The 40,837-nt window shown below is 66.7% G+C and carries 36 protein-coding genes; 23 read left to right on the plus strand and 13 right to left on the minus strand.

Annotation, left to right across the window (positions count from 1 at the left end):
- Positions 1-73 precede the first annotated feature (73 nt).
- Positions 74-1,852, minus strand: coding sequence for a cation:proton antiporter domain-containing protein (locus SP5_RS09710; protein WP_042487672.1), 1,779 nt, complete (start codon positions 1,850-1,852; stop codon positions 74-76).
- Between the two features lie 113 nt (positions 1,853-1,965).
- On the opposite strand from SP5_RS09710, the gene SP5_RS09715 reads away from it, so the two are divergent.
- Entirely contained in the window at positions 1,966-2,415 is a 450-nt protein-coding gene (locus SP5_RS09715; RefSeq protein WP_042487675.1) for a c-type cytochrome, read from the plus strand.
- A 262-nt stretch (positions 2,416-2,677) separates the two neighbouring features.
- Here SP5_RS09715 and SP5_RS09720 read toward each other — a convergent pair whose 3' ends face one another.
- Positions 2,678-3,898, minus strand: coding sequence for an NADP-dependent isocitrate dehydrogenase (locus SP5_RS09720; RefSeq protein ID WP_042487678.1), 1,221 nt, complete (start codon positions 3,896-3,898; stop codon positions 2,678-2,680).
- A 143-nt stretch (positions 3,899-4,041) separates the two neighbouring features.
- Between SP5_RS09720 and SP5_RS09725 the strand changes: the two genes are divergently transcribed.
- Together SP5_RS09725 and pssA are read left to right on the plus strand one after the other, a co-directional pair.
- Positions 4,042-4,764, plus strand: coding sequence for a phosphatidylserine decarboxylase (locus tag SP5_RS09725; protein WP_042487681.1), 723 nt, complete (start codon positions 4,042-4,044; stop codon positions 4,762-4,764).
- A gap of 13 nt (positions 4,765-4,777) precedes the next feature.
- Entirely contained in the window at positions 4,778-5,599 is an 822-nt protein-coding gene (pssA, locus tag SP5_RS09730) for a CDP-diacylglycerol--serine O-phosphatidyltransferase (protein WP_042487684.1), read from the plus strand.
- Here pssA and SP5_RS19770 read toward each other — a convergent pair.
- Positions 5,538-6,017, minus strand: a complete 480-nt coding sequence (locus SP5_RS19770; protein WP_245613455.1) for a hypothetical protein — start codon at positions 6,015-6,017, stop codon at positions 5,538-5,540. The genes pssA and SP5_RS19770 overlap by 62 nt on opposite strands.
- A gap of 125 nt (positions 6,018-6,142) precedes the next feature.
- Here SP5_RS19770 and rpsB point away from each other — a divergent pair, with 125 nt between their 5' ends.
- The 14 genes from rpsB (at position 6,143) to SP5_RS09805 (ending at position 19,983) form a co-directional block, all read left to right on the plus strand.
- A complete protein-coding gene (gene rpsB, locus SP5_RS09740) occupies positions 6,143-6,952 on the plus strand; it encodes a 30S ribosomal protein S2 (protein WP_042487688.1) in 810 nt (269 codons plus the stop codon).
- Positions 6,953-7,111: 159 nt separating this feature from the next.
- Positions 7,112-8,047, plus strand: a complete 936-nt coding sequence (tsf, locus tag SP5_RS09745; protein ID WP_042487691.1) for a translation elongation factor Ts — start codon at positions 7,112-7,114, stop codon at positions 8,045-8,047.
- Positions 8,048-8,480: 433 nt separating this feature from the next.
- Positions 8,481-9,206 (plus strand): UMP kinase, encoded by a 726-nt coding sequence (gene pyrH / locus SP5_RS09750; RefSeq protein WP_042487693.1) that lies wholly within the window; start codon positions 8,481-8,483, stop codon positions 9,204-9,206.
- A gap of 3 nt (positions 9,207-9,209) precedes the next feature.
- Positions 9,210-9,767 (plus strand): ribosome recycling factor, encoded by a 558-nt coding sequence (frr, locus tag SP5_RS09755; protein ID WP_042487694.1) that lies wholly within the window; start codon positions 9,210-9,212, stop codon positions 9,765-9,767.
- Between the two features lie 41 nt (positions 9,768-9,808).
- A complete protein-coding gene (locus SP5_RS09760; protein WP_084220640.1) occupies positions 9,809-10,525 on the plus strand; it encodes an isoprenyl transferase in 717 nt (238 codons plus the stop codon).
- A gap of 65 nt (positions 10,526-10,590) precedes the next feature.
- Complete coding sequence (locus SP5_RS09765; RefSeq protein ID WP_174435528.1) at positions 10,591-11,358, plus strand: phosphatidate cytidylyltransferase; 768 nt, start codon at positions 10,591-10,593, stop codon at positions 11,356-11,358.
- Positions 11,358-12,515 carry a 1-deoxy-D-xylulose-5-phosphate reductoisomerase gene (gene dxr / locus SP5_RS09770; RefSeq protein WP_042487697.1) on the plus strand — a complete coding sequence of 386 codons (1,158 nt, stop codon included), beginning with the start codon at positions 11,358-11,360 and terminating at the stop codon, positions 12,513-12,515. Before SP5_RS09765 ends, dxr begins: the two co-directional genes overlap by 1 nt.
- Positions 12,512-13,648, plus strand: coding sequence for an RIP metalloprotease RseP (gene rseP / locus SP5_RS09775; protein WP_042487700.1), 1,137 nt, complete (start codon positions 12,512-12,514; stop codon positions 13,646-13,648). The genes dxr and rseP overlap by 4 nt, the downstream gene beginning before the upstream one ends.
- A gap of 70 nt (positions 13,649-13,718) precedes the next feature.
- Complete coding sequence (gene bamA, locus SP5_RS09780; protein ID WP_042487703.1) at positions 13,719-16,463, plus strand: outer membrane protein assembly factor BamA; 2,745 nt, start codon at positions 13,719-13,721, stop codon at positions 16,461-16,463.
- Complete coding sequence (locus SP5_RS09785) at positions 16,463-17,134, plus strand: OmpH family outer membrane protein (RefSeq protein WP_042487707.1); 672 nt, start codon at positions 16,463-16,465, stop codon at positions 17,132-17,134. Before bamA ends, SP5_RS09785 begins: the two co-directional genes overlap by 1 nt.
- Before the next feature lie 52 nt (positions 17,135-17,186).
- On the plus strand, positions 17,187-17,630 hold the full coding sequence (gene fabZ, locus SP5_RS09790; RefSeq protein ID WP_042487765.1) for a 3-hydroxyacyl-ACP dehydratase FabZ: 444 nt from the start codon (positions 17,187-17,189) through the stop codon (positions 17,628-17,630).
- A 195-nt stretch (positions 17,631-17,825) separates the two neighbouring features.
- Complete coding sequence (gene rpmE, locus SP5_RS09795; protein WP_042487709.1) at positions 17,826-18,056, plus strand: 50S ribosomal protein L31; 231 nt, start codon at positions 17,826-17,828, stop codon at positions 18,054-18,056.
- 136 nt (positions 18,057-18,192) lie between these two features.
- Positions 18,193-18,510, plus strand: coding sequence for a PilZ domain-containing protein (locus SP5_RS09800; RefSeq protein ID WP_042487712.1), 318 nt, complete (start codon positions 18,193-18,195; stop codon positions 18,508-18,510).
- 72 nt (positions 18,511-18,582) lie between these two features.
- On the plus strand, positions 18,583-19,983 hold the full coding sequence (locus SP5_RS09805; RefSeq protein WP_084220638.1) for an L-serine ammonia-lyase: 1,401 nt from the start codon (positions 18,583-18,585) through the stop codon (positions 19,981-19,983).
- Here the strand turns inward: SP5_RS09805 and SP5_RS09810 are convergent, their stop codons facing one another.
- The 7 genes from SP5_RS09810 to SP5_RS09840 form a co-directional block, all read right to left on the minus strand.
- A complete protein-coding gene (locus SP5_RS09810) occupies positions 19,984-20,784 on the minus strand; it encodes a ThuA domain-containing protein (RefSeq protein WP_042487714.1) in 801 nt (266 codons plus the stop codon).
- Positions 20,785-20,947: 163 nt separating this feature from the next.
- Positions 20,948-22,507 carry a DHA2 family efflux MFS transporter permease subunit gene (locus tag SP5_RS09815; protein ID WP_042487717.1) on the minus strand — a complete coding sequence of 520 codons (1,560 nt, stop codon included), beginning with the start codon at positions 22,505-22,507 and terminating at the stop codon, positions 20,948-20,950.
- Positions 22,507-23,688, minus strand: a complete 1,182-nt coding sequence (locus SP5_RS09820) for an HlyD family secretion protein (protein WP_042487719.1) — start codon at positions 23,686-23,688, stop codon at positions 22,507-22,509. Before SP5_RS09820 ends, SP5_RS09815 begins: the two co-directional genes overlap by 1 nt.
- Positions 23,685-25,088: an efflux transporter outer membrane subunit gene (locus SP5_RS09825; protein WP_042487722.1), complete on the minus strand. Its 1,404-nt coding sequence runs from the start codon at positions 25,086-25,088 to the stop codon at positions 23,685-23,687. Before SP5_RS09825 ends, SP5_RS09820 begins: the two co-directional genes overlap by 4 nt.
- Positions 25,085-25,537: a MarR family winged helix-turn-helix transcriptional regulator gene (locus SP5_RS09830; protein WP_042487724.1), complete on the minus strand. Its 453-nt coding sequence runs from the start codon at positions 25,535-25,537 to the stop codon at positions 25,085-25,087. The genes SP5_RS09825 and SP5_RS09830 overlap by 4 nt, the downstream gene beginning before the upstream one ends.
- Positions 25,538-25,643: 106 nt before the next feature.
- Positions 25,644-28,154, minus strand: a complete 2,511-nt coding sequence (locus SP5_RS09835; RefSeq protein WP_042487726.1) for a glycoside hydrolase family 9 protein — start codon at positions 28,152-28,154, stop codon at positions 25,644-25,646.
- Positions 28,155-28,619: 465 nt separating this feature from the next.
- Positions 28,620-29,981, minus strand: a complete 1,362-nt coding sequence (locus tag SP5_RS09840) for a cation:proton antiporter (protein ID WP_042487729.1) — start codon at positions 29,979-29,981, stop codon at positions 28,620-28,622.
- Between the two features lie 179 nt (positions 29,982-30,160).
- On the opposite strand from SP5_RS09840, the gene SP5_RS09845 reads away from it, so the two are divergent.
- From SP5_RS09845 to SP5_RS09855, 3 genes are read left to right on the plus strand one after another with little or no spacing between them, the layout of a single operon-like run.
- Positions 30,161-30,394 carry a type II toxin-antitoxin system Phd/YefM family antitoxin gene (locus tag SP5_RS09845; protein WP_042487732.1) on the plus strand — a complete coding sequence of 78 codons (234 nt, stop codon included), beginning with the start codon at positions 30,161-30,163 and terminating at the stop codon, positions 30,392-30,394.
- Positions 30,394-30,849 carry a PIN domain-containing protein gene (locus SP5_RS09850; RefSeq protein WP_042487735.1) on the plus strand — a complete coding sequence of 152 codons (456 nt, stop codon included), beginning with the start codon at positions 30,394-30,396 and terminating at the stop codon, positions 30,847-30,849. Before SP5_RS09845 ends, SP5_RS09850 begins: the two co-directional genes overlap by 1 nt.
- Entirely contained in the window at positions 30,819-32,369 is a 1,551-nt protein-coding gene (locus tag SP5_RS09855; protein WP_042487739.1) for a tryptophan halogenase family protein, read from the plus strand. Before SP5_RS09850 ends, SP5_RS09855 begins: the two co-directional genes overlap by 31 nt.
- A 219-nt stretch (positions 32,370-32,588) precedes the next feature.
- Here the strand turns inward: SP5_RS09855 and paoC are convergent, their stop codons facing one another.
- From paoC to paoA, 3 genes are read right to left on the minus strand one after another with little or no spacing between them, the layout of a single operon-like run.
- Positions 32,589-34,799 (minus strand): aldehyde oxidoreductase molybdenum-binding subunit PaoC, encoded by a 2,211-nt coding sequence (gene paoC / locus SP5_RS09860; protein ID WP_042487742.1) that lies wholly within the window; start codon positions 34,797-34,799, stop codon positions 32,589-32,591.
- Positions 34,796-35,746 carry an FAD binding domain-containing protein gene (locus SP5_RS09865; RefSeq protein WP_042487745.1) on the minus strand — a complete coding sequence of 317 codons (951 nt, stop codon included), beginning with the start codon at positions 35,744-35,746 and terminating at the stop codon, positions 34,796-34,798. The genes paoC and SP5_RS09865 overlap by 4 nt, the downstream gene beginning before the upstream one ends.
- Positions 35,743-36,381, minus strand: coding sequence for an aldehyde dehydrogenase iron-sulfur subunit PaoA (gene paoA / locus SP5_RS09870; RefSeq protein ID WP_042487748.1), 639 nt, complete (start codon positions 36,379-36,381; stop codon positions 35,743-35,745). The genes SP5_RS09865 and paoA overlap by 4 nt, the downstream gene beginning before the upstream one ends.
- 343 nt (positions 36,382-36,724) lie before the next feature.
- Between paoA and SP5_RS09875 the strand changes: the two genes are divergently transcribed.
- The 3 genes from SP5_RS09875 to SP5_RS09885 all read left to right on the plus strand — a co-directional run bounded on the left by SP5_RS09875 (position 36,725) and on the right by SP5_RS09885 (position 40,763).
- On the plus strand, positions 36,725-37,153 hold the full coding sequence (locus tag SP5_RS09875; RefSeq protein WP_042487751.1) for a hypothetical protein: 429 nt from the start codon (positions 36,725-36,727) through the stop codon (positions 37,151-37,153).
- Positions 37,154-37,236: 83 nt separating this feature from the next.
- Positions 37,237-38,871 carry a DUF5597 domain-containing protein gene (locus SP5_RS09880; RefSeq protein WP_042487753.1) on the plus strand — a complete coding sequence of 545 codons (1,635 nt, stop codon included), beginning with the start codon at positions 37,237-37,239 and terminating at the stop codon, positions 38,869-38,871.
- An 80-nt stretch (positions 38,872-38,951) separates the two neighbouring features.
- The gene (locus tag SP5_RS09885) at positions 38,952-40,763 is read left to right on the plus strand and encodes a DUF885 domain-containing protein (protein ID WP_042487756.1); all 1,812 of its coding nucleotides are present in this window, start codon (positions 38,952-38,954) and stop codon (positions 40,761-40,763) included.
- Positions 40,764-40,837 lie beyond the last annotated feature (74 nt).

Consider the following 40,837-nt stretch of genomic DNA (forward strand, 5'->3'; position numbering starts at 1 on the left):
AGGGGCCATGCCCCTCCACCACGGCCTGACGGCCGCGGTCCCCCTCCCCATCATAGATGGGGAGGAATTTGCGTTACCCCTGTTCCCCCAGCCGTCGCAGCCGCCGGATACGCGGCTCGCGCTGAAGCTGTGCCTCGCGGCGTATGACCTGCCGCAGCTCGTCGCGTTTCTCGTGGATCGATGCGATCACCGGCCCCATCGCGACGCCTAGGTCGACCAGCACCGCCTCGGAGAGTTGCAGCGAGCTTTCCAGCGTCTCCGGCACCGCCTCGCTGACACCCGCGCGGTACAATTCGGTCGCATGCGCCATGTCGCGCGCGCGGGCGATGATCGGCAGGTCGGGCGCCGCCTCTCGGATACGTCGCGCCAGCCGCACGGTCAGCACGGGATCGTCCATCGTCAGGATCAGCGCCCGCGCGGCGGGCAGGTTCAGCCGGTCGACCAGTTCCGCGCGCGCCACGTCGCCGAACAGCACGGGATAGCCCGCTCGCCGCGCCTCACCGACCGAATCGATATCCGCCTCGACCGCGACATAGGACTGGCCGTGGACGGTCAGCATGTCGGCGATCATCTTGCCGACGCGGCCAAAGCCGATGATGACCGTGCGCCCGGTGTCGCCATCGGCCTCGGGCGCGGGGGGCAGGTCGCCGCTGCGCGCCTCGATCCGGCGGGAGATCACGCGGCCCGCCTTGGCGAGCAGCGGGGTGATGGTCAGGCCGATCGCGGTCACCGTCTGCCAGAAGCTGGCGGTCGAGGGCAGGATCAACTGCGCCTGCGCCGCCGTCCCCAGCACGATCAGCGTGGTCTCGGACGGGCTGCCCATCAGCAGCCCCGTCTCCGCCGCCACACCGCGCCGGGCATGGGCGACCCGCAGCAGCAGATAGGTGACGATCGCCTTCACCGCGACGACGCCGACCACCGCGAGCAGCAGCATGTCCCAGTTCTTGGCGATCAACCGCAGGTCCAGGCTCATGCCGACGGTAATCAGGAACACGCCGAGCGCGAGGCCCTTGAACGGCGCGGTCATCACCTCGACCTCCGAATGATATTCGGTCTCGGCGATCAGCAAGCCCGCCAGCAGCGCGCCGACGATCGGCGACAGGCCCGCCGCCGTGGTGGCCACGCTGGCGACGATGACGACCAGCAGCGAAGCGGCGAGGAACAACTCCGGGCTCTTGGTACGCGCGGCCTGCGCGAACAAGCGGGGCAGGACCAGCTTGCCGCCCAGATACATGGCGACGACGGTCAACCCGCCGCGCAAGGCGACACCCGCAATGCCGACCCAGCCCTCGTCGCTGGCGGTCGGGGCCATGGCGCCCAGCGCGAAGATGATGGGGACCAGCGCCAGATCTTCGAAGAGCAGCATCGCGAACGCGCCGCGACCCACGGGGCTGGTCGTGCCGACCAGCGGCAGCACCAGCGCGGTCGAGGAGAGGGTGAGGGCGAGGCCCAGACCGATCGCTCCCCCCCAGCCTTGGCCCAGCATATGGAGCGCGATCCCGATCAGCGTTGCCGAGCCGATCAACTCGGCCGCGCCGGTGCCGAACACCAGCCTCCGCATCGCCCAAAGCCTGCGAAAAGACAGCTCCAACCCGATGGAAAACAGCAATAATATGATGCCGAACTCGGCAAAGGGTTCGATCGACTCCGGGTTTGAGATGGTCAGATAATAGAGCCACGGCGCATGGGGCACCAGCGAGCCGAGCCCGGCCGGACCGACCAGCAGCCCGACCAGGATGAACCCGATGACCGGGCTGACCCGGAAGCGCGCAAAGGCCGGAATGACGATCCCCGCCGCCCCGAGGATCACGAGGGCGTCGGAAAAGCCCTGATTGTCTAACCGAAGTGCCATGACGACAGACTAACCCGGCTTTGCCGCGCTTGTCAGGTCGTTAATCCCACGAAACGACGATGGGGCGATTCGTCCAATGGGGTATGATGCGGCGGCGGCGTTAGGGCGGCGGGATGAAGCCGCTTTCGTTGACCGTCCTGTTCGCCATCCTGCCTTGCCTGGCCCTGACCGCCTGCGGGGATGGCGACCGGGCCGAGCGGTTGAAGGCGGCGGGGCCAAATCCCTCGCTCGACGCGCTGATGCGGGTCGCGGATGCCGATGCGGGCGCGCGAACCTTTGGCCAGTGCCTGGCCTGTCACACCATCGGCAAGGGCGAACTCGACCGGGCGGGGCCGAACCTGCACGGCATCATGGGCAAGCCGGTCGCGGGCGGGAGCGCGCGCTATGGCTATACCGCCGCACTGGAGCGGATCGGGGGACGCTGGGATCGGGCGACGATGAACCGCTGGCTGACCTCGCCACAACGCTTCGCGCCGGGCACGAAGATGACCTTTCCCGGCCTGCCCGATCCGCTCGCGCGAGCGGATGTGATTGCGTATCTGGAGCGGGAAGGGCGGGAATAGGGTCTTGCTTGAGCCGAGAGGGCGGGGCGTGCGCTTCGACTTCGCCCAGCGCGAACGGCTGGGGGGATAGGCGCGGCTTTAATCACCAACCGCCGTTCAGCCTGAGCGTAGTCGAAGGCCACGCGACAAGCTCTCTAATGTGCTTTTGGCAAAGGTATGCCCTTGGCCTTCGACTGCGCTCAGGCTGAACGGAGGTCGGGGAATAGAAAAAAGGCCCGGAGACAACGCCTCCAGGCCCCTTTTCACAACCTTGTGGCAGAAATTACTGCCAGTTGGCCATTTCGGTTTCGAGGTTGACGCGGATCGCCTCGAAGAACTGCTCGGTGGTCATCCAGGGCTGGTCCGGACCGATCAGGATCGCGAGGTCCTTGGTCATCTGGCCGTTCTCGACGGTCTGGATGCAGACCTTTTCCAGCGTCTCGGCAAAGCGAACGACGTCCGGCGTGTTGTCGAACTTGCCGCGATACTTCAGGCCGCCGGTCCAGGCGAAGATCGACGCGATCGGGTTGGTCGAGGTCGCCTTGCCCTGCTGGTGCTGGCGATAGTGACGGGTCACGGTGCCGTGCGCCGCTTCCGCCTCGATCGTCTTGCCGTCCGGGGTCATCAGGACCGAGGTCATCAGGCCGAGCGAGCCGAACCCCTGCGCCACCGTATCCGACTGCACGTCGCCGTCATAGTTCTTGCAGGCCCAGACGAATTCGCCATGCCACTTGAGCGCCGAGGCCACCATGTCGTCGATCAGGCGATGCTGATACTCGATGCCCGCCGCCTTGAACTGATCGGCGAATTCGGCGTCGAACACTTCCTGGAAGATGTCCTTGAAGCGGCCGTCATAGGCCTTCAGGATGGTGTTCTTGGTCGACAGATAGACCGGCCAGCCACGGTTCAGGCCATAGTTCATCGAGGCGCGCGCGAAGTCGCGGATCGAATCATCCAGATTGTACATGCCCATGGCGACGCCAGCGCTGGGGAAGTTGAACACCTCCTCCTCGATCTTCTCGCCATTCTCGCCTTCCCACTTCAGGGTCAGCTTGCCCTTGCCGGGGACCTTGAAGTCGGTCGCCTTGTACTGGTCGCCGAAGGCGTGACGGCCGACGACGATCGGGTGCGTCCAGCCCGGAACCAGACGGGGAACGTTCTTGATGACGATCGGCTCGCGGAAGACCACGCCGCCCAGGATGTTGCGGATCGTGCCGTTGGGCGACTTCCACATCTTCTTCAGGCCGAATTCCTCGACGCGCTGCTCGTCGGGGGTGATCGTCGCGCACTTGATCGCGACGCCGTACTTCTGGGTGGCGTGGGCGCTGTCGATCGTCACTTGGTCGCTGGTCGCGTCGCGGTTCTGGACCGACAGGTCGAAATAGGCCAGTTCGATGTCCAGATACGGCTTGATCAGGCGTTCGCGAATCCATTCCCAGATGATCCGGGTCATTTCGTCGCCGTCGATCTCCACGACGGGGGTGTTTACCTTGATCTTCGCCATATGCGCATCCTTCAGATTAGGCGGGTTTGGTGACGCGTCTAGGGGAGGGGGCGCGGCGGATCAACCACCCCCGATGGTTGGGGAAAGGGCCGGGGCGAACCGAAAAGATTGTGCGATGGCCGGTGGACAGGTAGACAGGCCCGATGCCTTCGCTTGAAAAGCCCCCCGTCGCGACCACCACCGTCAAGTGGCGCTTTCCCGCCGTCCATCCCGAAGGGCGCAAATATGTGCTGATCGGGGCGGGCCTGACCATCATCGCCACGCTGATCACCAAGGTGCTGTTCTGGCCGTTCGTCGGCCTGTGCATCTGGATCGCGGCATTCTTCCGCGATCCCGTCCGCACCACGCCGCAGGGCGACGACCTGATCGTCGCGCCCGCCGACGGCCTGGTGACGATGATCCAGCGTGTTCCGATTCCGCGCGAGCTGGTCGGCGAACTGGGCGAGGCGCCGCTGGTCCGGGTGTCGATCTTCATGTCGGTGTTCGACGTTCACATCAACCGCACGCCCGTTGCGGGCGTCATCCGCCAGGTCGTCTATATCTCGGGCAAGTTCCTGAACGCCGATCTGGACAAGGCGTCGGACGAGAATGAACGCCAGCATTTCGTGGTCGAAGGCCGCGACGGCCGGAAATACGGCTTCACCCAGATCGCCGGTCTGGTCGCGCGTCGTATCGTCGGATTCGTGAAGCCCGGGGACATGGTTGCCGCAGGGCAACGCGTTGGCCTGATCCGCTTCGGCAGCCGCGTCGACGTATATCTGCCCGACGACGTCACGCCGCAGGTCTGTCTGGGCCAGCGTTCGGTCGCGGGCGAGACGGTGATCGGCCGTGTCGGCGGCAAGCCGATGACCGGCATCGCGCAGTAAGCCGCGCGCTTCGATGGCCCTTTCCCCCCGTTTCGCCCGTCGCCGTACCGATGGCGAGCCGCCCCGCGGTCTGCCGCTGCGGGCGATCATTCCCAATGCGGTGACGGCGCTTGCGCTGGTGTCCGGGCTGACGGGGGTGAAGTTCGCCATTGCGGGATCATGGGAGGCGGCCGTCACCATGATCATGGTCGCAGCCGTGCTGGACGGGCTGGATGGCCGGATCGCACGGTTGCTGCGCGGGGAAAGTCGGTTCGGGGCGGAGCTTGATTCGCTGTCCGACGCCATTTCCTTTGGTGTCGCACCTGCCCTTATCCTCTATCTCTGGTCGCTCGAAAATCTGCCGCGCATCGGATGGATCTGCGCTGTGCTGCAGGCGGTGTTCTGCGCGTTGCGGCTGGCGCGGTTCAATTCGCAACTCGACGTGGCCGATCAGCCGCGCAAGACGGCGGGCTTCTTTACCGGCGTTCCGGCCCCCGCCGGGGCCGGACTGGCGATGTTGCCGCTCTATCTCTGGTTCTGGACCGGCGAGCCGATCTTCTCGTCGCCCTATCTGGTCGCGCCCTGGGTCGCGCTTGTCGCCATGCTGATGGTATCGAGCCTGCCGACACTGTCCTGGACCTCGTTCCGCCTGCGTCGCCATGTGCGGTTCGAGGCCCTGGCGATCCTAGTGCTGGTCGGGGTCGCGCTGATCTCGGCACCGTGGCATGCACTGACCGCGCTGTGCCTGGCCTATCTGTTGAGCATCCCCGCCACCATGATCGCCTATGCGCGGCTCAAGCGGCCACGCGGCGGCGGACCAGCGAAGGGGCAGGGGACCCCGCCGCCCAGCGCCTGACGGCGATCCGGCGCTCGGCCACCACCAAGGTGGCCAGCGGCGTGAAGGCTGGCTCGACATGGCCCGTGGCCAGATGCAGGATGCGGCGCCATTGGGGTGTCACCATTATCGCTATGGTGGTCAGGGCGGCGACCAATGCGCCCGTGAAAACCAGAACACTCACCACGATTATCATGATGCCAGCCTCCTGCCGTTCGTGACGAACCGGCATATTAACCGGGTCGTAACCATTGATTTTTTCGTCCAGTTCCGTCGCCGAAACGGCGACATCAGGTTGAGTCGTGCCAAATTCACGATGTTGCGAAATCGCAATGCGACGATCAACCTGTGTTCCCTGTTGTGATCGCTTTATGTTCCGCTGATGTTCCTGTGTCAACGGTGTTCGGAACAAAAGTGAACGTCCTTCGGCGCTTGCCATGGGGTTTCGCATCGGCTAAGGGCGCCCGCCTCAACACCGCATGGGAAGCATCATATTTCGGTGCGCATGGGCTTGGCCCGCCGCGTCATCCGCTTCCCAGAGGACTAACCGGAAGGAATTATCTTATGGCGGCACCCGTCGTCACCATGCAGCAGCTGGTCGAAACCGGCGCGCACTTCGGCCACCAGACCCACCGCTGGAACCCGAAGATGAAGCCCTACATCTTCGGCGACCGCAACGGCGTCCACATCCTTGACCTGTCGCAGACCGTGCCGCTCTTCGCGCGCGCTCTGGAGTTCATCAGCTCGACCGTCGCGGGCGGTGGCAAGGTCCTGTTCGTCGGCACCAAGCGCCAGGCGCAGGAGCCGGTCGCTGAGGCCGCTCGCCGTGCTGGCCAGCACTTCGTCAACCACCGCTGGCTGGGCGGCATGCTCACCAACTGGAAGACGATCTCGAACTCGATCAAGCGCCTCAAGACGCTCGAAGAGCAGCTGTCGGGCGACACGCACGGCCTGACCAAGAAGGAAGTGCTGAACCTGACCCGCGAGCGCGACAAGCTCGAGCTGTCGCTGGGCGGTATCCGCGACATGGGCGGCATTCCGGACGTGATGTTCGTGATCGACGCCAACAAGGAAGAGCTGGCGATCAAGGAAGCCAACACGCTGGGCATCCCCGTCGTTGCGATCCTCGACTCGAACGTCTCGCCCGACGGCATCGCCTTCCCGGTTCCGGCGAACGACGACGCCAGCCGCGCGATCCGTCTGTATTGCGAGGCCGTGGCCATTGCCGCGACCCGTGGCAACAACGAGCAGCAGCGCCGCAGCGGCGCCGACTTCGGCGCGATGGCCGAGCCGCCCGTCGAGGAGGCGCTGACCGTCGCCCCGACCGAAGCCGCCGAGCAGGCGGTCGAGGCCGAGCGCCAGATCGACGCGTAATCGCGTGACACAGCCCCGCGGTGCGGGCGGGGCGATCATCGACCGGGCGGGGCAACCCTTCGGTCGATGACATCGGCTTGACATGCAAGCCGTGCTAAGGGCCGCCTCCGATGGGGCGGCCCTACCCGCATCCCCCTTTTCAGACAGAGGATTGAGACAATGGCCGATATCACCGCAGCGATGGTCAAGGACCTGCGCGAAAAGAGCGGCGCGGGCATGATGGACTGCAAGAAGGCGCTCAACGAAGCCGCTGGCGACATGGACGCCGCGCTGGATTGGCTGCGCACGAAGGGCCTGGCGGCCGCGCAGAAGAAGTCGAGCCGTACCGCCGCCGAAGGTCTGGTCGGCGTCGCCACCAGCGGCACCGTCGGTGCTGCCGTCGAAGTGAACTCGGAAACCGATTTCGTCGCCAAGAACGACCAGTTCCAGGCGTTCGTGAAGGACGTGACCGAGATCGCGCTGAAGACTAGCGACGATATCGAAGCGCTGAAGAACGAAGCGATGCCGCAGGGCGGCACCGTCGCCGAAGTGCTGACCAACAACGTCGCCACCATCGGTGAGAACCAGTCGCTGCGTCGCGCCAAGCGCCTCGAAGTGTCGAAGGGCGCGGTCGTGTCCTATGTCCACAACCAGCAGGCGCCGGGCCTGGGCAAGATCGGCGTGCTGGTCGCGCTGGAGTCGGAAGCCGCCGATGACGTGCTTCAGTCGCTGGGCCGTCAGCTGGCGATGCACATCGCCGCTGCCTTCCCCAAGGCGCTGAACGAGGCCGACTTGGACGAGGCCGAGATCGAGCGCGAGCGCGCGATCGCGACCGAAAAGGCCGCCGAATCGGGCAAGCCCGCCGACATCATCGCGAAGATGGTCGAAGGCTCGATCGCCAAGTACCGCAAGGAGCACGCGCTGGTCAGCCAGCTGTTCGTGATCGACGGCAAGACCAAGATCAGCGACGTCGTCGCGAAGGCCGGCAAGGACGCCGGTGCCGAGATCAAGCTGGTGGACTATGTCCGCTTCCAGCTGGGCGAGGGCATCGAGAAGGAAGCGTCGGACTTCGCGGCCGAAGTGGCCGCCGCGTCGGGCGTTCCGCAGAAGGCGTAATGCTTCGCGCCGTCCCTTGATGGGACGGTGAGGGCAAAGGGGAGCGGCTGCCGCAGGGTGGCCGCTCTCTTTGCATGTGGGGCTTTGCAAATCCTCCCTGAGCTTTGCTCGGGGAGGGGGACCGCGGCCGCAGGGCGTGGTGGAGGGGCATCGCCGGTTCGTCCCGCCCCTCCACCATCGCTGGCGCGATGGTCCCCCTCCCCAAGCAAGCTTGGGGAGGAATGGGTTTTCGTTCGCGAAGGGCGCGGGGTGAACGGTGCCGCATGGGCTTCGACTTCGCTCAGCCTGAACGGGGGTAGGGGCGAAATGCCAAGTCTCTTCGGTGAGACGCGCTGTCCGACGAAAATCCCCGCAACCCGCCGCTCCGTGGTTGCCCGCTGGCCGGACGCCGCCTAAGGTCCGCGCCACTTTCATCACCAAGATCCGAGAAACGATGACCACCCCGCGCTTCAAACGTATTCTTCTGAAATTGTCGGGTGAAGTCCTGATGGGCGAGGGCGGCCTGGCCATCTCGCCGGAGATCACCGCGCGCGTGGCGCAGGAAATCGCCGATGTCCGTGCGCAGGGCTATGAGCTGTGCATCGTCGTGGGCGGCGGCAATATCTTCCGCGGCCTGTCGGCGGCGGCCAAGGGGATCGAGCGGGCGACCGCCGATTATATGGGTATGCTGGCGACCGTGATGAACGCGCTGGCGGTGCAGAATGCGCTGGAGCAAATCGGCGTCGACACGCGCGTCCAGTCGGCCATCCCGATGTCGAGCGTGTGCGAGCCTTTTATCCGTCGTCGTGCCGAGCGGCATCTGGAAAAGGGCCGCGTGGTGATCTTCGCCGCCGGTGTGGGCTCGCCTTTCTTCACCACCGACAGCGGCGCTGCGCTGCGTGCCGCCGAGATGAAGTGCGACGCGCTGTTCAAGGGCACCAGCGTCGACGGCGTCTATGATGCCGATCCGAAGAAGGTGCCGACCGCGACCCGCTACGAAACCGTCACTTTCTCCAAGGTGCTGTCCGACGACCTGAAGGTCATGGACGCCTCGGCCATCGCGCTGTGCCGCGACAACAATATCCCGATCGTCGTCTTCAACATCCGCGAACATGGCAATTTCGGTGCCGTGCTGTCGGGCGAGGGTGTGTCGACGATCGTCCAGAACGCAGGAGCATAAATCATGGCAGCCTATGACAAGTCCGACCTCGAGCGCCGTATGCAGGGCGCGGTCGAATCGCTGAAGCACGACCTGAACGGCCTGCGCACCGGCCGCGCCTCGACCGCGCTGCTCGATCCGGTGACGGTCGAGGTCTATGGCAGCCACATGCCGCTCAACCAGGTCGCCACCGTCTCCGCGCCCGAGCCGCGCATGTTGTCGGTGCAGGTGTGGGACAAGTCGAATGTGTCGTCGGTCGAAAAGGCGATCCGTTCGGCGGGCCTGGGCCTGAACCCGATCAATGACGGCCAGACGCTGCGCCTGCCGATCCCCGACCTGACCGAGGAGCGCCGCAAGGAACTCGCCAAGCTGGCGGGTAAATATGCCGAGGGCGCGCGGATCGCGGTGCGCAACGTGCGTCGCGACGGCATGGACAGCCTGAAGGTCGACGAGAAGAAGGGCGTGTTCGGCGAAGACGAGCGCAAGCGCCACGAGACCGAGGTGCAGAAGCTGACCGACGCCACCATCGCCGAGCTGGATGCGGCGGCGGCGGCCAAGGAAAAGGAAATCCTGGGCAAGTGAGTCCTCCGGCCGCCTCGGCCCAGACGGCTCTGGGGTCGCTGGTGGCCGTGCCCGATACGGGTGCGGTCCCGCGTCACGTCGCGATCATCATGGACGGCAATGGCCGCTGGGCCAAACGCCGTCTGCTGCCCCGCTTCGCCGGTCACAAGGCGGGGGTCGATGCCGTGCGCCGGATCGCGCGCGCGGCGCGGGCGCAGGGGATCGAGGCGCTGACGCTTTATGCCTTCTCCTCGGAGAATTGGCGGCGGCCCGAGACCGAGATCAGCGACCTGATGGGCCTCTTGCGCATCTTCCTGCGCAAGGACCTGGCCGAGCTGGTGTCGGACAATGTCCGGTTGCGGGTGATCGGCGACTATCGCCGCTTTCCCGCCGATCTGGTCGCGATGATCGACGATGCGGTCGCGCGGACGGCGGCGAATAGCGGCCCGATCCTCGCCATCGCGCTGAATTACGGGGCGCAGGCCGAACTGGTCGAGGCGACCCGTCGGCTCGCGCTCAAAGTGGCTGCGGGCGAGATGGCGGCGGACGCGATCACGCCGGAGGCGATCGAGGGCGAGCTGCAGACCAATGGCCTGCCGCCGCTCGACCTGGTGATCCGCACCTCGGGCGAGCAGCGCCTGTCCAACTTCCTGCTGTGGCAGGCTGCCTATGCCGAGTTGTTGTTCGTCGACACGCTCTGGCCCGATTTCGACGAGGCGGCGCTGGCCGATGCGGTGGCCGAGTTCGGTCGACGACACCGGCGTTTCGGCGGCCTGTGACCGACCCCGAATCCCCCAAGGCTGGGGTGCCCGAAGCGGCTCCGGTCGAGATCCCCGCGTCCGGCATGTCGAACCTGACCAAGCGGGTCCTGGCCAGTATCGTGATGATCGCGGTGGCCAGCGTTTCACTCGTGCTGGGCGGTCTGGCCTTCTGGCTGCTGGCGGTCGTCGTCGCTCTGTTCATGATGGCCGAATGGTCCGATCTGCTGAAGGTCGATGCCAGGCAGAAGCGGCTCGCCCAGTTCGCGCTGTCGGTGCCGCTCGCCATCATGGCGCCGGGGCTGGCCGCGGGGCCGGGCTTTTTTGCGCTGGGGCTGATTGCGGCGACCTTCTTTTTCCTGACCATCGTGTCGCGCCGCCCGGAATATGGGGCAGGGGCCTTTTATGTCGGGCTGCCGGTCTTTTCGCTGCTGGCGATCCGGCTGCACGATGACGGGCTGGTCCTGTCGCTCTGGTCGATGGCGATCGTCTGGGCCTGTGACAGCGGCGCATTCTTCGTCGGGCGGCAGTTCGGCGGGCCGAAGCTGGCCCCGAGCATCAGCCCGGCCAAAACCTGGTCGGGCCTGATCGGCGGTATCATGGCGGCGACGCTGCTGGCAGTGCTGATGCGCTGGGCGCATGGCCTGCCGCTGCATCTGGTCGTTGCGACGCCGCTGCTGGCGGTGCTGGCGCAGATGGGCGACCTGTTCGAGAGCGCGCTGAAGCGGCGCGCGGGCGTCAAGGACAGCGGTAACGTGCTGCCCGGTCATGGCGGCGTGATGGATCGGCTGGACGGCATCGTGCCGGTCGCGCCGATCGCCGCTCTCCTGATCTTTCTGCCGGATCTGTTCTGATGCGTAGCGTGACCATTTTGGGGGCGACCGGATCGGTCGGCACCTCGACGCTGGACCTGATCGAGCGTGAGCCGGATCGTTACCGCGTCCGCGCGCTGACCGCCAATTGCGACGTCGCCAAGCTGGCGGCGGCGGCGAAGCGGACCAAGGCCGAACTGGCGGTCGTCGCGGACGAAAGCTGCCTGCCCGATCTTCGCGCGGCGCTGGCGGGAACGGAAGCCCGCGCGGCGGGCGGCCGGGCGGCGGTGATCGAGGCGGCGGCGATGCACGCCGACTGGACGATGGGCGCCATCGTCGGCTGTGCCGGGCTGGAGCCCGCCATGGCCGCGATCGCCAATGGCGGCACGGTGGTGCTCGCCAACAAGGAGCCGCTGGTCTCGGCGGGCGAGGTGGTACTGGCGGCGGCGGCCAAGGCCGGGGCGACGCTGCTCCCGGCCGATAGCGAGCATAACGCCATCTACCAGTGCTTCGACTTCGCGCGGCCCGAGCGGGTGCGCCGGATCGTCCTGACCGCCAGTGGCGGGCCGTTCCGGCAATCGACGACGGAGGAGATGCGCCGCGTCACCCCCGAACAGGCGGTGGCGCATCCCAACTGGTCGATGGGCGCGAAGATTTCGGTCGATTCGGCGACGATGATGAACAAGGGGCTGGAACTGATCGAGGCCGCCCGCCTGTTCCCGGTCCCATCCGACCGGATCGAGATCGTGCTGCATCCGCAATCGGTGATCCACTCGGCGGTCGATTATGTCGACGGCTCGATGCTGGCGCAGCTGGGGCCGTCGGACATGCGCGTGCCGATCGCGCATTGCCTGGCCTGGCCCGACCGGATGCCGACGCCGATGGCGCCGCTGGATCTGGTCGCGCTGGGGCGGATGGACTTCGCCGCGCCCGATCCCGTGCGTTTCCCGGCACTGCGGCTGGCGCGGGCTGCGCTGGAGGCAGGCGGGGCGGCTCCGGCCATATTGAACGCCGCCAACGAGATCGCGGTCGCGGCTTTTCTGGCCCGGCGCATCGGCTTCCTCGAAATTGCCGCAATCGTCGAGGATGTTCTCCATCGCTACGACCCCGCCCCACCGGAGTCGCTCGACGCGGTGATCGCGATCGATGCGGAGACCAGGGCGATAACGGCCGAGCGCGTTGAGGATTGCGTCGTTTGATCGAAACCCCCGGCCTGTTATTGACCGTCCTGGCCTTTGTCCTTGCCCTCGGCCCGCTCGTGTTCGTTCACGAGATGGGGCATTATCTTGCCGGGCGGCTGTTCGGCGTGAAGGCCGAGACCTTCTCCATCGGCTTCGGGCGCGAGATCGCCGGTTTCACCGACAAGCGCGATACGCGGTGGAAGATCGGCTGGCTGCCGCTGGGCGGTTATGTGAAGTTCGCGGGCGACATGAACCCGGCAAGTCAGCCTGACGCCGCCTGGCTGTCGCTGCCGTCCGAGGAACGCGCCCGCACCTTCCAGGCCAAGCCGGTGTGGCAGCGTGCGGTCATCGTCGCGGCAGGGCCTGCGATCAATTTCGTCGCGGCGATCCTGATCCTGGCGGGCTTCGCTTATGCGTATGGCGAAGCGGTCGTGCCGCCGGTCGTCGGGCAGATCATGCCGGGCAGCGCGGCGGCCGCGACCTCGCTACGCCCCGGCGACCGGGTGACGGCGATCGACGACCGAGCCGTCACCGACTTTTCCGATATCGCCCGCTATGTGCAGATTCGTGCCGGGGACCGGGTGACGATCGCGGCGACGCGCGGCGGCACGCCCTTCACGACCAGCGCGACCATCGGCACCGAAGAGCAGCGCGACCGCTTCGGCAACAGCTATCGCATCGGCCGCCTGGGCGTGCGTGGCGCGGGCACGGTCGATGTCCGGCCGGTGGGCCTGTTGCGCGCACCCGTCGTGGCGGTTCAGCGCACGGGTGAGATCGTCCGCATGATGGTCGAGACGCTGGGCCAGGTGATCTCCGGCCGCCGCTCGGTCAAGGAACTGGGCGGGCCGGTATCGATCGCGAAAGTATCGGGCGAGCAGATGGCGCTGGGCCTGGACGCCTTCGTTTTCTTCGTGGCGCTGGTCTCCATCAATCTGGGGTTCATCAACCTGTTGCCAGTGCCGATGCTGGATGGCGGTCATCTTCTCTTCTATGCGATCGAAGCGGTGCGGCGACGCCCCCTGGAGCCGGTGGCCCAGGAATGGGCATTCCGTGGCGGTTTGATCGCGATCCTGGCCCTGATGCTCTTTGTAACGTTCAACGATCTGGGCAATTTGGGGCTGTGGAACAATATCCGCAGCTTGATCGGCTGACGCCGATGGGGCAGGGCGCGACGACGACAGGGGTCGGTTCGACTTTTCTGGGGTGGGTTTGGTGACAGCAATGACGGGTATGAAGACTGTGCGCGCGGGCGCCATGCTGCTGGCGGGCACGATGCTGTCGGGAGTTCCCGTCATGGCGCAGACCGCGCCTGCCGCGCCGAGCGCCGGGGCGGGTGCCGCTCCGACGCAGGCCGTGGCGCCAGCGCCGGTGCGCACGATCAAGACGCTGCGGGTCGAGGGCGCGCAGCGTATCGAGCCCGAGACGGTGTTGTCCTACACCAAGCTGCGGGTCGGCATTCCCTATACCCCGGAGACGCTCGACCAGGCGCTGAAGGATCTTCAGGCGTCCGAACTGTTCGCCGACTTCTCGATCTCCGGCGTGGAGACGGGCGATATCGTGCTGCGCGTGCGCGAGAACCCGATCATCAACCGGGTCATCCTGGAGGGCAACAAGCGCCTGAAGGAAGACAAGATCAAGAAGGAGATCAAGCTGTCTCCCCGCCAGATCTTCACCCGGACCGCGGTTCGCCAGGACGTGGCGCGCATCGTCGAGCTGTATCGCCGCCAAGGCCGGTTCGGCGCGGTGGTCGAACCCAAGATGGTCAATCTCGACCAGAACCGCGTCGATGTGGTGTTCGAGATCAGCGAAGGGCCGAAGTCCAAGGTCCGCCAGATCAACATCATCGGCAACGAGAAATTCTCCGACGACGAACTGCGCGGTGCGATGTACACCAAGCAGTCGCGCTGGTTCCGTTTCCTGTCCTCGGCGACCAGCTATGACCAGGATCGCCTGGCCGCCGACCAGCAAAAGCTGCGCCTGTTCTACCTGACCAACGGCTATGCCGATTTCCGGGTCACGAGCGCGGTCGCCGAGCTGACGCCGGACAAGAAGGACTTCATCATCACCTATGTGGTGGAGGAAGGTCCGCGCTACAAGTTCGGCGACGTCAAGGTCGACAGCCAGATCCGGGACTTCGACAATGAGAAGCTCGCCCAGTCGCTGCCGATGAAGAAGGGCGACTGGTACAACGCCAAGCTGATCGAGGACTCGATTGACAGCCTCAGCCAGACGGCGGGCCTGTTCGGCTATGCCTTCACCGATGTGAACCCCGACTTCCAGCGTGACAAGGACACGCTGACCATGTCGATCACGTTCAACATCGCCGAGGCCAAGCGGACCTATGTCGAACGGATCGACATCAACGGCAACACGCAGACGCAGGACAAGGTCGTCCGCCGCGAGATCCGCGTGGCCGAGGGCGATGCCTTCAACAGCTTCCAGGTCCGCCGCAGCCAGGACCGCATCAACTCGCTCGGCTATTTCCAGGAAAAGCTGGAGATCAAGCAGAACCCGGGTTCGACGCCCGACCGCATCGTGCTGGAAACCAATGTCGAGGAACAGTCGACGGGTTCGTTGCAGCTGTCGGCCGGTTACTCGTCGTTGGAGCGCTTCATCATCCAGGCGAACATCACCCAGCGCAATTTCCGCGGCAAGGGCCAGGAACTGCGCGCAGGCGTGAACTATTCGGCCTATTCCAAGTCGATCGAACTGGGCTTCACCGAGCCCTATGTGTTCGACAAGAATATCGCGCTGGGCGTCGACGTGTTCCGCCGCGACTTCAACTCGTTCAACTATCTGGGCACCACCCGCCAGACGACCTACAGCCAGGTGTCGACCGGCTTCCAGGTCCGCGCGGGCGTACCGCTGACCGAATATTGGTCGCTGTCGGGTCGCTATGGCCTGACCTATGACCAGGTCGGCCTGGCCTCGTCCTTCTTCAACGCGGACGGCAGCTGTAACTTCCAGCAGGCCGGGCGTTACCTCTGCGACTCGATCGGCAATCGCTGGACCTCGTCGGTCGGCTACTCGCTGATCTACGACAGCCTGAACAGCCGCCTGCGTCCGACGGCGGGTCATCGCTTCTCGTTCAGCCAGGACTTTGCCGGTCTGGGCGGTGACGTGAAATATATCCGCACCCGCGCGGAAGGCGCCAAGTTCAAGGGGCTGGGCAAGGGCTTCGTCTTCTCGATCCTGGGCGAGGGCGGCTATATCCACTCGCTTGAAGGCAGCCGTGGTCCGGGCATCGATCCGGTCCGTATCGTCGACCGCTTCTATCTGGGCGAGCCGCAGTTCCGCGGCTTCGACATTCGCGGCGTCGGCCCGCGCGTGCTGCGCGTGCCTTATGTCATCGGCAACGACGGCAGCCAGTCGCTCAGCAAGGACCGCCAGCAGTTCGTCGACGACGCGCTAGGCGGCCGCGCTTACTATCTGGCGCGTGCGGAGCTGGAAATCCCGTTGGGTTCGGGCGCGCGTGAGATGGGGCTGCGTCCCAGCGTCTATGTCCAGGCGGGTAGCCTGTGGGGCGTCACGCGCCCGCTGCCCTCGCTCAACTTCCCGCAGGCGAAGGACGCCAACGGCAATCCGTTGTTCAACAAGGACGGTTCGCCGACGCTGGCGCCCGTCGCCCAGACCGATGCGCAGGGACGTCCGCTTTTCCAGGTGCCCACTAACGACAGCACCACGGCGGACAAGACGGCGGGCCTCACCACCACCTGCCAGACCGGCTATTCGGCGACGCTGGGTGGCGCCTGCTCCGGTGGGACGGCCAATATCGCGCTCCAGAACACCAACTATGCCCAGGAGCAATTCTACCTCGGCACCTGGAAGCCGCGCGTGTCGATCGGCATCGGTGTGAACTGGAATTCACCATTCGGACCGCTGCGCATCGACCTGGCCAAGGCATTGGTCACGCAGCCGGGCGACGACCCCAAGCTCATCACTTTCAACGTAGGGACTCAGTTCTGATGAAGACGATTTCGAAGCTCCTCCTGGCGGCGGCCCTTGTCGCCCCGGCCGCGACCGTCGCCACCACCGCCAGCGCGCAGGTGAACGGCGTCGCCGTTGCCGACCCGCAGGGTGCGATCGCCGGTTCGCGCGCCTGGGCCGCCGCCCGTCAGCAGATCGAGACGACCTACAAGGCGCAGCTCGATCAGGCCGAAACCCGCCGCACCGCGCTTGGCCGCGAGCTGGAGCCGCTGGTCCAGGCGTTCCAGACTGCCCGCGCCGCGCCGAACGCCAACGAAGCCGCGCTGCGCACCCAGGCCCAGTCGATCCAGGCCAAGCAGCAGGCTGCCGAGCAGGAACTGGGCCGTCTGACCCAGCCCGCCGTCCGTGCGCAGACCTATGCGGTCGAACAGATCCAGGCGCGTCTGGGCGAAGCGGTGCAGAACGCCGTGCGCGCCAAGAATGTCAGCCTGCTGGTCAGCCCGCAGGCCGTGCTGTTCATGCAGCCGACCGCCGACATCACGTCCGCGGTGACGGCGGAATTGGACAAGCTGGTCCCGACCGTCAGCATCACGCCGCCCGCCAACTGGCAGCCTGGCCAGCAGGGTCAGCAGGGCGCTGCCCCGGCCGGGGCTGCTCCGGCCGCCGCCGCCGCCCCGGCGCCTGCCCGTCGCCAGAACAGCGGCCGGTAATATCCCCGTGAGCGACGTCGTGAACGAAGAGGCGAAGACCGTCATCGGCCCGATGGACGTGACGCGGGTCATGGCGGCGATCCCGCACCGTTACCCGATGCTGCTGGTCGATCGTGTCGAGGAACTGGTCCTCGACACGTCGATCCGCGCGGTAAAGGCGGTGACGATCAACGAGGCCTTTTTCCAGGGCCATTATCCCGGCCGTCCGATCATGCCGGGCGTGTTGATCGTCGAGGCGCTGGCGCAGGCCGCCGGTGTCCTGGGCGTGGAAAGCCTGGGCCTCGCGAATTCGGGCAAGCTGGTCTATTTCATGTCGATCGACGGCGTGAAGTTCCGCAAGCCCGTCGAGCCGGGCGTGCTTCTGCACCTGGAGGTCGAGTTCGTGTCGAAGCGCACCCGCGTCTGCAAGTTCGCTGGGGTCGCCAAGATCGACGGCGTCGTCGTGGCGGAAGCCAATTTCACCGCGATGATCGCCGATCCGCCCGCAGAAGCTTAGAGTCGAAAACGATCAACTCTGCTCACCCCTCCTCTGAAGGGGAGGGGCTAAAACCGTGCAATGCTGATCGCTTTCAACTCTAAGCTGGGGCATAAGCGACCGTCACGGGCTTTTGACTAACGGAGCGCGGTCCGCTATGGGCCGCGCCTTGAGCTTGAAGGCTGGTCGGAACCAGCCATTTTCCGGAGCAATATCATGAAGACCGATACGCATCCCGACTATCACATGATCAAGGTGCAGATGACCGACGGCACCGTGTTCGAAACCCGCTCCACCTGGGGCAAGGAAGGCGACACGATGCAGCTGGACATCGATCCGCTGGCGCACCCCGCCTGGACCGGCGGCCGCGGCACCATGCTGGACACCGGCGGTCAGGTCGCGCGCTTCAACAAGCGTTTCGGCGGCGGTCTCACGCTCCGCAAGTAATCGCTTCCGGCCTCATCGCCGGACGATCGAAGGACCCGGTGCTTCCCATGAAGCGCCGGGTTTTTTGCGTCTATGGGAGGAAGCGAGCCGGAAATAGGTTTGCAGTCTGTTAACCAGCGGTGTTTAGACTGGCCCCATGTTCGCCGCTGAATTCGAACCTGCCGAATTTGCCAATCGCCGTCGCTCCCCGCGCACGGCGACTGCGCTGGACACCGAAATGGGGCGCGGCGGGCTCGACCGAGCGCTATGCCGGGTGACGGACATTTCGATCAGCGGCGCGCGGCTTCAGACCTATACCGAATTGCGGCGCGGCCTGAAAATCTGGTTGCGCCTGCCCCATGTCGGCGAGATCGAGGCCAAGATCGTGTGGGCGTCCGACTTTGCCGCGGGGTGTCATTTCCAGACGCCATTGACGCGTGAGGCGTTCGACATACTGGCCCCGATGACCGCCTGATCCGTTCCATCGGCTGGTCAGTGCATGGCGAGTGCGCTAGACGAGGCAAAAGCCGTAACAATTGGAACGATCTTGACGCTCTCCGCCATTCCCGTCGGCACACCACGCAGCGAGGACAGCATCGCCGCGGTCAGCGTGACCGAGCTGTTCACGATCGGCATCGGCCCTTCCAGCTCGCACACCGTCGGTCCGATGCGCGCGGCCAAGGCGTTTGCGGTCGAGATGCTCGACACCGGCCTGGTCCCCGACCGGGTGCAGGCCGAGTTGTTCGGCTCGCTCTCGCTGACCGGACGCGGGCACCATAGCGACAGGGCGGTGCTGCTGGGTCTGGCGGGCGAGACGCCGGAACGGGTCGACCCGGACGCCATTGATGGCTTGCTCGCAAAGATCCACGAGACGCGGCAGCTGATGCTCGACGGACGCCATGAGCTTCCGTTCGATCCCGAGCAGGATCTGCTCTTTCGGCCGGGCTTTTTGCCCGCGCATCCCAACGGCATGGTCTTCACCGCCTTCCTGCCCGATGGCAGTTCGGTGGTCCGCCGCTTCTATTCGATCGGTGGCGGTGCGATCCGCATGGAGGGCGCCGAGCCGATGCGGAACAACCGGCGGCTGGCGCATCCCTTTGCCTCGGGCGCGGAACTGCTGGAACGCACCGGCGAAACGGGCCTTTCCATCGCCCAGATCGTCCGCGCCAACGAAGCCGCATGGCGCGAAGATGGCGACACCGACGCGTTTCTCGACCGGGTGCGCGACGCCATGTGCGCCTCGATCGAGCGGGGCTGTGCGGCGTCGGGTATCCTGCCCGGCGGGCTGAAGGTCCAGCGGCGCGCGCAGGCGATCCGGCAGAAGCTGCTCGACCGGGGACCGCGCACCGACCCCAGCCTGGTGTTCGAGTGGGTCAGTCTCTGGGCGCTGGCGGTGAATGAGGAGAATGCGGCGGGCGGCCGGGTCGTGACCGCGCCGACCAATGGCGCGGCGGGCGTGATCCCGGCGGTGCTGCGTTATTATGAGACCTTCGTCCACGGCGCGACGCGCGACGGGGTCCGCACCCTGCTGCTGACGGCGGCGGCGGTGGGGATGCTGTACAAGAAGCGCGCCTCCATCTCGGCGGCCGAAATGGGCTGTCAGGGCGAGGTCGGCGTCGCTTGCTCGATGGCGGCGGCGGGGCTGGCGGCGGCGCTGGGCGGCTCGCCCGCGCAGGTCGAGAATGCGGCCGAGATCGGCATGGAGCATAATCTGGGCCTGACCTGCGACCCGATCGGCGGCTTGGTCCAGATCCCCTGCATCGAGCGCAACACGATGGGCGCGATCAAGGCGATCAACGCGGCCTATCTGGCGCTGCACGGCGACGGCAAGCACATCGTCAGCCTGGACCAGGTGATCGAGACGATGCGCCAGACCGGCGAGGACATGAAGTCGCAGTACAAGGAAACCAGCCTCGGCGGCCTGGCGGTCAACGTCGTCGAGTGCTGATCACTTTCCCGCTGCCCAGCGTACCGCGTTGGTCAGGATGCGGCGGTAATTGGGATCGTCATACAGCTGCGGCTCATGCCCCAGCGCGGAGTAGAAGACCCGGCCCTTGCTGCGTGGGTTGATCCACATGACGGGATGCGCCGCGCCCATGCGCAGCGTCTCGCCAGGGCGATAGCTGGCTTCGTCCACCTGCGCCAGGATGGTCATGCCGCGCGTCGCGGGGTTGCTGTCGAAGCTGTACCATTCGTCGCGGGGCGTCCACGGCGTCTTGACCCCGGCCATGATCGGATGGCGGGGCTGCACGATCTCCATACGGGCGGGCTGGATATGGTCTTCGCCATTCGGATGGCCGGTGAAGGTCGTGCCGATGATCGTCTCGACATACCAGGGGGCCTTGTGGCTGTTGTCGCCTGCCGCATGAAGCGCCACCACGCCCCCACCGCGCGCGACGAAGCGGGCGAAGGCGGCCTGCTGCTCGGGTGACAGGAAATCGCCGCTGGCGCTGTTGAGGACCACGACCGAGAAACGGGAAAGCTGGTCGTCGTTGAAGACGGCGGCGTTTTCGGTGGTGAAGCTGGGGTGGTGCAGGCCCTTGGCGATGTCGGCCAAGACCGCGTTGGAATGCGGGATATGCTCGAAATGCCGCCAGCCGTTGGTCTTGGAGACGATCAGCACGCCGCGCGGCAATCCGGCGGGCAAGGTGGGAGCGATGCTGTCGACCACCTTGGGCGGCAGATGCGGGTCGGACGGTGCCTGCGCCACCGCGACCAGCGCCATCATCATCAGCGTTTTCAACATCATCCGTCTCCCTTTTCGGGGAGCGTAGCAAATCCTCCCCGGCACGGGGAGGGGGACCATGCGCAGCATGGTGGAGGGGGCTTTCCACCGGGGACATCTCTTGCGGAAGCCCCCCTCCGTCAGCGCTGGAGCGCTGCCACCTCCCCGAATCGGGGAGGATTGTTCATCAATCCGCCGCGATCGGGCCGTCATGCGGCTTGGGCCGCCGGGTGAACCAGGTCAGTGCGGCCAGCACGATGCACAGCCAGGCCGACACATAGAAGATGTCGGTCGAGGCGAGCAGATAGGCCTGCCCCACCATCTGCCGCGTCACGGCGGCGGCGGCCTGTACGTCGGTGAAGCCCAGATGACCCAGGCCGTTCTTCGCCATCTGCCATACCGGGCCTTGGCCGATCGCCTCGGACAGATGCGCCTGGTGCATCGCTTCGCGTCGATCCCACATGGTCGTGGTCAGCGAGGCGGCGAAGCTGCCCGCCGTGATGCGCGCGAAGTTGGAGATGCCGGTCGCCGACGGAATCCGCGCCTGCGGCACGCCGTCCAGGGCGATGGTCAGCATGGCGAGGAAGAAGGTGCTCATCGCGATGCCCTGCACCATCAGCGGCAGCACGAAGTCGCTGAAGCTCGCCTGCGTGTTCAGCCCCGAGCGCATCCAGTAGGAGACGCCGAAAGCAGCAAAGGCGATGGTCGCCATGATCCGCGCATCGACCTTGCCCGACAGGCGCGCGACGACGGGGGTCAGCACCACCGCCACCGCCCCGCTGGGCGCGGCGACGAGGCCCGCCCAGGTCGCGGTATAGCCCAGCTGCGTCTGGAGCCAGAGCGGCAGCAGCAGCGTGTTGGCGAAGAACACGGCATAGCCGAGACAAAAGGCCAGCGTCCCGATGCTGAAATTGCGCCCCTTGAACAGCGACAGGTCGACCGCCGGATTGGCGTCGGTCAGCTCCCAGATCAGCCAGGCGATGAAGCCGACGATCGCGATCACCGTCATGACGACGATCCGGGTCGAATGGAACCAGTCGTCATTCTTGCCCAAGTCCAGCATCATCTGAAGCGCGCCGACCCAGACGACCAGCATGATAAGGCCCACCTTGTCGATCGGCAGGTTGCGCGTCGGCGTCTCGCGGCTCGACAGCCCGCGCCAGCACACGCCCGCACAGAACAGGCCGACGGGGACGTTGATGAGGAAGATCCAGCTCCAGTGATAATTGTCGGAGATGTATCCGCCCAGGATCGGCCCCATGATCGGCGCGACCAGCGTCGTCATCGACCAGATGCCGAGCGCGGTCGACCGCTTCTGCGGCGGGAAGATCGAGATCAGCAGCGCCTGGCTGCCGGGGATCATCGGCCCCGACACCGCGCCCTGAAGGATGCGGAAGCCGATCAGCGAGGACAGGTTCCACGCGATGCCGCACAGGAAGGACGCGATGGTGAACAGGAAGACCGAGACGCAGAAGGTCCGCACCACCCCGAACTTGCCCATCAGCCAGCCGGTCAGCGGCACCGCCACGCCGTTCGCGACGGCAAAGGCGGTGACGACCCAGGTCGAGTTGTCCGAGCTGACGCCCAGATTGCCCGCGATGGTGGGCAGCGAGACGTTGGCGATGGTCGAATCGAGCACCTGCATGAAGGTGCCCAGCGCCAGCGCGAAGGCGACGAGCGCCAGCGCCGGGCCTTTCAGCGGGGCGGGGCCTTGTCCCGCACCCGCCTGAGCGGGAGCCCCGGCCATCAGCGATTGGCCGCGATGATCTGTGCGATGCGCGCCTCGATCGCCGGGTCCTTGCCATCGGTGCCGCGGGTGCTGTCCACCTGGGTCGCGGCGGAGCCGATGCGCGGCCCGCGCTGGTCGGCGGTATCGACCGTCACGGTCGCCGACAGGCCGACCCGCAGGGGATTCTGGCGCAGCTCATTGGCGTTCAGCCCGATGCGCACCGGCACGCGCTGGACGATCTTGATCCAGTTGCCGCTGGCGTTCTGCGGCGGCAGCAGTGCGAAGGCGTTGCCGCTGCCCGCACCCAGGCCGATGACCTTGCCGTGATAGACGGTCTTGCCGCCATAGATGTCGGCAGTGATCGTCGCGGGCTGGCCGATGCGCAGGTCCTTGAGCTGGGTCTCGCGGAAATTGGCATCGACCCACAGCCGGTCGAGCGGCACCACCGCCATCAACGGCGTGCCCGCCGCGACCTGCTGCCCGACCTGTACCGTGCGCTGGGCGACGACGCCGCTGATCGGCGCGACGACGTGCATATGGCTGCGCGTGATGGCGGCGCGGCGATAGGCGGCGATGGCGGCCATCACGGCAGGGTTGGTGTCGACATCGGTACCCTGCACGGCGGTCCGCGCCTGCGCCGCCTGGGCGCGGGCAAGGGCGAGGTTTGCATTGGCGACCTTCACCGCATCGGCGGCGTGGGACAGTTCCTCGCCCGACACCGCACCCTCGGCCGCGGCGCCCTGACGGCGGGCATAGTCGGCGCGGGCGCGGGTCAGTTCGGCCTGGGCCTGGACGATGGCGGCGCTGCTCTGGTTGACCTTGGTGAAGTCGGCGCGAGTCGCGCGCACCGCACGCGCCAGCTCGGCGGCGGCGGAGGCCAGGCCGACATCGGCGGTCGCCGGATCGAGGTCGATCAGCGGCTGGCCCGCCTTCACCGTCTGGGTGTTGTCGGCATGGATGGCCAGTACCTGCCCCGGATCGCGCGCGGTGATCGCCACCACGTCACCCGCGACATAGGCGTCGTCGGTTTCTTCCTCGGGCTTGGCGAGCAGGAAGTGGAACACTGCCCAGACGATCGCGGCGAGGACGACGACGATCGCCAGGATGGTCAGGCCCATGCGGCGGGCCTTGGGCTTGCCGCCGCTCGGGGCTTGCGTCGTGGGAGCGGCGGGGGAGGGGGCGGCTTCGGTGTCGCTCATTGCGTGATACCCTGCGAAGAAGAAGAGAAACCGCCCCCAAGGGCGACGGCCAGCGCGATACGCGCCTGGACCGCGTCGGCGGCGAGATTGGCGTCGGCCTGATCCGACTCCAGCTGGCGGATGTCGGGATCGATCAGGCCGAGTTGCGATTGCAGCCCGCTCGACACGCGGATCGCGTTCAGGCGGCGGGTTTCTGACAGGCCGCGAGTCACCTCGGCCTGGCGTGCTCGCTCCGTGGCGATGGTGCGGCTGCGCGTGACCGCATCGGCCGCCTCACGTACCGCGCCGACGACGCGGTTGTTATAGTCGGCGGTTGCCAGATCGAGCGCGGCGGTCGCCCCCGCCAGCCCGGCGCGCAGCCGTCCGCTGTCGAAGATCGGCAGATGGATCGCCGGACCCGCCGCCGCCGCTCCCGCATCGGCGGTGAACAGATTGCCGAGGCCCACCGCCTGGAAACCGGCCAGCGCGGTCAGGTTGATATTGGGCAGGAACGCCTTTCGCGCGACCTCCTGCCCCTTGCCCGCGGCATCGATCCGGGCGAGCGCGGCGGCGATGTCGGGCCGCCGTGACAGCAGGTCGGCGGGCACGGTCGCGGGGATGGGCAGCGCGGCATCGAAGGCGAGCTTCGTCGGTGCGATGGTCGCGGGATAATCCAGCCCTCGCCCGGCCAGCGCCGCCAGCGCATTGCGCGACAGCGCTGCCTGCGTCTCGGCCCGCGCCAAGGCGACCCGCGCCTGGGCGAGCAGCGTCTGTGCGCCCGACGCGTCGATCTGGCTGGCCAGCTGGTGCCGTATGCGTGTCTGTATCAGACCCAGCGAGCGGGTGCGGGTCGCGATGGTCTGGCGTGCGATCGCAGCCTGCCGTTCGGCCCGGGCCAGTTCGACATAGGTCTGCGCGACCGAACCTGCCAGCGCGAGGCGCGCCGCCGTCACGTCCAGCGCCGCCGCGCGGGTCGAGGCGCGGGCGGCCTCGATCGCGGCGGCCTGTCGCCCGAACAGGTCGATGGTCCAGTTCAGATTGGCCTGCGCCTGGCCCAGCCACTGGGTCGTGCCCGCATAGGGCGGCGGGATGATGTAGCGGCCCGACAGCCGGTTATATTGTTCCTGCGCGTCCAGCGTCACCGAAGGGCCGTCATCGGCGCGGCGTGTGGCCAATACCGACTCCGCCTGCCGCAAGCGCGCCAGCGCGATGCCGAGCGAGGGATTGCCGCTCAGTGCGTCGCCGATGATCCGGTCGAGCTGCGCATCGCCCAAGCCCCGCCACCAGTCGGCGGCGACCAGCGGGGCCTGCGCATCGGCCAGACCCAATTTCTCGGGTGGGGTGGCCGTGATGGCGGGATGCGCCTGAGGCACGGAACAGCCCGCCAACAGCAACCCGGTCAGAAAGGCGAAGCGCTTCATGCCACCGTCTCCAGCTTGTTACGCAGGCGCAGCAGGTCGCCGACGAAGCGTTCGATCTCCTCGGGCGACCAGTCGGCCAGCCACTCGTTCCACTGCGCGACGACCTTGACCTTGCACCGCGCGGTGACTTCGCGCCCCGCCTCGGTCAGCGACAGGCGCACGACACGGCGATCCTCGGTACAGCGGCAGCGTTCGATCAGGCCGCGCTCCTCCAGCGTGTCGACGATCCGCGTCGTCGCGCCGGTATCATGGCACAGGTGGCGTGCCAGCTCGGCCGCCGTGCCGCCCACGCCATGGTGCAGCGCCATCAGCGCGCTCCATTGGACATGGGTGACTTCTTCATCGGCGAAGACCGGCTCCAGGCCGATGCGGGCAAGCTGATACACGCGCTTGGTCAGATACCCGACCGAGCGTTCGGGGTCGAAGGGATCAGGCGTAGGGAATGTCATATCGCTGCCATGGCAATGATTGCCTTGGCAGTCAATTGTCGTTGCGAAGATGACATGAAATTCATCTGATGCGGGGCAGGCCGATCCGCCCGCCCCGCAAAAGGCTTCAGCGATGCTCCTTCGTCGCCTCGATCGCGGCATTGGCGGCCAGGATATAGGCGGAGGTGGTCGCGACCGTGTATTCGTTCTCGAACCACAGGAACGGCCATTCGGTCTTCAGCTCGGGGAAGTCGGGCTTCACGATCAGCACACCCGGCACCACGCCGCCGGGGATGAAGCCGTAATCGGCGCGGTTGTGGCCATAGCCGATCAGCTTGGACGCGGTGCCCACAGTCGAGACGAGCGACAGGTTGTTGGCCGGATGCCGCCCCAGCACATAGTCGATGGCGTTCAGCGTATAGTCGGTGCCGATGATCTCCGGGAACGCCTTGTGCATCAGGAAGGCGGTCGAGCCGAACTCGACGACCTGATGCGATCCGGCCCAGCCGCCTTCGCTGATCGGTACGCCGAAGGGGTTCCTGGCGGCTTCCGCATCCATCTTGGCCTTGCTCTGGCGGACCAGCGGGACCAGCGCGGCACGGTATCCGGCATCCATGAACGGAATGGCGCGCACCGCCGGAGCGCGGACCCAGTCGAAATTCCTGGTGATGACGGGCATCAGCGCGCGCAGGCGGTCGGCGTAGATGCGCTCGCCCTTGCTGGCGATCAGCATCTCGACGGTCGCGCCGACATTGGCGCCGTCCGCCGACCAGGGCGTACCGGAATCGTCGCGTCCGTCACCCGATTTGATCGGCCCCTTCTGATAGCGTCCCCACAGCACCTTGGCCGCGTCCCAGGCCTCGGCCGCCATCGTCGGATCGCTGTCCGCCAGCGCGCGGGAGGCGGCGGCGAGAGCCCCTGCGACCGCCAGATTGTTGGCGGGCAGGTCGGTGGTGAAGGCCCAGCGATCGTCCTGCGCCCCCGACGACCCGCCCTTGCCCTCGCTGACCCCGAGCGATGCGTCGTAGGTCAGATTGTCGGTCTGCGACCCGGCATCGCCCAGATGGGCATATTGGCGCTGCACCGGATCGATGATGCCGACGATGGCATGGCCGAACACCTTATATTGGGCGAGCAGTTGCAGGACGCCGTGGCGGATCTGCTGCAACGCGTCCTGCTTGCCGTCGGGCTTGCGGATCTCGACCGCGCGGGCGGCCTCGTCCACGCTCGTCTCGTCCCAGTCCAGGCCATAGAGTTCGCGACCCCAGGCGAGGTCCCGGACCACCTGGGCATTCTGCGGCGTCTGGATGTCGTAATCGCCCGCATCCTGGAAGCCGCCGACATTCAGGCCGGGGATATGCTCGCCCGGCTTGAACGGTGAATCGAGGTTCGGCCCCATCTTGTACCCGTCGAAATGGACATGGTTGGGCGGCGCCTGGCGGGCATCGTCGAGATGCGAGGGCGCGGACCAGACCCGGTACTGCTCGCGGATGCCGACATGGTCCATCTGCTCGGCGATGAAGGTGTCGAGCGAGGTCTGCCAGATACGGTCATAGGCATCGGCGGCGATACGGAACGGGTTCGTCACCTGACCGCCATAGGCGATGGCATAGATGCCCGGCTCGCGGACCTGGGAGAAGTCGAAGGCGGCGTAATTGTACCGCATCCAGCGTCCGCGCGGGGCAATGGCGGCACGCAGCACCGACTGGCGCGTACCGTCTGCGGCCAGCCGAACCAGTTCCGCCTCGCCCGGTGCGGTTCCGTGCGGATCGGTTTCGATCAGGGCGACCTTGGCGCGGCCGGGCGTATAGCCCGCCTGGTTGAACGAGACGACCGGCGGACGCACCCAGTCCTTCACGACATTGGGACGGACATGCCAGACGACGGCATTCTCCTTCGCCCCCGCCGCGATCAGCGAGCGGACGACGAACCAGCCATTCTGCGCCCGGTTGCGCGCATCATAGAGCGCCAGCCCGCCCGCATCCGAGGTGATCGTCACGCGGGTCAGCGGGTCTTCGGGCGACAGGGTGATCGACTTGCCCCCCGCGGCCAGAGGTGTCGGATCGCCTGATCCGTCCCTGGCCATCGGGCCGGTGGGATGGCGCGGGAACAGGCCGGGCGCGGTGTCCATCAGATAGGTCTTGCCGAAATAGCTGGTCGGCAGGAAATCGAGGTTGAACCCCGCCTTGCCCGCAAGCGCGGCGGGCAGCGGCTGGTCGAGGTCGACCGCGATGCGAAAGCCGTCTCCCTCCGCCGTCACCTTCACTCGATAGGCGAGATTCTGGTCCTTATAGGTCGAGCGAACGACGATCTGGTTGGGCTCGGTCCCGCGTGCTCGGCTGACAAAGGCGGGGACGGGGTCCCATTGCTCGGGCGTGGGATTGAGGCGCACTGCGCCATCGGTGGCGATCCTCTCGCCGTGCAGGACGATCTGGATACCGGCATTCTTCTCGTCGAAGAAGATGGGGCTGAACTGATTCTGGTCGACCATCACGGTCAGGCCCTGCCGCTCCAGCGTCTCGGCGGGGGTGACGGACAGTGCCGGTGCCGTGCCCTGCGTCGTTACCTGTGCCTGGACGGCGCAGGCCGCCATGATGCTCGCCGACGCCAGCAAGGCGACACCTATGTGTTTCAGCATAACCCCTCCTCAATATAGATAGCGCTATCATTTTCGATCGAGGACAAGGCGACGAACTGTACCGGCCCTATGCCTTGTCCAAAACGCGGGGCGGCGCGGTTTCCACGCTCGCCTTGTCCGCAATCTGTGTCAGATCTTTCGATTAAACAACGAAAAAATAGCGCTTTAGTCCGGATCAGCTTTGGCGGAGCAGATGGTTGTGGCAAGCGGTCCGAGGTGCGATGTGGCGCTGTGGTGTTTACCGCTCACATGTAATCCACGGATATGAGAGCGACAGAAGGAGCGTTCCTCCTGCGACGTGTGGCGCGGCTGGACCCGGCCCGCTTCGTCGGCGGCCTGCTCGACCCGCGGGGTATTGCGCTCGATCGATGCGGTGAGCGCCGAGCGGACCGATCGGAGAAGCAAAAAGGGCGGCCCCGGGACCGCCCTTTTCGTGCCTGCCAAAGAGGACGGTGAAGAGCCGGGTCAGGCGGCGGCGCCGTTCAGCGTCTCCATCTCGCCCAACACCCGCGCCCGACGGCCATAGACATATTCGAACAGCGGACTGGCCATCATCGTGGTCACGATCGCCATCAGCACCAGCATCGAGAACAGGGTGGGGCCGATAATACCCTTTTGCAGCCCGATATTGATGATGATCAGTTCCATCAGCCCGCGTGAGTTCATCAGCGCGCCGATCCCCATGGCGGTGCGATTGTCCTCGCCGCAAGCCCGCGCCGCCAGATAGCAGGCACCGAACTTGGCGGCGATCGACGCGGCCAGGATGCCGAGCGCGATCAGCAGCAACGGCAGCGAATTGACCATGTCCATCCGCGTGTTCAGCCCCGAATAGGTGAAGAACATGGGCAGCAGCAGGACAACGGCCAGCGGCTCGACCTTCTTCTTCAACTCGGCGACGAAAGTCCCACGCGGCATGAAGACACCCAGGATGAAGCCGCCGAAAATACCATGCACCCCGATCGCGTCCATGATGAAGGCGGACAGGCAAAAGGCCATCAGCGTGATCGCCAGCACGGTCGTGCTCATCTCACCCCGCGCCTCGACCGCCCGGCCCAGCGGCGCGAGCAGGCGGCGGCCGAACAGGATCAGGAAGCCGACATAGACAAAGGCTCCGCCGATCGCGAGGATCGCCACCCCGCTGCCGCCGCCAAAGGTCGCCAGCACGATCGCCAGCACGCACCAGGACGCGGCATCGTCGAACGCCCCGGCCGCCAGCGACAGCGTGCCGAGCGGGCTGTCCGCCAGCCCCCGCTCGTTGATGATCCGCGCCAGCATCGGAAAGGCGGTCAGCGCGATGCATGCGCCCATGAACAGCGTGGCATTGGCCTGGCTGATTCCGGCGGTGAACAGGCCGGGCACCTTCAGCAGCAGGGGGGTGATCGCCACGGCGATCAGGAACGGTGCGATCACGCCCGAGGCCGACACCGCCATCGCGCTGCGCGCCTTGGACCGGAAGTGATCGAGGCGGAGCGTCAGCCCGACCAGGAACATGTACAGCGCCACGCCCAGCTGTGCCCCCGCATAAAGGACGTTGCGGGTTTCCTTGGGAAAGATCGCCGCCTGCAGGTCGGGAAAGAACAGGCCGAGCAGCGAGGGGCCGAGCACGACTCCGGCGATCATCTCGCCCACGACCGGCGGCTGGCCCAGGAACCGCTGTCCGGCCCAGCTGACGACGCGACAGGCGAGCAGGATCACCGCCAGCTGCAGGAAGAAATGGATGCTGTAATCGCCGGGAACATAGGTGGCGGCCGCCCCGGCGCTGGCCGGGCCATGCGGTGCCAGGATGCCGCCAAAGGTCTTCCGGAAACTGTCGATCGCGTCGTTCATCGGTCTTGGCATCCCCCCTCGCGCCCGGCCTTGCGCGGTCCGGCGCAAGCGATAGCGACGCCAAGTCGCGGCGCGTTGCAACGGGATTTCATCGGATGGGACGCGATTGTACCGGGTCACTGGCAAACTGTGTCGTTACCGCTACAAGGTAGGTACATACCTACATATTCGAGGGGCGGATGAAGACGCTGACCAGCCGCGAGTTCAACCAGGATGTCAGCCGCGCCAAGCGGCTGGCCCGAATCGAGCCGGTGTTCATCACCGATCGCGGACGGCCCACCCATGTCCTGCTGGGCGTCGAGGCGTTCCGCCAATTGGCGCGCCAGACCGAGACGATCGTCGACTTGCTCGCCCAACCCGATGCGGTGCCCGGCGAGGTTCCGCCGCCGCGCGACTGGGACCGGACGCGCTGATGTATCTGCTCGATGCCGATGTCGTGACCGCGTTGCGCGGCGCGCGGCGGGGACAGGCCGATCCGGGGCTGGTCGACTGGGCCACGGGCGTGCCGCGTCACGAACTGTTCCTGTCGGCGGTGACGCTGCTCGACCTTCAGCAAGACAAGGACGCCGACGACTGGATCGCGGCGCAGGTCCTGCCTGCCTTCGAGGGACGCATCCTGCCGGTCGATGTCGCGGTGGTGCGGCGGTCGGCGGGGCTGGCCTATGCGCAGACCCGCGACGCCCTGCTGGTGGCGACGGCGCTGGTCCATGGCCTGACCCTCGTCACGCGGCACGTCGCGGCCTATAAGGCCGGGCGGCCGAAGCTGTTCTGCCCCTGGGGTTTCGTGCCCGACGATATGGGCGAGGACTGGCGGCAGGCGACGAAGGGCGGCTCGCAATGGTTCCGCAACCTGTTCGTGAGGATGTGAGGGTGGTGGAGGGGCAGGCCAGGTCGATCCTGATCGTCGGCGGCGGCACGGCGGGCTGGCTGACTGCGGCCTATCTTGCGCGCTTCCTGGGGCCGGAAACCCGCATCACCCTGCTGGAGGACCCGGCCATCGGCGCCATCGGCGTGGGCGAGGGGGCGTTTCCCACGATGCGCTCGACCCTGCGCTTCCTGGGGATCGACGAGGCGCAATTCGTCCGCGCGGCGGGTGCGACCTTCAAGCAGGGCATCCGCTTCGACGACTGGCGGCACGCCCCGGACGGGGGCAGGCGCCATCGCTATGTCCACCCGTTCGAGCCGCCCTTCCAGGCGGACGGTGTCGACCTGGTCGCGCACTGGCTGGCGCAGGACCCGGCGGCCCGTGCGCCCTTTGCCGAAGCGGTGACGATCCAGCACCGCGTCGCCGCCGCCGGGCGGGGACCGAAACAGGCGGGGGAAGGGGCGTTCGACGGGCCGCTCAGCTATGCCTATCATTTCGATGCGCATCGGCTGGTCGCGCTGCTGGCCGATTGTGCCATGGGCCTGGGCGTGGGGCATCTGGAGGGCAGGCTGACGGGCGCGGTGGTCGGCGCGGATGGACTGATCGCGCATGTCATGACCGACCGTCAGGGCATGATGACCGCCGACCTCTATGTCGACTGCACCGGACAGCGGGCCGAACTGATCTCCGGTGCGCTGGGGGAGCCTCTGGCGTCGGTGCGCGACCAGCTGTTCACCAATCGCGCGCTCGCCTGCCGCCTGCCCTATGATGCGACGCGCGGGCACGCCCTGCCGACCATGACCATCGCCAGCGCGCATCGGGCCGGGTGGACCTGGGACATCGGACTGGCCGAGGGGCGGGGGATCGGCACGGTCTATTCCGACGCCCATATGGATGACGAGGCCGCGCTGGCGACGCTCGCCGCCTATCTGGAGCGTGATCCGGACAGGCTGGAGCCGCGGCTGCTGACCTTCGAGCCGGGTTATCGCCAGCGGCCGTGGATCGGCAATTGCGTGGCGATCGGACTGGCCGGAGGCTTTCTGGAGCCGCTGGAATCGACCGGCATCGTCCTGATCGAGGCGGCGGTCGCCATGCTGGCCGAGCTGTTTCCGCATCGCGGGCCGATCGCTGCCCCCGCCGCACGCTTCAATGCGCTGATGACCGCGCGGTATCGGACGATCGTCGACTTTCTGAAGCTGCATTACTGCCTGAGCAGCCGGGACGAGCCGTTCTGGCATGACAATGGCGCGGCGGGAACGATCTCCGACCGGCTACGGGATCTGCTGGAGCAATGGCGCTATAGGCCGCCGGGGCGGTTCGACTTCACGCTGGATGTCGAGAGCTTCGCCCATTTCAACTATCAGTACATCCTCTATGGCATGGGCTTTGCCGATGGCGATGCGAGGCCGACGCGCGCGTCCGGCGAGGCGGAGCGGCTGTTCCGCAAGCTCCAGATGTTCGGCGACCGCGCCGTGGCGGACCTGCCGAGCCATGACGAACTGGTCGCGGCGATGCGGGGTTAGGGCAAGACGGCATTACATGGTGGCAGTGTGAGCCCCTCCCTCCAGGGGAGGGGTTGGGGTGAGGCCTTTCCACGAACGCCACGCTTGCGGAAGCGCCCCACCCCCGGCCCCTCCCCTGAAGGGGAGGGGTGGGTTTGTTTCAGGCCTTTATACTCTATGCGGCTGGGCGCTCGCTGACCCCTCCCTCTCTCCCGTCCAGGGAAAGGGACGGAAAACGCATCAGGCGATCGCGGGCAGGCGGTCCAGATGCTTTTCCAGCGTCAGCGGATAGTCCCTGATCCGCACGCCGGTGGCGTTGTAGACCGCATTCGCCACCGCCGCGCCGACGCCGCACAGGCCCAGTTCGCCGACACCCTTGGCCTTCATCGGATTGGCCTTGTCGTCCGCTTCCTCCAGGAAGATCACTTCCTGATGCGGGATGTCGGCATGGACCGGCACTTCATAGCCCGCCAGGTCATGGTTGACGAAGAAGCCGAAGCGCTTGTCGACCGCCAGTTCCTCCATCAACGCCGAGCCGACGCCCATGGTCATCGCGCCGATCATCTGGCTGCGCGCCGCCTTGGGGTTCAGGATGCGCCCCGCCGCACAAACCGCCAGCATCCGGCGGAGCCGCGTGACGCCGGTATAGGCATCGACGCCGACCTCAACGAAATGCGCGCCGAAGGTCGACAGCTGATAGGTCTTGTCGAGCGTTCCGAACTCGATCCGGTCCTCGGCGGTCAGCGGAGCCGAGGATGCGGCATCGCGAAGGGCGACCGATCGGTTGCCGCCCGTCACCCGACCATCGGCGAAGGTCAGGTCGGCCGAGTTGAACCCCAGCCGTTGCGCCACCGCCTCGCGCAGTTTCACGCAGGCGGCATAGACGCCCGCCGTCGCATTGGCCGCGCCGAACTGGCCGCCCGATCCGGCCGATACCGGATAGTCGCTGTCGCCCAGCCGGACATCGACCGCGTCCATCGGCACGCCCATCATCTCGGCGGCGGTCTGGGCGATGATCGTGTAGCTGCCGGTGCCGATATCGGTCATGTCGGTCTCGACCACGACCCGGCCATCCTTGTTCAGCGTGACCCGCGCGCCCGACTTCATGTTCATGTGATTGCGGAAGGCGGCGGCGACGCCCATGCCGACCAGCCAGCGTCCATCGCGGACCTGGGCGGGCCTGGCATTGCGCTGCGCCCAGCCGAAACGCTGTGCGCCTTCTTCCAGGCAGCGGACGAGTTGGCGCTGCGAGAAGCGGCGATCGGGCTTTTCGGGATCGACCTGGGTATCGTTCTTCACGCGGAAGGCGACCGGGTCCATGCCCAGTTTCTCCGCCATCTCGTCCATCGCGATTTCCAGCGCCATCATGCCCGGCGCCTCGCCCGGGGCGCGCATCGCATTGCCCTCCGGCAGGTTCAGCACCGCCAGCCGCATCGCGGTCAGGCGGTTGGGACCGGCATAGAGCAGCTTGGTCTGGTTGACCGCCGTCTCGGGACCGCCACCGGGCTGGTCGCCCGATCCGCTTTCATGCGCGATCGCCTGGATCGCGCCGTCCTTGGTCGCCCCGATGCGGATGCGCTGGGTCGTCGCGGGACGGTGAGTCGCGTTATTGGCCATCAACGGCCGCTGCATCGCGACCTTGACCGGCCGCCCGACCGCCTTCGCGCCCAGCGCCGCCATGACGGCGTCGGCGCGAAGGAACAGCTTCCCACCGAAACCGCCACCGACATAAGGCGAGATCAGTCGGACCTTCTCCTTGGGCATCCCCAGCGTCTTGGCGAGGTCGCCGCGGCCCCACGCAATCATCTGGTTCGACGTCCAGACGGTCAGCTGGTCCCCCTCCCAGATCGCCAGTGAGGCGAAGGGCTCCATCATCGCATGGCTGTGGTCGGGGGTGGTGTATTCGGCGTCGAGCTTCACCGGCGCGGCGTCGAAAGCGCTTTCGAACGAGCCGGTCCGATCTTCCTTGCCGGGCTTGCCCTCTTCGCCACCCGCCAGCGGCGCGCCCTTCAGCGCCTCGTCCAGATCGAACTGGCCCTTGGCGCGGTCATAGTCGATCCGTACCAGCCCGGCGGCGGCGCGCGCCTGCTCGAAGCTCTCGGCGACGACGATGGCGACGGCCTGGTGATAATGGTCGATCTCCGGCCCGCCGAGCAGCTTGGCCGTGTTGAAATTGCCCTTGTTCAGCTTGCCCGCCTCGGCGGCGGTGACGATGCCCAGCACGCCCGGTGCGCCGCGTGCGTCGTCGAGGTTCATCGACCGGATGCGGCCCTTGGCGATGGCCGCGCCGATGATCCAGCTATAGGCGGCGTTCGGAGCCTCGGCATGGCGTTCATAGGCATAGGGCGCGGTGCCGGTGGTCTTGCGCGGGCCGTCGATACGGTCCTGCGGACGACCGACCACGGTCATGCGGTCGATGGGGTTGGCGCCGGCTGGTTCGGTGAATTTCATGCGGTCCTCACCTGGCTGATGGCGGCCGCCAGCGTCCGTTCGACGAGCGGCACCTTATATTCGTTGTCCTTGGTCGGGCGGGCATCGGCGAGCAGCGTCGCCGTCACCGCCTTGGCCCCTTGCGGCATGGCAGCCTCGGCCGCTTCGACCCGCCAGGGCTTGTGCGCGACACCACCGACCGCGACGCGGCCCGAGCCGTCCTTCTGGACGATCGCCGCGACCGAGACGAGCGCAAAGGCATAGGAGGCGCGATCACGCACCTTCTCATAGATATGGGTGCCGCCGACCGGGCGGGGCAGGGTGACGGCGGTGATCAGCTCGCCCGGCTGGAGCGCGGTTTCGATATGCGGCGTGTTGCCGGGCAGGCGGTGGAAGTCAGCGATCGGAATGGCGCGCGTCTTTCCTTCGGGGTTCACCGTCTCGACCACCGCGTCCAGCACCCGCATCGCGACGTTCATGTCGCTGGGGTTGGTCGCGATACAGTCGTTGCTGGCGCCGACAATGGCGAGCTGGCGCGAATAGCCGCCGATCGCGCTGCACCCGCTGCCGGGCCTGCGTTTGTTGCAGGCCATGTTGGTGTCGTAGAAATAGGGACAGCGCGTCCGCTGGAGCAGATTGCCCGCCGTCGTCGCCTTGTTGCGCAGCTGTCCGCTGGCCCCCGCCACGATGGCGCGGGACAGGACGCCATAGTCGCGCCGCACGCGCTCGTCGGCGGCCAGTGCGGTATTGGTGACGAACGCGCCGATGCGCAGGCCACCTTCCCTGGTCTTCTCGATCCGGTCGAGCTTCAGCTCCTGCACGTCGATCAGATGGGTCGGCGTCTCGACCTCGATCTTCATCAGGTCGAGCAGGTTGGTGCCGCCTGCGAGGAACTTGGCGCCGGGCGTCGTCGCGGCGCGTGCCGCCGCAACGGCGTCTTTTGCACGTTCGTAGGTGAAGGGCTTCATGACTTGGCTCCCGCGACCTCAGCCATTGCATCGGCGATGTTGGAATATGCCCCGCAGCGGCAGATATTGCCGCTCATCCGCTCGCGCATCTCGATGCCGGAGTTCTGGGGCCTGGCGGTCAGGTCGGCCTGGACATGGCTGGGCACGCCGCGCTTGATCTCGTCGAGCACCGCCACCGCCGAGCAGATCTGGCCCGGCGTGCAGTATCCGCACTGATAGCCGTCATGACGCACGAAAGCGGCCTGCATCGGGTGGAGCTTCCCGGGCGTACCCAGCCCCTCGATGGTGGTGATGCTGTCGCCCTCATGCTGAAGTGCAAGGGAGAGGCAGCTGTTGATCCGCTCGCCATTGACCAGCACGGTGCATGCGCCGCACTGGCCATGGTCGCAGCCCTTCTTGGTGCCGGTCAGGTGCAGATGCTCGCGAAGCGTATCGAGCAACGTCGTGCGCGGGTCGAGCGACAGGCTGCGGGCCTTGCCGTTGACCGTCAGCGTCACGGGCATGGCGGGGGGATCGGCGGGCATGGTGCTCCTCTGGTTCTGCGCCTCGGCCGGGGCGGAAGCGGCCATCGCGGTGGCCGCGCCTCCGACGATCACGCCGCGTCGCGACACGGTAAATTCACTGCTGTCCGCCAATGTCCCGGCTCCCTTGCACCCTGTCCAGACCCCTGTCCGGCCGCTGGTGCGTACACCGCTGGCTGACATTTTGTTCATAACGCACGTAAGGGGTTTTGGTGGCGGGTTAAAATATCATGGGATAGAAATTGTCGCGCTCGCCACCGGGGCGCATCGGGCGCGCCAGAAATCCGAAGACGCCGCCCGCCGGGCGTGATAGCATCGCCTATCGCCGGTTTGACGACCGCAAGCACTGGCGGCTGAGAGACCCTTGTGCTCCCGCTTGTTGCGAAGGAGCCGTCCCCAGTGAACCATTTCTCCTGTCTTCAGGGCACGGGCGCTTGATCGCCCGGTTGCTGGGCCGTTGGCTGCGACGCTGGTACTGGCACCGCCGAATGGGCGGCCGATGAGGGCGAACACGGCGGAGCGGGACCGGGCGCATCGGGCGCTGATGACCGGCATCGACGTGCTGGAGAGGCGGATCGCGCCGCTCTGGGCGGTGGAGGCATGCGCCTTGTCCGCCCGGCATCGCCATGTCCGGGCGCGGGTGACGGCGAACGGTCTGCGCGAGCTGGACGTCCTGCTGGCCCATTGGATCGGACTCGTCGCGTGTCGGCCGGTCCGCATGGCGGACATCGGCGACTGGCGTGAGCAGGAGGAGGAGGATGTGGGGCGCTATGACCGCGACTTCACCGTCATGGACCTCGCCCGGCTGGCGGACGATTATCGCTTGGCCGCGCCGATGCCATGTCCGCCTGACACCGTATCGGCAGATCGCGGGCTGGCCGCGTGAGGCGCCGGTTCGATAGGCGTTGATCGGGCGCACCGTCCGTTGCACAGCCTGAGGCCAATCATCGCGAAAAAGGAGGGGACGTGATGCGCCTGGCAAAGGGGTTCGCCGTCTTGGCACTGGGGCTGGCCAGCCCGCTGGTGGCGCAGACGACGCCGGTGCCGCAGAGGACACCGGTGCCGCAGATCGTCGGCAAAAACGGCCGCCACGCGCTGATGGTCGATGGTCTCCCCTTCCTGATGCTGGGGGCGCAGGTCAACAACTCCAGCAACTATGCCTCCGCGCTGCCGCAGGTCTGGCCGGTGCTGGACCGCATCCACGCCAATACGATCGAAATTCCCGTCGCCTGGCAACAGATCGAGCCGGACGAGGGGCGTTTCGACTTCGGCTTCGTCCAGACCTTGCTCGATCAGGCGCGCGCGCATGACAAGCGCGTTGTGCTGCTGTGGTTCGCGACCTGGAAGAACACCTCGCCCGGCTACACGCCCGACTGGGTCAAGCTCGACAATCGCCGCTTTCCCCGGATGAAGACGAAGGCAGGGCAGGATCATTATGCGCTGACCCCGATGGCGCGCACCACGCTGGAGGCGGACAAGCGCGCCTTCGTCCGGCTGATGACGTACCTCAAGGAGCATGATCCGCAGAACACGGTCATCATGGTCCAGCCCGAGAATGAAGTGGGCAGCTATCGCAACCCGCGCGACTATTCGGCGGCGGCGCAGACGCTGTTCGACGGAGTCGTGCCGGAGGCGCTGACCCGCAGGCTCGGCAAGCCGCGCGGCACCTGGGCGGCGGTGTTCGGGGCGCAGGCCGACCGTGCGTTCAACACCTGGTATACGGCGCGCTACATCGAAGAGATCGTCGCGGCGGGCAAGGCGGTGAAGCCGCTGCCCATGTACGTCAACGCGGCGCTGGCGGGGCCGTCCAACGTGCCCGATCCCGACGGCGTGGCGAGCGGCGGGCCGCAGCAGGACGTGCTCGACATCTGGAAGGTCGCCGCGCCCTCGATCGATGCGGAAGCGCCCGACATTTACGACCGGGCGAGCGCGAATGTGGCCGCTTACATGAAAGCCTATGCCCGGCCCGACAATCCGCTGCTGGTGCCCGAGATCGGCAATGCCCGCGAGTTCGCGCGTTATTTCTACGAGGCGCTGGGCCACGGCGCGATCGGCTTTGCGCCGTTCGGCATGGATGACACCGGCTTCTTCAACTATCCCCTGGGGGCCAGGGCGCTGGACAACGCCACGCTGGATGCCTTTGCCGGGCCCTATGCGGCGCTGGGCGGCGTGATGCGCGACTGGGCGAAGGCGGCGTTCGAACATCCGAGCTGGGGCACCGCCAAGCCCGATGACGGCAGCGACCGGGAGGCGGTGCTGGGCGACTGGCGGATCCGGGCGGAGTTCGGCCAGTGGCAGTTCGGCGAGAAAAGCTGGAGCTGGCTCAAGTCCGAACCCGCGCCTTGGAAGGCCGAGCCGGTCGGCGGCATGGCGGTCGTCCAGCTGTCGCGCGACGAATATCTGATGACCGGCAACCATGTCCGCGTCCGCTTCGAGCCCGTGACCCCCGATCCCAAGGCCATGATCGTCCGGGTCGAGGAGGGGCATTTCACCGAGGGGCGCTGGGTGATGGACCGGCTGTGGAACGGCGACCAGACCGACTACGGCATCAACCTGATCGACCGGCCGGTCGTGCTGAAGGTCGTGATGGGACGCTATCGCTAGGGACGCGGACAAATCTCTTTGCACGCCCGGATCAACGGCTTAGCCTGATCCGCGAAGCCAGAAATGATCCGGGAGTGTTCATGCAGCGTCGCCAGTTCCTCGCCTTCGCCAGCCTCGCTGCGGCGGCCGCCGCCACGCCGTCCTGGGCCAAGGTTTCCCGAGGGACGGGGCCGCGTGATGCCGAGTTGCGGGCGATGCTCGACCGTTTCTTCTATGCGCGGCTGGACGACAGTCCGGAGCAGGCGACCTCGCTGGGCCTTGACACCGGCCCGCGCGCTGGCCTGAAGGCGCGGTTGAGCGATGCGTCGCGGGCGGGCGAGATGCGCCAGTTCGCGCGCGCGCGGCAGGAACGTGCGCAACTCGCCACCATCCCGCGCGATGCGCTGGGCGAGGGCGCGCGACTGGATTACGACATCCTGGCCTACAGCCTCGACCGGATGATCGCGGGCGAGCGCTTTTCCTATGGGGCGAGCGCGGGCCGCTATGCCCCCTATGTGCTCAGCCAGCTGTCGGGGGCTTACCGGGACGTGCCCGATTTCCTGGGCAACCAGCACCGCGTCACCAACGCCGCCGATGCCGACGCCTATGTCGCGCGGGTCGCGGCGTTCGGTCCGGCGATCGATGCCGAGACCGAGCGCCAGCGCGAGGATGCGGCCAAGGGCGTCTTCGCGCCCGACTATATCCTCGACACCACGCTGAAACAGCTGGCAGCGGTCCGCGACAAGCCCGCCGAAGGAACGGGCCCGGCGGTCGATCTCGCCGCCAAGTTGAAGGCCGCCAACCTGCCGCCCGACCGCGCGCAGGCGGTTGCGCGGCTGATGGCCGAGCGGGTTTTCCCCGCTCTCGATCGGCAACGTGCGCTCGTCACCGAATTGCGCGGCCGCGCGGTCCATGATGCAGGCGTCTGGCGGCTGCCGGATGGCGAGGCCTATTATACCGCCGCGGCGGCCGCCGCGACGACGACCGAGATGACCGGCGACGAGATTCACCGGCTCGGACTGGCGCAGGTGGCGGAGATCGGGGCGAGGATCGACACCATCCTGAAGGCGCAAGGCATGGCGCAGGGCAGCGTCGGCGAGCGGCTGGTCGCGCTTAACAAGCGGCCGGACCAGCTGTTCCCCAACACCGATCCGGGGCGTGAAGCGCTGCTGGAGCAGTTGCGCGCACAGGTCGCCGCCATGACCCGGCGTCTGCCCGAACAGTTCGCCGTCCTGCCCAAGGCGCCGGTCGAAATCCGCCGCGTGCCCGAGGCGATCCAGGCGGGCGCTCCCGGCGGTTATTACCAATCGGCGTCGCTCGACGGGTCGCGGCCCGCCATCTACTTCATCAACCTGCGCGATACGTTCGACCGGCCCAAATTCGGGCTGGCGACGCTGACCTATCATGAGGCGGTGCCCGGCCATCACCTGCAGGTCATGTCCGCGCTGGAGAGCCAGGACATTCCGCTGATCCGCAGGCGCGGCTTCTATTCGGGCTATTCGGAGGGCTGGGCGCTCTACTCTGAGCAGCTCGCCGACGAGATGGGGATGTATGAGGGCAATCCGCTGGGGCAGGTGGGCTATCTGCAATCCTTGCTGTTCCGTGCCACCCGGCTCGTCGTCGATTCGGGGATGCACGCCAAGCGCTGGAGTCGCGAGAAGGCGACCGACTATCTGATCGCCACCACCGGCATCGCGCGTGGCCGCAGCCAGGGGGAGATCGACCGCTACACCGTCTGGCCGGGGCAGGCGTGCAGCTACAAGATCGGGCACACCGTATGGACCCGGCTGCGCGACGAAGCCAAGGCCAAGGCGGGCACGAAATGGGACTCCAAGGCTTTTCACCGCGTCCTGACGCTGGGCGCGATGCCGCTCGACGTGCTGGAACGGGTGGTGCGCGAGCGGATGGTGTAACGTCCTTCTTTCCCCTCTCCCCTGGACAGGGGAGAGGGTTAGCCGAGCTTGCCAGCGTGCTGGCTGGAGTCGAA

This window comes from Sphingomonas parapaucimobilis NBRC 15100 (genome assembly GCF_000787715.1).
GTDB classification, from domain to species: Bacteria; Pseudomonadota; Alphaproteobacteria; order Sphingomonadales; family Sphingomonadaceae; genus Sphingomonas; species Sphingomonas parapaucimobilis.

Bases quoted from the DNA above. Each gene is read 5' to 3' on its own strand.
- SP5_RS09710 (WP_042487672.1), bottom strand. From the start codon at position 1,852: ATGGCACTTCGGTTAGACAATCAGGGCTTTTCCGACGCCCTCGTGATC.
- SP5_RS09715 (WP_042487675.1), top strand. From the start codon at position 1,966: ATGAAGCCGCTTTCGTTGACCGTCCTGTTCGCCATCCTGCCTTGCCTG.
- SP5_RS09720 (WP_042487678.1), bottom strand. From the start codon at position 3,898: ATGGCGAAGATCAAGGTAAACACCCCCGTCGTGGAGATCGACGGCGAC.
- SP5_RS09725 (WP_042487681.1), top strand. From the start codon at position 4,042: ATGCCTTCGCTTGAAAAGCCCCCCGTCGCGACCACCACCGTCAAGTGG.
- pssA (WP_042487684.1), top strand. From the start codon at position 4,778: ATGGCCCTTTCCCCCCGTTTCGCCCGTCGCCGTACCGATGGCGAGCCG.
- SP5_RS19770 (WP_245613455.1), bottom strand. From the start codon at position 6,017: ATGGCAAGCGCCGAAGGACGTTCACTTTTGTTCCGAACACCGTTGACA.
- rpsB (WP_042487688.1), top strand. From the start codon at position 6,143: ATGGCGGCACCCGTCGTCACCATGCAGCAGCTGGTCGAAACCGGCGCG.
- tsf (WP_042487691.1), top strand. From the start codon at position 7,112: ATGGCCGATATCACCGCAGCGATGGTCAAGGACCTGCGCGAAAAGAGC.
- pyrH (WP_042487693.1), top strand. From the start codon at position 8,481: ATGACCACCCCGCGCTTCAAACGTATTCTTCTGAAATTGTCGGGTGAA.
- frr (WP_042487694.1), top strand. From the start codon at position 9,210: ATGGCAGCCTATGACAAGTCCGACCTCGAGCGCCGTATGCAGGGCGCG.
- SP5_RS09765 (WP_174435528.1), top strand. From the start codon at position 10,591: ATGTCGAACCTGACCAAGCGGGTCCTGGCCAGTATCGTGATGATCGCG.
- dxr (WP_042487697.1), top strand. From the start codon at position 11,358: ATGCGTAGCGTGACCATTTTGGGGGCGACCGGATCGGTCGGCACCTCG.
- bamA (WP_042487703.1), top strand. From the start codon at position 13,719: ATGACGGGTATGAAGACTGTGCGCGCGGGCGCCATGCTGCTGGCGGGC.
- SP5_RS09785 (WP_042487707.1), top strand. From the start codon at position 16,463: ATGAAGACGATTTCGAAGCTCCTCCTGGCGGCGGCCCTTGTCGCCCCG.
- fabZ (WP_042487765.1), top strand. From the start codon at position 17,187: ATGGACGTGACGCGGGTCATGGCGGCGATCCCGCACCGTTACCCGATG.
- rpmE (WP_042487709.1), top strand. From the start codon at position 17,826: ATGAAGACCGATACGCATCCCGACTATCACATGATCAAGGTGCAGATG.
- SP5_RS09800 (WP_042487712.1), top strand. From the start codon at position 18,193: ATGTTCGCCGCTGAATTCGAACCTGCCGAATTTGCCAATCGCCGTCGC.
- SP5_RS09810 (WP_042487714.1), bottom strand. From the start codon at position 20,784: ATGATGTTGAAAACGCTGATGATGATGGCGCTGGTCGCGGTGGCGCAG.
- SP5_RS09815 (WP_042487717.1), bottom strand. From the start codon at position 22,507: ATGGCCGGGGCTCCCGCTCAGGCGGGTGCGGGACAAGGCCCCGCCCCG.
- SP5_RS09820 (WP_042487719.1), bottom strand. From the start codon at position 23,688: ATGAGCGACACCGAAGCCGCCCCCTCCCCCGCCGCTCCCACGACGCAA.
- SP5_RS09825 (WP_042487722.1), bottom strand. From the start codon at position 25,088: ATGAAGCGCTTCGCCTTTCTGACCGGGTTGCTGTTGGCGGGCTGTTCC.
- SP5_RS09830 (WP_042487724.1), bottom strand. From the start codon at position 25,537: ATGACATTCCCTACGCCTGATCCCTTCGACCCCGAACGCTCGGTCGGG.
- SP5_RS09835 (WP_042487726.1), bottom strand. From the start codon at position 28,154: ATGCTGAAACACATAGGTGTCGCCTTGCTGGCGTCGGCGAGCATCATG.
- SP5_RS09840 (WP_042487729.1), bottom strand. From the start codon at position 29,981: ATGAACGACGCGATCGACAGTTTCCGGAAGACCTTTGGCGGCATCCTG.
- SP5_RS09845 (WP_042487732.1), top strand. From the start codon at position 30,161: ATGAAGACGCTGACCAGCCGCGAGTTCAACCAGGATGTCAGCCGCGCC.
- SP5_RS09850 (WP_042487735.1), top strand. From the start codon at position 30,394: ATGTATCTGCTCGATGCCGATGTCGTGACCGCGTTGCGCGGCGCGCGG.
- SP5_RS09855 (WP_042487739.1), top strand. From the start codon at position 30,819: ATGGTTCCGCAACCTGTTCGTGAGGATGTGAGGGTGGTGGAGGGGCAG.
- paoC (WP_042487742.1), bottom strand. From the start codon at position 34,799: ATGAAATTCACCGAACCAGCCGGCGCCAACCCCATCGACCGCATGACC.
- SP5_RS09865 (WP_042487745.1), bottom strand. From the start codon at position 35,746: ATGAAGCCCTTCACCTACGAACGTGCAAAAGACGCCGTTGCGGCGGCA.
- SP5_RS09880 (WP_042487753.1), top strand. From the start codon at position 37,237: ATGCGCCTGGCAAAGGGGTTCGCCGTCTTGGCACTGGGGCTGGCCAGC.
- SP5_RS09885 (WP_042487756.1), top strand. From the start codon at position 38,952: ATGCAGCGTCGCCAGTTCCTCGCCTTCGCCAGCCTCGCTGCGGCGGCC.